Origin of the sequence: Gryllotalpicola daejeonensis, from assembly GCF_039538145.1 — a bacterium.
Classification (GTDB): Bacteria; Actinomycetota; Actinomycetes; order Actinomycetales; family Microbacteriaceae; genus Gryllotalpicola; species Gryllotalpicola daejeonensis.
This window is the reverse complement of sequence record NZ_BAABBV010000001.1, coordinates 1,043,246-1,099,765: the sequence shown is the minus strand read 5'-3', so window position 1 is coordinate 1,099,765 and position 56,520 is coordinate 1,043,246. Positions and strand designations below refer to the sequence as shown.

Genomic DNA, 56,520 nt, shown 5'->3' with positions numbered 1-56,520 from the left:
ACGCCGAGGAAGCGCGAGCCGCCCCCGAGCAGGCCGGCCGCGATCGCGCCCTGCAGCGAGTCGGGCGCGCTGTAGTACGTGAGCCGCGCGGCGATCGCGGTCGGCGTGAAGCCGTGGTCGGCGAGCGAGACGAGTACCGCCTCGAAGACACGCAGCTGCCCGGGCGTCGGCCGCCTCTTGGTCGCCAGCCAGTAGGCGAGCTCGGCGAAGCCGACCTTCCCCAGCAGCTCGCCGGCGAGGTCGTGCCCGAGCACCTGGATCGAGTGCAGGTCGCTCGTGCCGATTCCGGTTTCGTACTGCACGTCAGAGCGATTCTGGGCCACGCAGCCACTCCTTGATCTCGTCGTTGTGCTGCCCGAGCGCGGGCGGCGGGCTCACATAGGCGGGGCGCGTGCGCGAGAAGGTGATCGGATTCCTGATCATCGGCACCTCGGCCTCGCCCGAGCCGACCTTCACGACAGGCTCGAGCCCGAGGTGTTCGGCGAGGGCGATGCCCTTGTCGATCGTGTTGACCGGCCCGCAGGCGATGCCCGCCGCGGTCAGCACCTCGTACCACTCGGCGATGGTGCGCTCGGCGAGCGCCTCGACGAGCAGCGGCCGCAGTTCGTCGCGGTTCACGTTGCGCTGCTCGGTCTGCGCGAAACGCGGGTCGTCGGCGAGCTGCGGCCGGCCGATGGCCGCGGCCAGGCGCTGGAACTGCGCGTTGTTCGCGGCGACGATGATGATCTCGCCGTCGGCCGCCGGCAGCGGCTCATACGGGAACAGGCTGGGGTGCGCGTTGCCCATGCGGAACGGCACCGTGCCCGCGGCCACGACGGTCGAGCTGTGGTTCGCCATCGCCGCGAGGGCGGTCGACAGCAGGTTCACCTCGACGTGCTGCCCTTCGCCCGTGCGGTCGCGGTGACGCAGGGCGGCGAGCGTGCCGACGAGCGCGTTCATGCCGCTCATCACGTCGAACACCGAGACGCCGCTGCGGTAGGCGGGCCCGTCGGGGTCGCCCGTCAGCGACATCAGCCCGCTCATCGCCTGCACGATGAGGTCGTAGCCGGGCAGCGCAGCCCCGCCCGCCGAGCCGAACCCCGAGATCGACGTGTAGACGACGCCGGGATTCCGTGAAGAGACACTCTCGTAGTCGAGGCCGAACTTCGCGAGGCCGCCTGGCTTGAAGTTCTCGATCACGACGTCGGCGCGGCGGGTGAGTTCCTGCGCGAGCGCCAGGTCGGCGGCGTCGCGGAAGTCGAGCACCACATCGCGCTTGTTGCGGTTCACCCCGAGGTAGTAGGTCGAGACGCCATCCCGCTCCGGGGGAGCCCACCCGCGCGTCTCGTCGCCGATCGGGCTCTCCACCTTGATGACGGTGGCGCCCAGGTCGCCGAGCTGCTGGGTCGCGTACGGCCCCGCGAGCACGCGCGAGAGATCGGCAACGAGGATGCCTGCGAGGGGGCCTTCCGGAGTCGTCATCGTCTCTCTTCGCCTCTTTCGGACAAATGTCCGTTGTGCGGATGGATCGCAATCTAAGCTGTGCGCAGGCGATCGTCAACAGTGGGGTTCACGAGGTCACGAGGGGAGGTGCGATGCCCGGCCCGGATTACATCGAGGCGCTGGCGCGCGGGCTCGACGTGCTGCGCGCCTTCGGCCCGGCATACCGCACCATGTCCCTGAGCGACGTCGCGGCGGCCACCGGGCTCGCTCGGCCGACCGCCCGTCGCATCCTGCTCACGCTCGCCGAGCTGGGCTACGTGCGCGGTACCACGGCGGAGTACGAGCTGACGCCGCGCGTGCTCGAGCTCGGCATGTCGTACATCTCGTCGAGCGACATCTGGACCGTCACGCGGCCCCGGCTGCAGGAGCTCGCGGCGGCGACGGGGGAGTCCTGCTCGATCGCCCAGCTCGACGGCTCGGACATCGTCTACGTCTCGCGCGTGGCGATGCCGAAGCTCGTGACGCTCTCGGTGACGATCGGCACTCGGTTCCCCGCGTTCGCCACCTCCCTCGGCAAAGTGCTGCTGGCCGCATTGCCACCCGACGAGCTCGCGGCGGCGCTCGAGACGCCGTCACGGTCGGGCGTGGTGCCCTCGTGGCATCCGAGCCCCAAGGAAATCGCCGCAACGCTGCGTGAGGTGCGCGACCAGGGCTGGGCGCTGACCGACCAGCAGCTGGCGCCCGCGATCCGCTCGGTGGCCGCGCCCATCACGGGCGCCGACGGCGCGGTCGTCGCCGCTGTCAACGTCAACGCGCACGCCGCCGAGACGAGCCTCGAGGCGCTCACCGGCGAGATGCTGCCGAAGCTCTTGGGCATCGCGGCACAGCTCAGCTCGGATTGGGCACTCTGGCAGGCCAGGCCGGTTGCACAACTCACCGAAAGGGAATGATCAGCATGAGCACGCTTCTCGTCATCGTCGGCAGCGTTCGCCCGACCCGCGTCGGCGGAGCGGTCGCCGACTGGGTCATCGAGCATGCCAGGCGGCGCGGCGACTTCGAGGTGAAGGTCGCCGATCTGCGCGAGCTGGCGCTGCCCGTCATGGACGAACCGCATCACCCGCGTCTGCGCGAGTACCAGCACGAGCACACGAAGCGGTGGAGCCAGATCGTCGATGACGCAGACGGATTCATCATCGTGACGGCCGAGTACAACCACAGCATCCCCGGCGCGCTCAAGAACGCCCTCGACTACCTCGTGCAGGAATGGCGCGGCAAGCCGGTCGGCGTCGTGAGCTACGGCGGAATCTCGGGTGGAACGCGCGCCACCGTCGCGCTGCAGGTCGTGCTCGCGAACTTCGCGATGCAGGGCACCGCGGCGAACGTCGAGATCTCCTGGGTCGCGCAGCGCATCGCCGAGGACGGCACGTTCACGAGTGACGAGAAGCTCGACGGCGTGCTTGAGGCTCAGCTCGACGAGCTGAGCCTCAAGCTCGCAGCACGCTGACGTCACGCCGACGCGATCAGCCCCTCCACCTCGCTCTTGAACGCCTTCGCGGCCGCGACCGGGGTCGCGCGCCCGAAGATCACGTCCTGCTCGTGGCGCTGCGCGACGGTGCCGACCGTGCTCGTGCCCTTCGGTGGCACCGGCGGCACGTTCGTGATCTCGTCCTTGATCGCATCCATGTAGTCCACGGCCAGCTGGTCGGTGGCCGAGAGCTTCGGCTTGACCACCGCGAGCACGTCGGGGTTCGCCGGCACACCGCGCTCGGCGAGCTGCAGCGCGGCGGCCGAGGTGCTGTTGAGGAACTCATTGACGAGACCGCCGGCCTGCGCGGGCGCCTTCGACCGAGACGAGATCGACCAGTACATCGACGCCTTGTAGTAGACGCCGTTCTTGTCGGCCGAGCCGGCTTTGCTCGGCGGGCGCAGCAGCGCGCAGTCGCCGCCGTTCGCCTTCTGATAGGCGGTGATCTGGTTGCTCCACATCCAGCACATGGCGACCTTGTTCGTGCCGAACAGGGTCTGCTCGACCGCGGCGGCGATGTCGGTCGCGTAGCCGTCGTTCGTCGGCCCGTCGCCCGACGTGAAGAGCTTCTGCACGAACGCGAAGAACTCGGTGAGGTTGTCGACGGATGCCCCGAGCTTGCCGTCCTTCGTGTAGAGATCCTCGCCGCGCTGATAGAGCCAGATCTTGAGCTCCTGGTCGGCGCCGAACCAGTTCGTGCCGCGGAACGCGCCGCCCGAGCCCTGGGTGAGCTTGTGCGCCGTGTCGAGGTAGTCGTCCCACGTCCACGTCTTGTCGTCGGGCACCTCCACGCCCGCCTTCTCGAAGAGCGTCTTGTTGACGCACACCGCGTAGGCGTTGTTCCCGGTCGGGATGCCGTAGAGCTTTCCGTTCAGCCGCCCCTCGTCGAGAGTCGACTTGAGCGGCTTCGTGTCGATCGACTCGATCGTCGACAGGTCGGCGAGAGCACCGCGACCGCCGTACTCGGCGATGTAGGCCTGGTCCATCTGGATGATGTCGGGCGCCGTGCCGCCGGCGACCTGTGTCGACAGCTTCGTCCAGTACGTCGCCCACTCACCGGGTTGCTGCGCGACGGTGATCGTCGGGTGCGCCTTCTCGTAGTTCTTGATGATCTGGTCGGTGTAGGCGTTGCGCACCGGGTTGCCCCAGAACGCGAAGGTCAGCGACGCCTTCTTGAACTTGTCGCCTGCCGACGCCTTCTGTGCGCTGGTCGGCGTCGCCGACGTGCCGCACGCCGCGAGCAGCAGCGTCGCGCCGAGTCCCGTGGTGATCGCGCCGAACTGGCGACGCGTGAGCTGGTGTGTCATATGGCCCCCTTGCCATTGCGAGCAACCGCTTTCTCGCAATAGGTCTACCGTCCATTCGAACGGATTACAACGTTGTTGACGGTGGCGAGGCGGCGTCGATAGCGTGGCGGGTGCCGCGTATTCGAGGACGATTACCAGGGGGCGCGCGTGAGCGTATTCGACGAGCTGCGTCGGTCACAGAAGGCCGCGCCCGTCGGCAAACGCGAGAACAAGGCGGCGTTCTGGTTCCTGCTGCCGTGGTTGCTCGGGCTTCTTCTCATCACAGCCGGCCCGATGGTGGCATCCCTCGTTCTGTCCTTCACGAACTACAACCTCATTCAGGCTCCGCACTTCATCGGCGGAGCGAATTACCTGCGCATGCTGCACGATCCGCGCCTGCTCAACTCGCTGCGGGTCACCTTCGAGTACGTGTTCATCTCGGTGCCGATCCAGCTGGTCATCGCGCTCGCCGCGGCGCTCGTGCTGGACAGGGGGATGCGTGCGCTGCCGTTCTACCGCTCGGTGTTCTACCTGCCGTCTCTGCTCGGCAGCTCGGTCGCCGTCGCGATCCTGTGGCGGCAGGTGTTCGGGCAGAGCGGCCTGGTCAACCAGCTGCTCGGCAAGGTCGGCTTCCACGACCTGCCGGGCTGGATCTCTGATCCGCGCTTCGCGCTCGGCACCATCATCCTGCTGAACGTCTGGACTTTCGGCGCGCCGATGATCATCTTCCTCGCGGGCCTCAGGCAGATCCCGTCGATGTACTACGAGGCCGCGTCGATCGACGGCGCCGGGCGCTCGACGCGCTTCTTCCACATCACGCTGCCGTTGCTCAGCCCGATCATCTTCTTCAACATCCTGTTGCAGCTGATCGGCGCATTCCAGTCGTTCACTCAGGCGTTCATCGTCTCGGGCGGCACCGGTGGGCCGTCGGACTCGACCATGTTCTATTCGCTGTACCTGTATCAGCAGGGCTTCGCCCAGTTCAACATGGGCTACGCGTCGTCGATGGCGTGGCTGCTGTTCTTGATCATCGCAGCGCTCACCGGCATCACGTTCCTCACGTCGAAGTACTGGGTGTTCTATGACAACTAAGCCGTACCTCAGCGTGCTCAAGCACGTGCTCATGGCGGCCGCGGTGGTGCTGATGCTCTACCCGCTGCTGTGGCTCGTGGTCAGCTCGCTGCGGCCGAACTCCGAGATCTTCGTCAACCCGAGCGTGGTCCCCGATCACTTCGACTGGAACAACTACACGGCCGGATGGCAGGCGCTGACCTCGCCGTTCGGGGTCTATCTGATCAACTCGATCGTGATCGTCGTCGGCGCGATCATCGGCAACCTGTTCGCCTGCTCGCTGGCGGCCTATGCCTTCGCGCGGCTCGAGTTCAAGTTCAAGCGGGTCGCCTTCACGATCATGCTGCTGACGATCATGCTGCCGTTCCAGGTGACCCTCGTGCCGCAGTACATCATGTTCTCGTACGCGCACCTGCTGAACACGTTCTGGCCGCTGATCCTGCCGAAGATCCTGGGCACCGACTCGTTCTTCATCTTCCTGATGGTGCAGTTCATCCGCGGCATCCCCCGCGAGCTCGACGAAGCCGCGCGAATCGACGGCTGCGGCCACCCGCGCATCTTCCTGCGGGTCATCGTGCCGCTGATGACGCCGGCGCTCGCGACGACGACGATCTTCACCTTCATCTGGATGTGGAACGAGTTCTTCGCGCCCATCGTCTATCTGACCCAGCCGAAGCTGTTCACGGTTCAGGTCGCGCTCGGTCAGTTCATCGACAACCAGACGGGCGGCAACTGGGGTCAGTTGTTCGCGATGTCGGTCGTGTCGCTGATACCGGTGTTCATCGGGTTCGTCGTGGGCCAGCGCTTCCTCATCCGCGGCATCGCGACGACCGGCATCAAGTGAACGCGGGCAGCTCGCGGAAGAGGCGGCCGCTTACTGCCGCATCGTGCGCGAGGCGCTCGATGTCGGCGATGATCGGATGCCTGTCGCCGGCCTCGCCGTGCCAGGTGACGTGCCTCGCCGGGATCGCGGCGGGCGGCGGGGCGACGCGCAGCGCTTCGAGCACGTGCTGGAACGCCGCGGTGGAGTGCAGAGGAACGATCAGCTCGGCGCCGGAGTCGCGGTGGTCGAGCAGGTTCTCGAGCAGGTCGGTGCGCCCGAACCGCTCGTGCGTGTCGCCGCGCGTCACGACGTCGGTCGTGTAGGAGAACTGGGCGGATGCCTGCGGCGAGGTAACCTGCACGACGGCCGCGTGGTCTGTGCGTTCGACGAGCTCGGGTGGGGCGCAGAGGCTCAGCGCGCACGTCACGGTAGGCATCCCCGGCCCTGTGACGCGCAGCGACGTCGTGTCGTCCGTTTCGATGTCGTTGACGCGATATGCATCGACTTCGACGGTCATCGCGGCGGCGTCGAAGCCGGGTCGATCGTACCCGGCGATGCGCAGCGCGGTCGCCACCGCGTGCGCCAGCGCATTGGTCGCGACGCCGTCGACCACGGGCCGGCCATCGAGGGTGCGCTTCCCGGCCCAGCGCGACCGGGTCCAGTACGAGTTCGTTCTGCTCCACAGCCCGGTCGCGCTGACCGCCGCGACATCGTGCTGCAGCACTTCGATCGCGTGCGAGCCGAGGCTCTGGAACCCGACCTGCACGACATGCCCCGTCTGCTGCTCGAGGGCGAGCAGCCGCTCGAACTCGCCGAGCGACGGCAGCGGGGGCTTCTCGAGCAGCACATCTGCACCGGCGCGCAGCGACTGCTCGGCCAGCGCAAAATGCGTGTGCGGGGGAGTGGCGACGATGACGATGTCGGCCGGATGCTTCGCGAGTGCCTCACCCAGCGAGCCGTACGCCTCGGGAACGGCGGGGTCGACGGTGGCGACGATCTCGACGCGGCCCTCGGCCTCGAGCCGCCGGGCATTCTCAAGGTGCGTGCGGCCGAAGCCGCCGACTCCGGTGATGACGAGGCGAGTGGTCACCCGAACATCATGCCGAGGCCGAGCGCCGGCCCGCCCGCGACACGGCCGTCGCGGAACTCGAGGCCGGTCGGGGCGGCGAGGGCGCCGAGCTCGGCGAAGCCCGCGGATTCGACGACCTCGACGCGCGTCACCCCAGGAACTGCGAACGCCAGCTGCGCCGACAGCTCGGGCAGCAGGTGGAAGGCGAGCTCCTTGCCGGCGTCCTGCACGAGCGACGCGATGCGCAGCGCCGGGGTGATGCCGCCGACGCGGATCACGTTCGGCTGCAGCACGTCAGCCGCACCCGCGTCGATCCATTCGGCGAAGCGGTATTCCGTATGCACGTTCTCTCCGACGGCGATGCGCACTCCCGTCTCGCGCTTCAGCTCGACGTGCCCGCGCAGGTCGTCGGCACGCAGGGGTTCCTCGAGCCACGCGATGTCGAGCGGTTCGAAGGCGGCCACGGCCGCGATCGCTCGAGGAAGATCCCACCTCTGGTTCGCATCGACCATCAGCGAGACATCCGGCCCCACCACGGAACGCACCGCCTGCAGCCGGTCGACGTCCTCGGAGAGCTCGGGCTTGCCGACCTTGACCTTGACGGCCCGGAAGCCCGCGTCGACCCAGCGCTGAGCCTGCGCGACCAGCTCAGCGGGCGGGTAGTGCAGGTTGACGCCGCTGCCGTAGGTCTCGAGCGACTCGTGCCGGCGGCCGAGCAGCTCTGGCAGGCCAACCCCGGCGCGCCGGGCCGCGAGATCCCACAGCGCGAGGTCGACCCCGGCGAGGGCGATCGTCGTGATGCCGCCGCCGCCCGCTTCGTGAAGGTGTCGCCAGGCATCCGCCCACCACGACGTGTCGGCCACGCGCCCGACCGCGAACGCCGTGATGTCCGCGTCGAGCAGCGCCTTGACCGCGGTCGCGCCGATCGAGGGCGTCCACGAGAACCCATACCCGGTGAGACCCGCGGAATCCGTGACCGCGACCTGGATCACCGACACGCCGGGAACGTCGGGCCCCCACGGCCGGGTCAGCGGAATGCGGATCAGCCGAGTCGAGAGCGACGCAATGACAGACGAGGTCACAGCAGGCTGCGTCCCACCTCGAGCAGTGCGGCGAGCCGCTCGGTCTGCTCCGGCGTCGGGTCGGTGAGCGGCGCTCGCACCGACCCGACGGGCAGGCCGCCGAGCCGCACGCCCGCCTTCACGAGCGAGACCGCGAAGCCCGGTGTCTCGTCGCGCAGCCGCACGAGCGGCACGTAGAAGCGGTCGAGCAGCAGGTTCTGGCGCTCGTCGTCGCGGTCGCGATAGGCCTCGTAGAACGCGGTCGCGATTTCCGGCGCCATGGCGAACAGCGCCGACGAATACCGGGGCACGCCGATCGAGCGGTACGCGGTCTGACCGAGCTCGGCCGTCAGCAGACCGTTGAAGAACTGCAGTTCGCGGCCCGTCTTCTCCTTGGCGCGCGCGGCCGCCAGCACGAAGCGCTGCATGAGCGCGACGTCGCCGACGCCGTCTTTGAAGCCCGCCACGTGGTCGAGCTCGAGCAGCCGCTCGACCGTCGCCTCGGTGAGCTGTGCATTGGCGCGGTGATACACGATGACGGGCAGGTCGGAGCTTTCCGCGATGGCCCGCACATAGTCGACGATCCCCGCTTGAGGTCCTTGCACCAGGTACGGCGGCATGACGAGCAGTCCCGCGGCGCCGGCCTCCGCCGCCCCGCGGGCGACCTGTCGCGCGTGGCCGAGCGGCCCGCCCGCGCCCGCAAGCACGGGCACGCGACCGGCCGCGGCCTCGACGGCCGCACCCACGACCACCGCCGACTCGTCGGCCGACAGCGCGTGGAACTCACCCGTGCCGCACGCCGAGAACACGCCCGCAGCGCCGGCGTCCACGCCGCGCTTCACGTGCTCGACGGCCAACTCGCGATCGACGCGATCGGATGCATCGAAGGGCGTCACGGGGAAGAACAGCACCCCGTCGCCGAACTCGAACGTGCTCATTCTCTGGTCTCCGTTCTCCAGGTGCGCTTGGCCTTCCACCCCAGCAGCTGCTCGGCGCGGCGAGACGAGAACACGGGGTCGGTCGCACCGAGCGAGGCGGCGAGCGGCGCCGACTGCGGCACCAGCCGCGCCAGCGCCTCGGGTACCGGCTCGCGCACCAGCGAGTCGGCTGCACCCACGAAGAACACCGACCCGTTGGGCGCGGCGTCCGGCTGCGTCAGCCAGGCGAGCACGAACTCGCCGGCATCCCGTGCATCGACGTAGTTGAACAGCGCCACCGCCGACAGCGCCGGGTCGTTCAGCCGCTCCGCGATCGTGTGGCTCTGCTGCGTCGGCGCGCCGGCCCACTCCTCGGGGGCGATGACGTAGCACGGGCGGAAGAGCCCGAGCCGCAGGGGAGTACCCGCCCGCACCTCGGCCGCCACGAGCCCCTCGATCGCGACCTTCGCGAGCGCATACGCGTTCCACGGAGCCACCGGGTGCGTCTCGTCGATCGGCAGCGCGCTCGGCGTCCACCCGGTCGGGGCGTTGTAGCCGATCACGGTCGGGCTGCTCGCGATCAGCACCGTGCCGACGCCCGCTTGCTTCGCCGCGTCGAGCACCGCGAAGGCGAGCGAGGTGTTGGTGCGGAAGATCACGTCGTCCGGCGCGCTGAACGGCACCGCGATCGCGGCGAGATGCACGATCGCGTCGGGCCGATGGTCGCGCAGGATGTCGACGAGGGATGCCGCATCCGAGAGTTCCCGCACGAGCTGGGTCGCCGGCAGACCGTCGACCTCGGCGCGGTCGAGCGAGACGACCTCGTGACCCGCTTCCGCGAGCACCGTGACGACGCTGCGGCCGAGGCGGCCCGCGCCGCCGGTGACGAGGTAGCGGCTCACAGCCCAAGCTCCTCAACGCGGACGGCATTGCCGGTCACGAGCGAGCGGTTTCCCGCGAGCCCGACAGACACGGCGCGCACCCCGTCGCGCCAGGTCGCCCGGTGGCCCAGCGGGTCACTGTCCGTCCCGATGAACACGTCGCGCAGCAGGCGCGCGTCGCCGCCGCCGTGGCCGCCCTCGCCCTCGGGGATCTCGATCTCGTGCGCGAGCTCGAAGTGCTTCTGCACGACGAGGCGCTCGCCGACGGGGCGCGTTCCCTCGTGCACGACCGCCTCGGGGTGCGCGCTCGGGTCGACGACGCCGGTGCCGGACTCGTCAGAGATCACGGCGCCGCGCTCGACGACCGTGAGCTCGGCGCGGCCCTTCGTGCCGTTGACGGCCACGTTGTAGCCCTCCCACGGCGAGTGCGCGTTCAGCGAGTACGACATCGACGCGCCCCGCGCATAGTCGACGACGAGTGACAGGTTGTCCTCGATCGTGATGCCCGGGTCGAACACGTCGCGATCGCGCAGGTAGCCGTCGTAGCCCTCTTGGTCGAAGTACAGCGCCTTCAAGTTCGGGTCGGCGCGCAGGTCGAGGCTGAAGGCGTCGCGCAGGGGCGAGTCGATCGAGCCGCGTTCCGGGCGCTCACCCAGTCCGCGACGCGCTGCGTTCTCGGCGCCGTAGAAGCGCAGGCCCCCGCTCGCGAACACTCTGGTCGGGGCATCCGCAAGCCACCAGTTGACCAGGTCGAAGTGGTGACTCGCCTTGTGGATCAGCAGGCCGCCCGAGTTCTCCTTGTTGCGGTGCCAGCGGCGGAAGTAGTCGGCGCCGTGGGCTGTGTCGAGCACCCACTCGAAGTGCACCGAGGTCACGTCGCCGATCTCGCCAGAGGCGATGACCTCTTTGAGCGCCGTGTTGCGCGGCGAATACCGGTAGTTGAAGGTGATCGTCACCTCGCGCCCCGTGCGGTCTGTCGCGTCAGCGATCTCGCGCACGCCGGCCTCGCTCGTCGTGAGCGGCTTCTCGGTGATCGCGTCGGCGCCGGCATCCAGTGCGTCCGCGACGTAGCGCGCGTGCGTGAAATCGGGCGACGTCACGATCACGCGATCGATCGCATGAGCGCGCACGGCGGCGGCAACAGCCTCGGGGGATGCCTCGACCCGCGCGGGCTTCGCCGCGCCCGCCGCCGTGAGCCGCGCCTCGTAGTGGTCGAGCCGCCCCGGGTTCGTGTCTGCCCAGGCGACGAGCTCGGCGACATCGGAGTGCGGGCCGGCGATCGCGTCGAGGTACATCTGGGCACGTGAGCCGGTGCCGACCAGGAGATAGCGGGTCATGACAGTCCTTACTTGGCTGGCTTACTTGATGCCTGTGGTCGCGATACCCCGCAGGAGCCAGCGCTGACCGATGGCGAAGACGATGAACAGGGGCAGCAGTGAGACGACCGACATCGCGAACATGCCGCCGTAGTCGGAGGTCGACTGCGCGTCGACGAACCCCTTCAGCGCGACCGACACGGGGAACTTCGGCGTCGTGCGCAGGTAGATCAGCGGGCCGAAGAAGTCGCTCCAGGTCCAGATGAACGTGAAGATCGCGGTGGTCGCGAGGGCAGGCACCATGAGCGGGATCGTCACCTGCAGGAACGTGCGCACCTGTCCCGCGCCGTCGATGAGCGCCGCCTCGAACAGCTCGGTCGGCAGGGCGCGGATGAACTGCACCATCAGGAACACGAAGAAGGCGTCGGTGGCCAGGAACTTCGGCACGATCAGCGGCAGGAAGGTGCCGAGCCAGCCGAGGTTCTTGAAGATGATGAACTGCGGCACGAGCACGACGTGGATCGGCAGCATGATCGTGCAGAGCATGATCGCGAAGTAGAGCGAGCGCAGCCGGAACTTCAGGCGCGCGAACGCGTAAGCCGCCATCGAGCACGAGATCAGGTTGCCGACGATCGCGCCGAGCACGAGCAGCGACGAGTTGCCGAGGAACACCTGGAAGCCGAGACCCTGCGAGTTCCAGCCCTTCACGTAGTTCTCGAGCGTGTGCGTGCTCGTGAACAGGCTCAGGTCGGTGAAGATCTCGCCGTTCGGCTTGAACGACGACACGACCAGCCAGATCAGCGGGTAGATCATCACGAACGACAGCGCGATGAGGCCCGCGTGCTTGAGAACGGATACCGTGACCCGGCGTCTCCTGTGGGCGCGCCGCCACCCGTCCGAGCCGATGGCCAGGGTCGTCACGTGGAGTCTTTCAGTCGTCATAGAACACCCAGAATCGCGAGAGCCAGAAGTTGAGGGCGGTCAGGCCGCCGATGATGACCAGCAGGAACCACGCCATCGCCGAGGCATAGCCCATGTGCAGTTGCGTGAAGGCCTGCTGGTAGAGGTACAGCGTGAAGAACATGGTCGAGTCGGACGGGCCGCCCGTTCCGCCCGAGACGATGTAGGCCTGCGTGAATGACTGGAACGCGAAGATCACCTGCAGCACGAGGTTGAAGAAGATGATCGGCGTCAGCAGCGGGAAGGTGATCGAGAAGAACCGGCGGGTGGTACCCGCACCGTCCATCTGCGCAGCCTCGTAGTACATGTCGGGGATCTGTCGCAGGCCGGCGAGGAAGATCACCATCGGCGAGCCGAAGGTCCAGATGTGCAGCACGATCAGGGTGCTCAGCGCGAAGTTCGGGTCCGATACCCAGCCGGGCGCGTTGTGCACTCCGAATAGCGCGAGGAACGAGTTGAGCAGGCCGTTCTTGCCGAACACCTGCGCCCACAGGATCGCCACTGCGACCGAGCCGCCGAGCAGGCTGGGCAGGTAGAAGATCGAGCGGTAGAACCCGAGGCCCCGCATGCCGCGGTCGAGCAGGATCGCGAGGCCGAGCGCGAGCGCGAGCTGCAGCGGAACGCCCACGCCGACGTAGATCAGCGTGACCTTGAGCGAGTTCCACAGGCGCGGGTCGTGGAACATCTGCACGAAGTTCGCCGTGCCGGTCCAGCTGGGCGGCTGCAGCAGGTTGTAGTTCGTGAAGGCGAGGTACAGCGAGTACAGCATGGGCCCGATCGTGAAGACCAGGATGCCGACGAGCCACGGTGCGATGAAGGCGTAACCGGCCTTGTTGTCGGGGAAGCGGCTGGTGTCTTTGGCCCCGCCGCGGCGCGCATTCCGCGCGAGGGTGCGCAGCTCACCGAGACTGCTCATGAGACCTCCTCGTCCCTTGCACGGCCCCGCGTCGTGAAAGCGGTTTCTCGTGTCTGATTGATTGTCATGACGAGTCGTGCGAATGTCAAACCATGAGTCAACGCACCGGTTCGGCAACGATTGCCGAAGTGGCCAAGCACGCGGGCGTGTCACCGGCGACCGTCTCGCGCGTGATGAACGGCCGCTTCGTGGGGGAGCCGGCCGTCGCAGACCGGGTGCGCGCCTCGGCGCGCGAGCTCTCATATTCGCCCAGTCATCTCGCCAGATCGCTGGCGCTGGGGCGCACGAAGGCGGTCGGATTCCTGGTGCCCGATCTCGCGAACCCGAGCTTCCAAGAGATCCTGTCGGGGTTCAGCAAGGCGGCCGCCCGCGACGGCTACCGGGCGCTCATCGCCGACTCCGCAGAGTCCTCGTCCGAAGAGGCACTGCTCGCGAGCGAGATCCGCAGCCGCTGTGACGCGGTCGTGCTGTGCGCACCGCGTATGCCGGAGGCCGAGCTCGTCGAACTCGCCGCGACGCTGCAGCCCCTCGTGCTCATCAACCGCTCGTCGCCGCGCATCGCGGCGCCGTCGCTGTCGATCAACTACCAGGTCGGCATCAAGAACCTGGCGCGGCACCTGACCGAGCTCGGCCATCGGCGGCTCATGTATGTCGAGGGCCCGGAGGAGAGCGCCTCGAACTCCTACCGCGTGCGGGGACTCGAGGAGTTCTGCGTGGCGGACCCGAGCGTGACCGTCGAGCGCGTCCGTGCGGGCGCCACTTTCGAGGACGGGGTGGCGGCGGCTCCCGCCGTGGCCCGTGCGGTGCAGGCATCCGGCATCACTGCCGCGCTCGCATTCAACGATCTGGTCGCCGTCGGACTCATCAACGGGCTGGCCGATCTCGGCCTGAGCGTGCCGGGGGATGTCTCGGTGACCGGCTTCGACGACATTCGATTCGCGCGCTTCTTCGCCCCGCCGCTGACGACGGCGTCGGTGCCCCACGAAGAGGTCGGAGCGGAGGCGTGGTTGCGGCTGCACTCGTTCATCACCGACCAGAGCCGCAGCTTCGACCTCATGTTCGCGCCGCGGCTCGAGGTGCGCGGATCCACCGGCCCCGCGGCCTGAAAAGCATCCGTTGACAACGATTTTGATTGCCGCTACCGTCCGTGAAAGCGGTTTCTCGGCCGCAGTCACCAAGGAGAGGCGCAATGACGCGTAAATCTCGCACCATCGCAGGTGCCGCAGCGGCGACCATCGTCGCAGTTTCCCTCGCGCTCACCGGGTGCTCCGGCAACGGCGCGTCCACGAGCGACAGCAGCTCGGGTTCCCAGGTCACGTACGACAAGAACGAGAAGGTCACCCTCAACGTCACGTGGTGGGGCGCGGACTCCCGCACGGCGATCATGACCAAGGTGTTCGACTCGTTCCAGCAGAAGTACCCGAACATCAAGATCACGGCTCAGCCCGTCGGATCGCCCGACGACGAGTTCAACCGTCTCGCGACCGACTTCGCCGCGGGCACCGCCCCCGACGTCTTCGCCCTCGGCGGCTCGAAGCCGCAGGACTACGGCTCGCAGGGCGCTCTGCTCGACCTGAGCACCGTGTCGAAGTACCTGCCCTATGAGAAGGACTACCCCAAGTTCTCGCTCGCGAACGGCACCGTGAAGGGCAAGCAGTACGCTCTTCCGACCGGCGGTAACGCGGTCGGCATGCTGATCAACAAGGACATCTTCGCGGACGCAGGCGTCGACCTTCCGAGCGGCACCATCAGCTGGGACGATCTCGACAAGGTCGCCTCGCAGATCTCCGATGCAGAGAAGAGCAAGGGCATCGTGGGCCTCGACCTGCGCGTGCAGGACATCCTCGGCACCTTCGTCGCGCAGGAGAACAACATCGGCCTGTACGACGACAAAGGCAAGGTCGCGGCCAAGCCGAAGACCATCAAGAAGTGGTACGACCTCGAGAAGACCATGGTGAAGGACGGCGCGCTGCCCGACCCCTCGGTCATCGCGCAGAACTGGAACGTCACGCCTGACCGCACCCTGTTCGGCACGGGCAAGGCGGCCATCACCTTCGCGTACTCGAACCAGGTCGGCGCGTACACGCAGGGTCTGAACGGCGCGAACGTCGAGCTCGTCTCGCCGCCGACCGACACCAAGAACTCGGGCGTCTCGGTGCTGCCGTCGCAGTTCTGGGCGATCTCGGCGCAGTCGAAGCACCCCGCACAGGCCGCGCTGCTGGTGAACTACATGCTGAACGACACCGACGCGGCGAAGGTGATCCTCGCCGACCGCGGCCTGCAGTTCAACGACAAGGTGCTCAAGGTCGTCGAGCCGCTGCTCGACCCGAACAGCGCCCAGGGCGCCAAGTACATCCAGGACGTGCTGAAGACCGGCGTCGTGGCGCCGATCCAGCCCGCCGGAGCCGAGAACGAGACGCAGCTCGCGCAGCGCACCGAGTCCGACATCCTGTTCAACAAGACGTCTGACACCGATGGCTCGCAGAAGTTCGTCGACGAGCTGACGCAGGATCTGGCATCCGCCCAGTGATCAACAGAACCGAGCTGGTCGGGCGGCACGACGTGCTGCTCGACCGGCTCGTTTCCGACTCGCCGCTGTCGGTCGGCAACGGCGAGTTCTGCGTCACGGTCGACGTGACCGGGCTGCAGACCTTCCCCGATTCCTACCCCGTCGCCGCGCGATATGGCGACGCGCCGGGCACGCTGCTCGGCACGATGAGCCACTGGGGCTGGGATTCCTCGCCCGGCCGGGTGCCGCTCGAGCCCCAGTTGCACACGTACGACAGTCCGCATGGGCCGGCGCGCTACGCAGATCTCGGGGGATCGTTCGGGGCGGATGCCTCAGCCGGCCAGAGCCGCGAAGAGGAGTGGCTGCGCAACAACCCGCATCGGCTCGACCTCGGGCGCGTCGGGCTCTGGGTGGGTGACGCCCCGGGCGGGGAGCTGCCGGTTCAGGCATCCGATCTGTCCGACGTCGCGCAACGGCTCACGCTGGGAACCGGGACGATCTCGAGCAGCTTCCGGCTGGGCGGGCGCCGCTTCCGCACGCGCACCGCCGTGCACCCCGACCGCGATGCGCTGGCAGTCTCGCTCGACGGCACGGGTGAGTTCGGGTTGAGGCTCGCGTTCCCGGCGGGGTCGGAGGCGTGGGGGAACGCGGCCGACTGGACGCGGCCGGAGACCCATGCGAGCCGCCTCGAGCAGACGGCGCCGGGTGTGTGGCTGATCCGGCGGCGGGTATATGAGCTCGACTACGCGGTCGAGGTCAGCGCACCGGGGGCGCTGCTCGAGCGGGTCCGGCCGCACGAGTTCGTGCTGCGCGCGGGCGGTGCGCGGCTTGACGTCGTCATCGAGTTCTCGGCTTCCGGCCCGCGGGGCGCCTCGCTTTCCGGCGACCGGGTGTTCCAGGCGAGCGCGCGGCACTGGGGCGAGTTCTGGGCGACGGGGGGCGCCCTCGAACTCGTCGCGAGCGACGACCCGCGAGCGCTCGAGCTCGAGCGACGGGTGGTGCTGTCGCAGTACCTCTCTGCGCTGTCGGCGGGCTCGCTGCCGCCGGCCGAGACGGGGCTGATGCTCAATTCGTGGCGCGGCAAGTTCCACCTCGAGATGCACTGGTGGCATCACGGGTGGCTGCCGCAGTGGGGGCGCCCAGAGCTGCTCGAGCGCTCGCTCGCGTGGTACCCGACGGTGCTCGGCCGCGCGCGCGAGACCGCCCGGGGGCAGGGGCTGCCCGGCGCCCGCTGGCCGAAGCAGATCGGGCCGGACGGCATCGAGGCGCCGAGCCCCATCGGCCCGTTTCTCGTGTGGCAGCAGCCGCACCCGATTCACCTCGCCGAGCTGCTGTACCGCGCGCGGCCCACTCGCGAGACGCTCGAGCGCTGGGCGGAAGTCGTTGTCGCGACCGCCGAGTTCATGGCGGCGTTCCCGGCGCCCGGCACCGACGGCCTCGAGCTCGGCCCGCCGATCATTCCCGCGCAGGAGTCGTATGAGGCCACGCGCGCCGCGGCGAAGAATCCGACCTTCGAGCTCGCGTATTGGGCATGGGCGCTCGAGGTTGCGGCGAAATGGCTCGAGCGGCTCGGCCGGGCAGCGCCGCCCCGCTGGCGCGAGGTCGCGCGCGGAATGACGCCGCTGCCCGTGCTCGACACGGGGACCTATGCCGCCCTCGGTACGCCGCCGCACCTGGTGCGCACCGACCACCCGAGCATGCTCGGCGCTCTCGGCATCGTGCCCGAGACGCCGCTCGTCGATCGCGAGACCATGCGCCGCACACTGCGTGACGCACTGGCCGACTGGGACTGGCCGACCGCCTGGGGCTGGGACTTCCCGATGGCGGCGATGACCGCGACGCGCCTCGGCGAGCCCGAGCTGGCGGTCGACGCGCTGATGCTCGACGTGCCCAAGAACACTTATCTGGTCAACGGGCACAACCGACAGGATGCCTCGTTGCCGATCTACCTGCCGGGGAACGGCGGCCTGCTGCTGGCCACGGGCCTCATGGCTGCGGGGCACGACGGCTCGGGGTCACGCCCCGGTTTCGGCCCAGGCTGGCACCCGGTCTGGGAAGGCATCACGCCGCTTCCCTAGCTCGCGTCAGCGCCTTCGGTGTCAGCGCTCGAGCGGGTGGTTCGCGAGCTTCGCGGCGACTCCGCCGTCGACGATGCGCCGGGCCTGCGTGTTCGGCTTCCGCTCGGCCTGGTCCGTGACGCAGGCGGTGAACTCGGCGGCGAGCGTCAGGCGCGGGTGGGCGGCGAGCACCTCGTCCACGAATGCCGCGGGCAAGGCATCCGCTCGTGCTCCGGAAATGTCGAGCGAGGTCGCCGTCTCGAGCAGGTAGCCCTCGAGGTCGAACGTGGGATCCACCGACGGCCAGTTGTGGCGAATGATCACGTCGAGTACACGCTGCCGCCGTTCGGCGGCCCAGCCGGCGCCCGCGGTGAGTGCGCCCGCGACGTGGCCGCCTGCCTCTTCGTACGACAGCGCGACGTTGTCGAAGGCAGGCACGATGCCGAGGTCGTGCAGCACGGCGGCGACATAGAGCAGCTCGTGGTCGAGGTCCGTGCGGCCTTCGGCCGCGGCGAACGCCTCGGCCCACAGCCACGAACGCAGCACATGGTTCAGCAGCGCAGGGGAGTGGTAGGCGGTGCCGAGTTCGAGCGCGGCTCGGGCCGCCTGGGTGTCGGGGGCGGTGAAATCGCGAAGCTGCATGCCGCCATTCTGATGGCTATGAGTAGGCGCGGGCGATCGGGCGACGGATGCCGCCGACGTCTGCGGTCGGCCAGGCCGGGTCGACCGTGAGCACCTCGATCTCGCCGGCCGCGACCAGTACGGTGTCTTCGACCTTCGTGCCGGGGGCACTCGGATTCCACGCGAAGGCCTGCCCGTCGACGACGCGATCGCTCGCTGCCGGAGTCGCGCGTGGGTCGCGGCCGGCGTAGCCCGTCGGGCCGCCCTGGTGGTGGCGCAGCCATTCGTCGTCGTCGAAGCCGTGAGCCGGGTAGGACGCGGCGATGTCGGCCAGCACCTTCGAGAGTTTGCGACCGACGCGCGTCGCTGCGAAGGCGTCGGCTTCGACGGCGAGCAGGCGCTCGTCGCTGTCGCCGTCGGCGGCGTCGCCGACGAAGCGGGTGAGGTTCGCGATCAGGCCGTTGCGGCGCGCGCCGACGACGAGCATGGCGCGGCTGCCGAGGTGGCCGTTCGTGGGTAGCGGATGCCGGAGCTGCAGCCGCTCGCGCCCCGCGGCCAGCAGCACGATCGGCTCGGCGCCGGTCTCGACGATCGCGTGGGCCAGGGCGGCCGCAGCGTGCCGCTCGGAGTCGGTGGGCCGCAGCTCGCTCGCGACCGCGGTGACCGCGGCGGCGACGTCGTGGCCGAGCGTCCGGTAGCGCTCGAGCTCGACGGGCAGGAGGCCGGCGCGCGCCGCGCGCAGTTCGGCGGCGATGGATGCCTCGGGCGCGGCGCCTTCCATGGGAGCGACCCCCGGCAGCGGCTCATGCCACGGGTGAGAGCGGATGTCGAGCTCGCCGAGCGGGTAAAGCTCTTCCTCACGCAGCCGGTCGACTTCATTGGCGTAGACGTAGAGCGTCAGCTCGTGCTCAGTGACTCGAGCGCTGAGCACGGGGTCGCCGTTCGTCGGTACGGTCACGCGCGCGCCCCCGAGCAACCACGCCAGGCTCTCCTTCGACGTGAGGATCACCGCGGACAGGTCCCGTGCCAGCAGCACTTCTCGAACGCGGTCGACTTTGACCGCGAGCTCGCTCGTCATAGGGAGAGCGTAACGTGAAAGCGGTTTCTCCCTCCTACAGCTCGCGAGGCTCGAGCCTTCGCAGCTGCGTCACGTGCGCGGGCGTCAGCTCCTCGAGCGATGAGACCTGCAGCAGCTTCATCGTGCGGATGAGCTGATCAGACAGGATCTCGATCGCCCGGTCGACCCCTGCGCGCCCGCCGGCCATGAGCCCGTAGAGGTAGGCGCGGCCGATGAGCGTGAACCGCGCCCCCAGCGCGATCGACGCGATGATGTCGGCGCCGTTCATGATGCCGGTGTCGACGACGATCTCGACGTCGCGGCCGACTTCGCGCACCACCTGGGGCAGCAGATGGAACGGGATGGGCGCGCGGTCGAGCTGTCGCCCGCCGTGGTTCGAGAGCACGATGCCGTCGACGCCGAGGGAGGCCAGCTTCTTGGCATCCTCAATGTTCTGCACGCCCTTGATCGCGATCTTGCCCGGCCACATGGCGCGGATCTCGCGCAGGTCGTCCCAGTCGATGGACGGGTCCATGGCGGCGTCCAGCAGTTCGCCGACCGTGCCGCCCGTCGACGTCAGCGACGCGAATTCGAGCTTGGGGGTGGTCAGGAAGTCCCACCACCACCACGGCCGCGGAATCGCGTTCACCACGGTGCGCGGCGTCAGCTGCGGAGGAATGGAGAATCCGTTGCGCTTGTCGCGCAACCGCGCGCCCGCGACGGGCGTGTCGACCGTGAAGAACAGGGTGTCGAAGCCGGCCGCCGCCGCGCGCTCGACAAGCCCGTACGACACGGAGCGGTCGCGCATCACATAGAGCTGGAACCAGTTGCGGCCGTTGGGATTCGCCGCCCGCACGCCCTCGATCGACGTGGTCCCGAGCGTCGACAGTGTGAACGGGATCCCCGCCGCCCCCGCGGCGCCCGCCCCGGCGATCTCGCCCTCCGTCTGCATCAGGCGGGTGAACCCGGTGGGTGCGATGCCGAACGGCAGCGCCGACGGGCCGCCGAAGATCGTGGTCGACGGGTCGGCGTGCGACACGTCGCGCAGGATCGACGGGTGGAACTCCACGTCCTCGAACGCCTGCCGTGCGCGGGCCAGCGACAGCTCGCCCTCTGCCGCGCCGTCGGTGTAGTCGAAGGCGGCCGCGGGCGTGCGCCGCTTCGCGACCTCGCGCAGGTCATAGATCGTCAGCGCCTTCTCGAGCCTGCGCTTGCGTCCGTTCAACTCGGGGCGCTTGAACTTCATCAGCTCGAAGATCTCGGCGGGTTTGGGAATCTGGCGCTCAACCATTGCGCACCGTCTCTCTCGTCGTTCTCGGAGTGTATGTCTCAGGCGCCTGCGTCGCCGCGACCAGCGCGCGCAGCGACTCGAGCGATCCGGAAAGTGCCCCGGCTGCTCGCGCCTGCACCAGCAGGTTGCCGATCGCGGTCGCCTCGACAGGCCCGGCGATCACCGGCAGCTCGGCACGGTCCGCCGTCGCCTGGCACAGCAGCCGGTTCTGCGCACCGCCGCCGACCATGTGAATGGCAGACACTCGCTTGCCGGACAGCGTGGACGCCGCTCGCACCGTCTCGGCGAAGGCCTGCGCGAGGCTCTCGATGATCGAGCGCACCAGCTCGGCGCGGGAGGCCGGCACCGGCATCCCGCGCTCTGAAAACCAGGCCGAGATGCGCGCAGGCATGTCCCCCGGGGCCAAGAATCGCGGGTCGTCCACGTCGAAGACGGGCATGGATGCCTGCACCTCGGCGGCCTGCGCGAGCAGCTCCTCCAAAGCGCTCGACTGCTGCGCAGCGCTGGCACCGGGGCCGAGCCAGGTGCGGATCGACTCCGACAGCAGCCACAGCCCCATCACGTTGTGCAGGAACCGCACGCGGCCATCGACGCCGCCTTCATTGGTGAAGGATGCCTCACGGGCGGCGTCCGTCAGCACTGGCTCCTCGAGCTCGACCCCGACCAGGCCCCACGTGCCGCACGAGATGTACGCGAAGTCATCGGTCGTCGCGGGCACCGCCACGACTGCGCTCGCGGTGTCGTGCGAGCCGACCGCGACGAGCGGCATGGTGGCGCCTACCGCCTCGCCCGCCGCACCGCTGAGCGCACCGAGCGAAGCGCCTGGGTCGATGAGCTCGGGCAGCAGCCGGCGCGCCCCGACGGCGTCGGCCACCACCGGGTCCCACTCGCGTGTGCGTGCCTCGAGCAACCCGGTCGTCGACGCGTTGGTGCGCTCGGCCGCGACGACCCCGGTGAGCTCGAACGCCAATAGATCGGGAATCAGCAGCAGGGCGTCGGCCTCATCGAGTGATGGCTCGGCGGCCAGTTGATACACGGTGTTGAACGGCAGGAACTGCAGGCCGTTGCGCGCGAACAGGGCGGCATGGTCGAACGTGCGATGCAGCTCGCTCGGGCCGAGCAGCCCACGGTGCTCGTCTCTGTAGTGGTACGGCAGCCCAAGCATCCGCCCTTCACGCATCAATGCGTAGTCGACGGCCCACGAGTCGATGCCCACCGACGCGATGTCGGCCCTCTGGCGCACAGCTGCGGCGAGGCCCGCGAGCACGCTGCGGTACAGCCCAAGCACGTCCCAGTGCAGCCCGTCGCGCAAGGTCACGGGCTCGTTCGGGAACCGCGCGACGTGCCGCAGCTCGAGCTCGCTGGGGCCGATGCGCCCGAGGATCACCCGGCCGCTCGTCGCCCCGAGGTCGACGGCGGCGAACTCGCGCGCACCGCCGCTGGCGCGCCCGCTCACCGCAGGAACGCCGCGGCCACGCCCGCATCGACGGGCACGTGCAGCCCCGTGGTGTGGTCGAGGTCGGCGGTGCACAGCACGAAGACGGCGTTCGCGACGTGCTCGGGCAGCACCTCGCGCTTCAGCAGCGTGCGCTGGGCGTAGTACTCGCCGAGCTTCTCCTCCGGCACTCCGTAGACCGCGGCGCGTTTGGCGCCCCAGCCGCCGGCGAAGATGCCCGAGCCGCGCACGACGCCGTCGGGGTTGATGCCGTTGACCTTCACGCCGTACTCGCCGAGCTCGGCCGCGAGCAGCCGCACCTGGTGCGCCTGGTCGGCCTTCGTCGCCGAGTAGGCGATGTTGTTCGGCCCCGCGAACACGGAGTTCTTCGACGAGATGTAGATGATGTCGCCGCCGAGCTTCTGGTCGATCAGCACGCGTGCGGCCGCGCGCGAGACCAGGAAGGAGCCCTTCGCCATCACGTTGTGCTGCAGGTCCCAGTCGGCGACGGTCGTCTCAAGCAGCGACTTCGACAGCGACAGTCCCGCGTTGTTCACGACGATGTCGAGGCCGCCGAAGGCGAGCAGCGCGGCATCCACTGATCTCTGCACTTGGATCTCGTCCGTGACGTCCACCTGCACACCCACCGCGACGTCCGTCGAGCCGATCTCGGCGGCGGCCGCCTGCGCCTTGGAAAGGTCGAGGTCGGCGATCACGACGCACGCGCCCTCGGCGGCGAGCCGCTTCGCGGTCGCCTTGCCGATGCCGCTGGCGGCCCCCGTGACGAGCGCGATGCGTGCCGCGAGCGGCTTGGGCTTGGGCCGGCGCTGAAGCTTCGCCTCCTCCAGCGCCCAGTACTCGATGCGGAACTTCTCCGACTCGTCGATGGGGGAGTAGGTCGACAGTGCTTCCGCGCCGCGCATCACGTTGATCGCGTTGACGTAGAACTCGCCCGCCACCCGCGCCGTCTGCTTGTCCGCGCCGTACGAGAACATGCCGACGCCCGGCACCAGGATGATCGCCGGGTCCGCGCCGCGCATCGCCGGCGGCTCCTCGCCGCGGGCGCGGGCGGCCTCAGCGCCGCGCTCGTAGTACGCCGTGTAGTCGGCGCGATACGCCTCGTGCAGCTCAGTCAGCCGGGCCACGATCTCGTCGACGGATGCCTCAGCCGGCAGATCCACCACGAGGGGCTTCACCTTCGTGCGCAGGAAGTGGTCGGGGCAGCTCGTGCCGAGCGCCGCGAGCGCCGGGTGCTTCTCTGAGCCAAGGAACTCGAGCACGGCATCCGTGTCGGTGAAGTGCCCGACCTGCGGCTTGTCGTGCGAGGCGATCGCGCGCAGGTGCGGGGCGAGCGCTGCCGCCTTCTCACGGCGAGCGGATGCCTCAAGCGGCGCGTACCCGTCGAGGGCGGCGCCGAACGGCTCGGCCTTCCCGTGCTCTTCGATGTAGCTCTCTGCGGTCTTGATGATCCACAGCGAGTTCGCCTCGGCCTCGTCGCTCGTGTCGCCCCATGCAGTGATGCCGTGGCCGCCGAGAACGGCGCCGATCAGCTCGGGGTTCTCCCGCTTGATCGCGGCGATGTCGAGGCCGAGCTGGAAGCCCGGGCGCCGCCACGGCACCCAGGCGACCCGGCCGCCGAAGATCTCGGCGGTGAGGCGCTCGCCGTCGGCGGCGGTCGCGATCGCGATGCCCGAGTCGGGGTGCAGGTGGTCGACGTGCGCCGCCTCGACCAGGCCGTGCATGGCGGTGTCGATCGACGGCGCCGCCCCGCCCTTGCCGTGCAGCGTGTAGTCGAAGGCCGCGACCATCTCGTCCTCGCGCTCGACGCCGGGGTAGACGTTGACGAGCGCGTGCAGCCGGTCGAGGCGCAGCACCGCCAGGCCCGCCTTCGTCAGCGTGCCGAGGTCACCGCCTGAGCCCTTGACCCACAGCAGCTCGACCGGCTCGCCCGTCACGGGGTCGATCTCGGTGCCCTTGGCCGAGGTGTTGCCACCTGCGTAGTTGGTGTTGCGCGGGTCGGCGCCGAGGCGGTTCGACCGCGCGATCAGTTCGTCAGCAGTACTCATCTCACGCACCCCAGCCTGCCTGCGTGCCACCCACGCGCTCGGCCTCGATCTTCTCCTGATAGCCCGACGCGGCATAGGCCGACATCGGGTCCGCGGGCAGCCCGCGCGACGCGCGCCACTCGGCCAGGGCCGGGCGCACATCGGTATAGAAGGCGTCCATCAGAATGCCGTTGGCACCCAGTACCTCACCCGCTTGCTGAGCCGCGGCCAAGGCATCCGTGTCGACGAGCAGCGCGCGCGCCGTCATCTCCTGCACATTCAGCACCGAGCGGATCTGACCCGGGATCTTCTTCTCGATGTTGTGGCACTGGTCGAGCATGAACGCGACGCCCGAGTCAGCGCCGTAGCCGCCGCCGCGCACGACCTCGAAGATGATGCGGAAGAGCTGGAACGGGTCGGCCGCCCCGACGATCAGGTCGTCGTCGGCGTAGAAGCGCGAGTTGAAGTCGAAGCTGCCGAGCTTCCCGAGGCGCAGCAGCTGCATCACGATGAACTCGATGTTCGTGCCAGGCGCGTGGTGGCCGGTGTCGAGGCAGACGACCGCGCGCTCGCCGAGGGCGCTGACCTGAGCGAAGGACGTGCCCCAATCCGGCACATCGGTGTGATAGAACGCGGGCTCAAAGAACTTGTACTCGAGCACCAGGCGCTGGTGCTCGCCGATGCGCTCATAGATGGTGGCGAGGGATTCCGCCAGCCGATCCTGCCGGCCCCGAAGATCGTCCTGGCCCGGGTAGTTCGTGCCGTCGGCGAGCCAGATCTTGAGGTCGCGCGAGCCGGTCTCGTTCATGACGTCGATGCACCGGAAGTGGTGGTCGATCGCCTTCTGGCGCACCGCCGCATCGCTGTGCGCCAAGCTGCCGAGCTTGTACGCGTCGTCCTGGAAGGTGTTCGAGTTGATCGTGCCGAGGGCGACACCGTTGTCCTCGGCGTGCTTCGCGAGGTCGCTGTACGAGTCGACGAGATCCCACGGGATGTGCAGCGCGACGGTCGGCGCCAGCCCCGTGACCTTGTGCACCTGGGCGGCGTCGCTGACCTTCTCGAACGGGTCGCGCGGCACGCCGGCCTGCCCGAACACCTTGAATCTGGTGCCGGAGTTGCCGAACGCCCAGCTCGGCAACTCGATCGCCTGCTGCGCGAGCAGGTCGGCGATCTCGGTGAACGCCCTGGTCATGAGGTGGCTCCTTCCGCAGCGCTCAGCTGCCGGTCGAGGTTGAAGATCTCGGTCAGTTCGGTCGCTGCCTGATCGGCGCGCCCGTCGAGATCGGCGAAGAACTGCTGCATGTCGGCTTCCCAGCGCGCGGCGACGGGCGAGGCGGCGAGATAGCGATCGGATGCCTCGCGCGTGGTGCCCTCGGCGAGCTCGTAGTACCCGACGAGCAGCCCGTCATCGCCGAGGAAGATCGAGTAGTTGCGGCGCCCGCTGGCTTCGATCTCGCGCAGCATCTCAGGCCACACGGCTGCGTGGCGCTCGCGGTACTCCGCGAGCTGCTCGGGGCGCACGCGCAGTTGGAAGCAGACGCGCTCGGTCACCGGCCGGCCTCTTTCGCAATGCGCAGGTAGGCGGTGTCGGTCTCGAGATACTCGCCGTAGCGCTCCTGCTCGATCTCGCGCAGGCTCTTGCCCCGCGTGTCCGGCGCCCACATCGTGCCGACAATGAACGAGACCGCGAGGAGCGCGATGATCAGGATGCCGAGCTTCGAGAGCCCGACCGTCGCGAGCAGTGTCGGGAACCAGAGGCTCAGGAAGCCCACCATGAGGCGGGCCGCGGTGAAGAGCACCCCCTGTGCTCCGGCGCGATACGGCGTCGCGAACAGTTCGCTCGTCCACAGTCCGTAGAAGGCTTGCGCGCCGATGCCGGCCGACGTTCCCCAGACAATGGCGAAGAAAATCAGCACGCCGAAGCTCGGGTGGCTGAAGACGAGCACCACCCAGGCGACGATCGCGAGCACCGACCCGATCGCGAAGAGCAGCCGGCGAGACATCCGATCGCCCAAGAGCATGAAGCCGAGCCAGGTGAACAGCGACGTGCAGAACCAGACGATGACCTGGATGAAATCCTGCTCGATCGGCGACGTGAAGCCGCTGGCCTCATAGACGCGGGGCATGAAGATGCCCGCCTGGCCGGCGACGGTGTTCCAGAACGCGTAAACGCCGAAGAGGAACAGCAGGGCGGTGATGTTCACGCGGCGGGTGAAGAGCGCCTTGAGACTGAAGCCGATGGTGATCGACTTCTTGTTCGTCTCGCGTTGCTCGGCCCAGATGCCGGATTCGGGCAGCCCGCGCCTCACGAGCCAGGTCACGAGCGCCACGACGAAGAGCCACGCGAAGATCAGGCGCGCTCCGAGCAGACCCAGCGGCGCGACCGCCATTGCGAGCGCGAAGCCGACCAGGGGCCCGAGCGACCAGGCGAGCTGCGCGGTGCCGACGTGGGCGGCCCGGCGATCGTCGGGTGCGACCTCGGCGATGTAGGTCCAGGCGGCGGGGACACCCGCTCCGACAGCGATGCCCGCGAGCAGGAAGCCGAGGAAGAGCAGCTCGGTGTTGCCCGCGAAGATCACGAAAAGCATGCCGAGCATGTAGAGCAGCAGGTCGTAGGTGTAGATGAACTTGCGGCCGAACCGGTCGGCGAGCGGGCCGCCCAGAATGGCGCCGATCGCCGCGCCGAACGCGTTCGGGCTGAAGGCGGCGAGCACGCCGGCCGCTCCGTTGCCGAAGTGGAAGGCGGTCTGCCAGAAGCCGAGGCTGGTGGCGATGGCGATGATCGAGCCGGCTTCGATGTAGTTCGACATCGCGACGGAGATCGTCGAGCGCCAGTGGTGGGCGTCGTGCGCCGGGGTGAAGGTTTCAGTGCGCGTCATTGCGTCTTCTTTCCGTGAGGGAATGAATCGTTTCAGACGATAGCAGAGGCGGCGATGAATCGTTTCACTCGGTGGCCGGCACGCGATCGCTCAGGCCGGGAAGGGCGCTGACGCCGACACTCGGCCGCCGCTAAGTTCCTGGTCCCCGCGGCCAGCCATCCGAAGCACGCCGCCGACGCCCTCAGGCAGTTCGGCGTCGACCGTCAGCGCACCGTTCTCGATGGCCCACCGCACGGTGACGCGGCCGTGCCGGGTCTCGAGAGACGTCTCGGCCTCGGTGAGGCCGCCACCGGGCTGTGGGGCGATGAGTACGGAGGAGTACCCGGGCTCGAGGGGGGCGATCCCGCCGACGACGCGGTGCATCCAGTCGGCGACGGCGCCGAGCGCGTAGTGGTTGAACGAGGTCATCTGGCCGGGGTTGATCGTGCCGTCGGGCAGCATCGAATCCCAGCGCTCCCACACGGTCGTGGCTCCCATGGTGACGGGATACAGCCACGACGGGCACTCGCGCTCGAGCAGCAGCCGATAGGCGGCGTCGAGGTTGCCGGTCTTGGTGAGCGCGTCGGTGATGAACGGCGTTCCGGCGAAGCCGGTCGAGACGCGGTAGTGCGCCGCCGCCACCAGCTCGGCGAGTCGAGACCCTGCGGCCGATTCGTCTTTCGCATCGAGCAGGCCGAATACGATCGCCAGGGCGTACACGGTCGTGCAGTCGCTTTTCACGACGCCATCGGACACATACGCGTCGTTGAAGGCGGCGCGCAGTTCGGCGGCGAATTCCTCGAACTCGCGCTGGGCTTCCGCCTTGCCCAGGACGGCTGCGGCTTCGGCAACGATCGCCGCTGAGCGGAAGGCGCAGGCGGTAGCGACCACAGCCGGGTCGGCCTTGGCGCGCGCCGGGTTCTCTGGCGGGGCATCGGGGTCGAGCCAGTCACCGAACTGGAAGCTGTTCTCCCACACGCCGGTGGGGGAGAGCAGTGACTTGACGTGGTGCAGGTGCGCGGACATCGACTCGAACTGCCGCTCGAGCACGTCGCGATCGCCGTAGGCCTGAAAGAGCGTCCACGGCACCCAGACCGCTGCGTCGCTCCAGATCGCCGTCGAATCGACCTCGCCGAACTCGGTCACACGGCCGGTGTACTTGAGGACGTCGGGGATGACGTATCCAACGATCCCATCGTGATGCTGCTGCTCGAGCGCGAGGTCGGCGAGCCAGTCGCCCAGGAAAGCATCGACATCGAAGAGGAAGGCGGCCGTCGGGGCGAACGCCGCGATGTCACCGGTCCAGCCCAGGCGCTCGTCGCGCTGCGGGCAGTCGGTCGGCACGTCGACGAAGTTGCCGCGCATGCCCCACACGACGTTCTCATGGAACCGGTTGAGCAGGGGATCAGAGGTGCGGAATTTCCCGATGCGGGTCAGATCCGAGCTGATGGCGACCGCGGTGAAGTCCGCGGGGTCCAGTTCGCCCGGCCAGCCGGACACCTCGACATAGCGGAACCCGTGGAAAGTGAAGGTGGGCTCGAACTCGTCATCGCCGCCGCTCAAGATATAGCGATCGGTCGCCTTCGCCGTGCGTAGCGGGCGCGTGCCCAGCTCGCCGTGCTCGAGCACTTCCGCGTGCCGCAGCACCACTTCGGTACCCGCGGGCCCGTTGGCCCGCACCCTGACCCACCCGACCACGTTCTGCCCGAAGTCGAGCAGCTGCTTGCCGGAGGGTGACGTGATGACTTCCATGACCGGCAGCGTGGTCCACCGGCCCACGCGCGGTCCGGTGTACGGCACCAGCGTGGCGGTGTCGAAGTCAACGGTGTGAACACCGACCCAGTGCTCGCTTCGGAACCCGGGCCGAAGCCAGGCATCGTCTCGAAGGCGGGCGTCGATCGTCTGCCCGTCGTAGAGGTCGTTCGCCAGGACCGCGCTCGGCCCAGCGGTCCAGTTCTCGTCGGTTCCGATGATCTGCGTGCTGCCGTCCTCGAATTCCACCTGGAGCTGGGCGAAGCCCCCGAGCTCGTCGCCGTAGAAGTTGCCTCGGCCGCTCCACCCGAGTCGCCCGGCGAACCAACCCTTGCCGAGGGCGAGGCCGAGCACGTTCGTCGGTTCGAGCAGCTCGGTGACGTCGTAGCTCGCGTAGCGCAGCCGCCACTCGTAGCTGCTCCACCCAGGCGTCAAGACGTCCGCCGAGACCTGGCGTCCGTTGAGCCATGCCTCTACCACGCCGTGAGCGGTCAGCAACAGGGTCGCTCGCGCGACCGCTCCGTGTCCCTCCTCAAGCGTGAACTCGCCGCGGAGCAGCGGCGCACCGTCGAAGGCAGAATCGGCCGCGATCATTCGGGCATTCCAGGTCATGTCGTAGGTCTCCGGTTTCGTGTCGTGATGAGTCGTCAGGGTCAGCCCTTGATCGCGCCGCTGGTCATGCCGGCGACGATCTGGCGGTTGAAGAAGATGAATGCCACCAGCGGCGGGATCGTGATGAGCAGAATGTCCATGAAGAGCAAGTTGTAATAGCTCAGGTTCTGGCCCGCGAAGGTGTACAAGGTGGTTTGCACTGTGGCGTTGTCGGTGCCCGGCAGGAAGTAGAGCGGCCCGGCGAAGTCGTTGAAGACAAAGACCGACTGCACCACGATCACGGTCACGATGACCGGCCGAAGCAGGGGAAGAATGACCTGGAAGAACAGGCGCACCCGACCCGCACCGTCGATGATCGCGGCTTCGTCGAGCTCCGTCGGCACCGTGTTGAAGAAGGCGCGGAACAGCAGGATGCAGATGGACAGCCCGAAGGTGGTCTCGATCAGGATCATGCCCGGCATCGTCTTGAACAGCCCGAGCGCCTGAAGCACCCAGATCGTCGGAACAACGGCCGGCGGCACGATGAGTCCCGCCATTACGAAGAAGTTGACGGTCGGGCCCCACTTGCTGCGCTTGCGCGCCAGCACGTAGCCGGCCATTGCAGCCACAATTGCCATGAGCGCGACTGAGGCCACGGTCAGAACGGCCGAGTTGATGAAGGCGCGCCAGATCAGGCCGTCGCCGCTTTGTAGCACCGCGACGAGATTCTGGAAGAACTGCCACGAGCGAGGCAGTGAGAATTTCAGATCGGATGCCTCGGCCGGAGTCTTCGCCGCCTGGAGGACGACGAAGGCGAACGGCACGAGGAAGACGACGACGGAGACGAGGATCGCCGCAGAGCCGACGATCCATGCTCGGACGCGACGCGCGGTCACAGCTCCACCTGCTTTCGGTTTAGCGCGAACGACAGCGGCACCATGATCGCCGTCACCACGACGAACAGCACAACGTTGCCCGCCGTCGACAGACCGTAGAAGCCGGCCTGGTACTGCTTGTAGATCACCGAGGCGATGACGTCGCTGGTGAAGCCGGGCCCTCCGCCGGTCGTTGCCCAGATGATGTCGAACGAGCGCAGGCCGCCAATGAGCGACAGGATGATCACCGTCGCGGTCGCGCCGCGCGAGAGCGGAATGGTGATGTCTCGCACGATCCGGAATCCGCTGGCGCCGTCCATCCGCGCGGCTTCGAAGTACTCGCTCGGAATAGCGACCATGCCGGCCATGAAGATAAGGGTCGCGATTCCGACGCCCTTCCAGATGTCGACCGCGGCGATCGAATAGAGGGCGAGATTCGGGTCGGTGAACCAGCCGGGCTGAGGCAGGCCGAAGAAGCCGAGAACCCCGTTGACCATGCCGTGGAACGGGTCGAGCAGTGACTTCCAGAGGATGCCGACGCCGATGGTCGACAACAGCACGGGGAAGAACACGACGGCTCGCAGGTAGCCCCGCCCGATCACGGGTGACGTGAGCAGCAGCGCGAGCAGGAATCCGATGACCACCTTCGCGCCCGACGTGAGGACGCCGTAGATGAGGGTGTGGATGAAGCTCGTGTACAGCTGCGGGTCGTGGAAGAACTGCACGTAGTTCGCGATGCCGATGAACTGAGCGTCGAAGAGCGACCACCTGGTCAGCGAGAAGTAGAACGACGCGAGCGTCGGCACTGCGAAGAAGACGACGTACAGGGCGATCGCTGGAATGAAGAACCAGCTCGGATAGGGCGAGCGGATTCGTCGCCTGCCTGGAGGCTCGGAAGATGCGAGTTGCGCCGGTGCGGCGACGTCACTCGCCTGGGCGGAAGTCGCCGGAGTTGCCGTCGACAATGTCTGCTCCTCTACGGGTTTCGATCACAGGTGCGGGTCGGCCTACCAACCCTTGACGCCGAGCTGTTGCGCCTGCGCCTTGACGTCCTGGTCGTAGAGCGCGGCACCCTGCTTCGCAGTGGAGATGCCCGAGCCGACCTGGATCAGGATCTTCTCGAGGTTCGGGCCCTTGATCGGCGACAGGAACTCGAGCGCGAGGCCGGTCTGGTTGTCCTCCTGGTACTTGAGCTCGTCTTTCACCAGGGCGGGCGCGTTGTCGGGAACCGTGCAGGCACTCGTTGCGAACGGACCGGCGGGCGTGCCTGCGTCGGCCTGTATCTTGCACCCCGTCGGCGAGTTGATGAACGCGACGAACTTTTTGGCGGCAGCGAGCTTGTCGCCTGTCGTCGACTTGGGGATGTAGGCGCCGTTGGCCTCCCATACGGTGGCGTGCGGCGTGCCGGAGTCACTCGGCAGCGCGAAGTAACCGATGTCGTTGACCTGGTCGGGGTTGCTCTGAACGACGTTGGCGATGACCGACGTGATCATCGGGTACTGGGCGGCCTTGCCGGTGGCGAGGAGTTTCAGCGCGTTGACGTTGGTCAGCGAGGCGTAGTCCTTATTGACCAGACCTTTGTCGAAGACTTCCTGCGTGTGCGTGAACCCTTCGAGCGCGGGCTCCTTGGCGTACTTCGCATTCGACTTGTTGTCGGTGTAGTCATCGGCCCAGTTCTTGTCCTGGGCAGCGACGTTGGCGAAGTCGGCGAGCACGAACAGCTGGCTCGTCCAGGTGTCGCCATAGGACGCCAGGATCGGTGTGATGCCGGCGGCCTTGATCTTCTCGCTGTTGCTGATGAAGTCGTCCCACGTCTGCGGCACCGAGAGCCCGAGCTGCGCGTAGACCTTCTTGTTGTACATGACGCCGCCGTCGAAGGTGGTTCCCTGCGGCGCCCCGTAAAGGCCCTTATCGGTGCTGACGGTCTTCTTGAAGTCGGCGGTGAGGTCCTTCGCCCATGACTCGTCAGTCAACGGCTGAAGCTGCGTGTCAGGATGCAGCGCTTGGAACAACGAGCCGGAGTTGTAGAAGAAGACGTCGTTCATCGACTGGGTGGAGAGGCGCGTCTTGATCAGGTTGTCGCCATCCGTGCCGCCGGGGCGGGTTTCCATTTTGACCGTCACCGAGGGATTCGCTTTGTGGAATGCCGTCGCCAGGTCGTTGGCGAGCTTCGATGAGGCCGCGTCGTTGCCGCCGGCGAGGACGGAGATCGACGTCTTGCCAGAGCCGCTGGATGCGCTGGAGCCCGAACCGGAGCAGCCGGCGAGGGCGGTGCCGATCACGGCTAGGCCTCCGAGGGTGGCGAGCAGGCGCGTCGCCGCCTTAGGTGAAATCATGCGATACCTCCTTGTATCCGCGTCACTCCGCGCGTCCGATGAGCGCTGAGTTAAATCGATTTGATTCAACCTAGGAAGAGGTCACTGAGGCTGTCAAGAAGGATTTGTAACGATTTAAGTCGCGGTGCCGGGAACCGTGCTCTCGCGCACGATCAGTCGCGGCTCGAGCACCACGAGCGAGCGCTCGCCGCCGGTCGCGTCGCCGTGGATCTGCGAGTGCAGCAGCCTGAGCGACTGGGCTGCGAAGTCATCTATGGGCCGCGCCACGGAAGTCAGGGGGACCACCGCTTCTGCAGCGAACTCGATGTCGTCGATCCCGACGATTGCGACGTCTTCCGGCACGCGGACGCGATGGGAGAGAACGTTGAGCAGGCCAATGCCGACGGGGTCGTTGACGGCGACGATTCCGTCGGGTATGCGATCTGGGGTCAGAGCGGCCAGCCGCTGTGCCGCCACGCGGCCACTCGCGACGCTGCGCGTCTCAAGATCGACGACCTCGAGGCTCGAGTCTGGCACGCCGGCGAGCACGTCTCTTACTCCCTGAAGACGGCGGGCAATGATCTCGACTCCGTCACGGTTTCCGACGAACGCGATCTTCCGACGGCCGAGATTCACCAAGTGCTCGGCCGCGAGTCGGCCAGTGAGTCGGTCGTCGTAAGCCACTGCGGGGGCTGCGCCGTCGAGGTTGTCTGTCAGTACGACGGGTACACCATGTCCCTTGAGCACGTCCACCGTCTCGCCTACACCGCCGGTGGGTGTCAGTAGCACACCGTCGACGCGCTGACGCACGAACGTCTCGATGAGCGTGCGCTGCAACTCATGGTCGCCTTCACTGCTGACGTTGAGAACGGTGTATCCGAGGGCGCGCGCTTCCCGATCGAACGCGCGCACGAACTCGGCCGAGTACGGGTTCGCCACCTCGAAGGCGAGGTGCCCGATCAGCTTCGTCTCACGGCGACGAAGAGCCCGGGCGGCATCATTGGGCACATAGCCCAGGTCGTCGATCGCGGCTCGGATCCGCTCAGCGGTGAGCTCTGCCACCCGCGAAGGGTTGTGGAAGAAGTTCGAAACGGTGCCCGGCGACACGCCCGCGCGCGCCGCGACATCCGTCAAGCGAACAAAGCTCACGCGCCCCATCGTGCCACGCGCGTGAGCCGTGTCCGTGTGGCGCGCGCGAGCGACGCCGCGGGCGCCGCGGCAGGGTTGATTCGATTCAAAAGCTGCGCGCTACGCTGAGGGACACGAGGGGGCACGCCATGGCATCGGTCAACGTCAAGGACGTCGCGAGACTCGCCGGCGTATCCATCGGCACCGTCTCCAATGTGCTGAATCACCCGACGAAGGTATCCGCCGAGACCGCAGTGCGCGTGCACGACGCCATCGACAAGCTCGGCTTCGTGCGCAACGACGCCGCCCGCCAGCTGCGCGCCGGGTCGAGCCGGGCGCTCGGCCTCGTGATCCTCGACGCGCGCAACCCGTTCTTCACCGAGCTCTCGCGCGGCGCCGAGGACGAGGCGGCCCGTGCCGGGCTCTCGGTCATCATCGGCAACAGCGACGAGGCGAGCGAGCGTGAGGCGGCCTACCTCGACCTGTTCGAGCAGCAGCGCCTGCGCGGCCTGCTGATCTCGCCGGTCGGCGACGTCGGGCCGCGCCTGCGACGGCTGCGCGAGCGCGGCATCCGCTCAGTCCTCGTCGACCGCTACTCGCAGGACACGAGCTTCAGCTCGGTGTCGGTCGACGACGTCGCAGGGGGAGCGATGGCCGTGCGCCACCTGATCGAGACCGGGCGGCGGCGCATTGCATTCGTCGGCGGCTCGCTCGCGATCAGGCAGGTCAGTGATCGTCTCGCAGGTGCGCGCGCGGCTGTGGCAGAGCGGGCGGATGCCACTCTCGAGTCCATTGAGGTGAGTGCCCTCACCGTCCACGAGGGCGTCGCGGCCGCACGCCGCCTCATCGACCGCCCGCGCGGGAAGCGCCCGGACGCCGTGTTCGCCGCGAACGACCTGCTCGCGATCGGGCTGCTGCAGGCGTTCGCAGCCTCTGGCGAGGTCTCTGTTCCGGGGGATATCGCACTCATCGGCTACGACGACATCGACTTCGCGAGCGCGTCGGTAGTGCCGCTCAGCTCGGTGCGGCAGCCGGCGGCGCTCATCGGTGAGACGGCGGTGAGGCTGATGCTCGCCGAGGCGGAGGACCCGACCGCGAAGCCGCAGGCCGTCGAGTATCAGCCCGAGCTCGTCATCCGCGCGTCGAGCGCCGGGTGAGGCATCCCGCGCCCCTGTGCGGCGCCTGTGCCTCGAATATGTTGCTTGACCCCCGTAATGGGGACACCTAATCTGGCCACGCAATGTGTCTCATGCAACGTCGCATGAGCACCAAGACAACGGCGTACTTGGAGGTCGGTTCGAATGGAACGACGCAGCGTTCTCGCACTGGGAGCAGCAGGAGCGGCAGCGATGGTGGCCGGCGGTGTCGCAGGCGCGGCTCCGGCCCTCGCCGACACGGCGCGCGGCCACAAGCCGGTCGCGAGCGGCGACTCGCAGTCGCTGCGCGCACTCGGCGCGGCGATCGATCTCGCCATCGGCAGCGCGCTCACCCCGCAGGACATCACCGACTTCGCGACGATCTCCGGCGGCCAGTTCTCGGTCGTCACGGGCGCGAACGCGATGAAGTGGCAGACCGTCGAGCCGACGCAGGGCACGTATGACTGGACGGATGCCGACCAGCTGCTCGCCTTCGCGAAGGCGAACCACCAGCTCGTGCGCGGCCACACCCTGCTCTGGCACAATCAGCTGCCCTCGTGGCTGACCGCCGGCGTCGCAGACGGTTCGATCACGAAGTCGAAGCTGTGGTCGCTGCTCGAGAAGCACATCTTCACCGAGGTCGGTCGCTTCAAGGGCAAGATCTGGCAGTGGGATGTCGCCAACGAGTTCTTCACCGACGCGAACCCCTCGGGCATCAACCCGAATGACTGGTGGGTCCAGCAGCTCGGCGAATCCGTCATCCCGCAGGCGTTCAAGTGGGCGCACGAGGCCGACCCGCATGCGCTGCTCTTCTACAACGACTACAACATCACCGGCGAGGACGGCACGAACGCGAAGAGCGACGCGGTCTACGCCTGGGCGACGAAGCAGCGGGATGCCGGCGTGCCGATCCACGGCATCGGGTCGCAGGCCCACCTCGACACGCAGTACGGCTTCGACCCGCAGCGGTTCCAGCAGGACCTCGAGCGATATGCCAAGGCCGGCTTCAAGGTCGCCATCACCGAGGCCGACGTGCGCACCTTCGTCGACGCACCCGAGACCCAGGTGCCGACCGACAACCTCGCCCTGTTCGCGCAGCCGTTCGAGTACTCGGCGATGCTGCAGGCGGCGATCTCGGTGCCGGCGGTGATCTCGTTCACCGTCTGGGGCTGGACCGACGTCAACTCGTGGGTGCCCGGCACGTTCAAGGGCGAGGGCTACGCCTGCCTCTACGACGTCAACCAGCAGCCGAAGCAGGCGTACTTCACGCTGCAGAAGGACCTCGAGCTGGCGGCCCACGGGGCGCCTCGTCGGGCACCGCTGCCGCGCGCGTGAGATTCTGCGCCGGCCGGCTCCGTCCCGTGCTCTAGCCTGACTGCGTGGCACTGGACAGAGTCGACCGGCGCATCATCGCCGAGCTGAGCGCAGACGCGCGGCTCAGTGTGCGGGCTCTCGCCGAACGCATCCACCTCTCCCGGAACGCGACGCACACACGCATCCTTCATCTCATCGAATCGGGCGCGATCGAGGGCTTCCGCGCCCGTGTCGACCGCAAGGCGATCGGCCTGCACGTGATGGCGGTGATCACCGCGAAGCTCGCCGCGGGCGCGTCCGTGGCCGAGGTGATGGCGGCGCTGCAGGCGTTGCCGCACGTGGAATCCGTGCTTGCGGTCTCGGGCGACATCGACCTGTTCGTGACCGTGAACGCGCCCGATCACGATGTGCTCAGCGAGGTCATCCTTCAAGAGATCCGGCAGGTTCCGGGCATCGCGTCGACGCGCTCGTACGTCGTTCTCGACTCCCGCGAGGGCACGCCGCCGGGGCTCGCCGCCGCAGGACAGAATGCTCATCTGACCGCAGTCGACTGAGCAGATCGGCGGCCTGCCGCCCCACCGTGGGCCGAGTGCACCGCTCTGTCGCAGCCTGCCGCTCGGCGTCCCCTGGTGGGCGCAAGATGTGGTCATGACAACGGCAATGGGGCCGATTCAGCTCATCGACGAGCACGGCGCACGCGCGGGCGATGAGGCTGCGGCCGGGTTCGAGATGCCGAGCGCTGAGGTCCTGCTCGGCATCTATCGCCAGATGACGCTCGCGCGCCGATTCGACATCCAGGTCACGAAGCTCACGCGCCAGGGGCGCCTCGCCACGTACGCGCCGGGGCTCGGGCAAGAGGCGTGCGAGATCGCGCCCATCGCGGCGCTCCAGCCCCAGGACTGGTTCTTCCCCTCTCACCGCGATGCGATCGGGATGCTTGCCCGCGGCGTTCCCCCGCAGGGGGTGCTCGCCTTCTTCCGTGGCGACTGGCATTCCGACTTCGACCCGAAGCAGTACCGCGTCGCGCCGCTCTCCGTGCCGCTCGCGAGCCACCTGCTGCACGCCGTCGGCCTCGCGCACGCGGCACGCCTCAAGGGCGACCCGGTGGTCGCGCTCACCTTCCTCGGCGACGGCGCGAGCAGCGCGGGCGATGCGCACGAGGCCTTCAACTTTGCGAGCACCTGGCAGGCGCCGACGGTGTTCGTGCTGCAGAACAACCAGTACGCGATCAGCGTGCCGCTGTCGCGGCAGACGCACGCGCGCTCGTTCGCGGATCGCGCGGTCGGCTACGACATGCCGGGCCATCTCGTCGACGGGAACGACCCGGCCGCCGTGTACGCCGTGGTCGCGCACGCCGTCGAGCGCGCTCGCGCAGGCGGCGGGCCGTCGCTGATCGAGGGCGTCACGTATCGCATCGAGGCGCACACCAACTCCGACGATCCGACGCGCTACCGCTCGTCGGACGAGGTCGAGGCGTGGCGAGCGCGCGATCCGATCGCGCGGCTCGAGACCTATCTGCGCGGCGCGGGTGTGCTCGACGACGAGTTCGCGCAGCACGTCGCCGGCGAGGCGGAGGAGCTCGCGTCGAGCACGCGCGACCTCATGAACGCCGAACCGCAGCTCGACCCGCTCGAGCTGTTCGACCACGTCTATGCCGCCGAGCGCCCGGCGCTCATCGAGCAGCGGGCCGCGCTCGAGCGCGAGCTCGCCGAAGCAGGAGGACAGCGATGACGATGCTCGAAGAGAACCTCGTTCCGAGCCCCACCCCGGGCACGGTCACCGAGCGGCCGCCGCAGCAGCCGGCGGGCACGAAGGCCCTCACCATGGCCGCCGCGCTCAACGCCGCACTGCGCGATGCGCTCACCGAAGACCCGGACGTGGTCGTGTTCGGCGAGGACATCGGCGCGCTGGGCGGCGTCTTCCGCGTCACCGACGGCCTGGCCGCCGAGTTCGGCGACGGCAGGGTGTGGGATTGCCCGGCCGCCGAGTCCGGCATCGTCGGCACCGCGATCGGCATGGCCGAATACGGCATGCGCCCGGTCGTCGAGATGCAGTTCGACGCCTTCGCGTACCCGGCGTTCCAGCAGATCGCCTCGCACCTCGCGAAGATGGGTTCGCGCACCAAGGGGCGCATGCGACTTCCTGTCGTCGTGCGCATTCCCTACGCCGGCGGCATCGGCGGGGTCGAGCACCACTCCGACTCGTCAGAGGCGTACTGGACGGCGACCCCGGGGCTCACCGTCGTCACCCCGTCGAACCCGAGCGACGCGTACTCGATGCTGCGCGAGGCGATCGCCTCAGACGACCCCGTCATCTTCCTCGAGCCGAAGAGCCGCTACTGGGCGAGCGAGAGCGTCGAGCTGCCCGTGCACACGCTGCCGATGACGAAAGCGCGCGTGGTGCGCACGGGTGAGGACGTGACGCTGATTGCGTACGGCTCGGGCGTCAAGGTGGCTCTCGAAGCGGCAGAGGCCGGCGCCGCGGAAGATCTGTCGGTGGAGGTCGTCGACCTGCGCAGTCTCTCGCCGTTCGACGACGAAACCGTGTGCGCCTCGGTGCGCAAGACCGGCCGCGCGGCGGTGATCCACGAGGCGGCGGGGTTCGGGAGCTTCGGAGCCGAGGTCGCGGCACGCGTGACCGAACGCGAGTTCTTCTCGCTCGAGGCACCGATCCTGCGCATCACCGGCTTCGACATCCCCTTCCCCGCGGCCAAGCTCGAGCAGTACAACCTGCCGAGCGCCGAGCGCGTGCTCGCGGCCCTCGACACGTGGGTGTGGTGAACGCGGATGCCTGAGCAGTTCCTCCTTCCCGACCTGGGTGAGGGCCTCACCGAGGCCGAGGTGACCAACTGGCTGGTGCAGCCCGGCGAGACAGTGGCGATCGACCAGCCCGTCGTCGAGGTCGAATCGGCGAAGTCGATCGTCGAGCTGCCGTGTCCGTTCGCGGGCACGGTGGGCGAGCTGTGCGCGCACGTCGGCGACGTCGTGCACGCGGGCCAGCCGCTGCTGCGCATGGCTGAGCACGAAGTGATCGAGGATGCCGAAGCCCCGGCTTCCTCGGGCGCGGTGCTCGTCGGCTACGGAGTCTCGGAGCCCGCCCCCGTACGCCAGCGCACCCGCGGCGCCCGCTTCGGTCGCGGCCGAGCCACGGCCTCGGCTCCAGCCGCGGTTGCCCCCGGCGCGGCCGCCGCGTCGACACTGATCGACCCCACCCGTCGCTCCCGCGTGGTCTCGCCGATCGTGCGCCGCATCGCACAGGAGGCGGGGTTCGACGCCGCCCACCTCGTCGGTTCGGGCCCCGACGGGCTCGTCGTCAAGAGCGACGTCGAGGCGGCGATCGCGGCCATGAAGCCGCAGCAGCAGGCATCCGCGCCCGCCTCAGCATCCGCGCAATCGCAGGGCGACCCCGACGTGCGCATCCCGATCACGGGCATCCGCGAGATCATCGGCACTCGGCTCACGCGCTCGCGGCAGACGATTCCAGAGGCGACGATCTGGCTCGACGTCGATGCGACGCCGTTGATCGAGGCCAAGAAGCGCCTCGAGGTGGCGACGGGCGACCACTACAGCCTCACGGCGGTGCTGGCGCGCTTCACGGTCGCGGCGCTCAAGAAGTTCCCGGCGCTCAATTCATCGGTCGACGAGGACGCGCACGTGATCGTGCAGCACTCCGCGATCAACCTCGGCATCGCTGCGCAGACGCCGCGCGGGCTGCTCGTGCCAGTGGTCCACGGCGCCCACGAGCTGTCGACCGCCGAGTTGCGCGACCGCGTCGCCGAGCTCACCGAGCACGCGAAGAAGGGCGACTTCCCGCCCGCGCAGCTCACCGGCAGCACCTTCACCCTCGACAACTACGGCGGCTTCGGTATCGACGGCGGCGCCCCGATCATCAACCCGCCCGAGGTGGCGATCCTCGGCGTCGGCCGGCTGGTCGACCGGCCGTGGGTCGTCGACGGCGAGCTGGCGGTGCGGAAGGTGATGACGCTGACGCTCGTCTTCGACCACCGGGTGTGCGACGGCGACGTCGCGTCCGGGTTCCTCACGAGGGTTGCCGCCTGCATCGAAGAGCCGCTGCTGGCACTATGAGAGTGCCGATGGACACTCTCAACGATGAGCAGCGCGCGATCGTGGCGGCCGTGCGCGACTTTGCGCAAGCCGAACTCGCCCCGAACGCACTCGAATGGGACCGAACCGGGTTCTTCCCGGTCGACGCACTGCGTCGCAGCGGCGACCTCGGCCTCGGCGGCATCTACGTGCGCGATGAGTACGGCTCGGCGCTGACCCGCCTCGACGCGGCGCTGATCTTCGAGGAGCTCGCGAAGGCCGACCCGTGCATCGCCGCGTACATGTCGATTCAGAACATGGTCGCGTGGATGATCGACCGCTTCGGGAGCGACGAGCTGCGCGCCCGCTGGCTTCCCGGCTTGTGCAGTTTCGAGCAGCGCGCGAGCTACTGCCTCACCGAGGCCGAGGCGGGGTCGGATGCCGCAGCGCTGCGCACCCGCGCGGAGATCGTCGGCGACGAGTTCGTCATCACGGGTGAGAAGCAGTTCATCTCTGGAGCGGGCAGCTCTGACGTCTACGTCGTGATGGCGCGCACCGGCGGGCCGGGGCCGAAGGGCATCAGCGCGATCGTGGTGCCGGCCGCCGCCGACGGTCTGAGCTTCGGCGCGAACGAGAAGAAGATGGGCTGGCGCGCGCAGCCGACCCGGCGCGTGATGTTCGACGGGGTGCGCGTGCCGCGCGCGAACGTGCTCGGCGCCGAGGGCCAGGGCTTCGCGATCGCGATGGCCGGTCTCAACGGCGGCCGAGTCAATATCGGCGCGTGCTCGCTCGGGGGCGCGCAGTGGGCGTTCGAAAAGGCCGCCGCCTATGTGAACGAGCGCCGCGCGTTCGGTGCCCCGCTCGCTGCGCAGCAGGCGCTCGTGTTCAAACTGGCCGACCTGAAGACCGAGCTCGTGGCGGCCCGCGGGCTGCTGCATCGCGCCGCAAGCGCGCTGGAAGCGGGTGACTCCGATGCCGTGGAGCTCTGCGCGATGGCGAAGCGCTTCGCGACGGATGCCGGCTTCGAGGTCGCAAACCAGGCGCTGCAGCTGCACGGCGGCTACGGCTATCTGAACGACTTCGGGCTCGAGAAGATCGTGCGCGACCTGCGCGTGCATCAGATCCTCGAGGGCACGAACGAGATCATGCGGCTCATCGTCGGGCGCGCGATCGTGGGGGAGCGCCGGTGAGCGCGGAAGCGGCAGCTCAGGCCGAGCGCGACGTCGAGTTCGCGCGCCGCGGCCATCTCGCTGAGATCGCTCTCAACCGGCCGCGTGCGATCAACGCACTCACGCACGGCATGGTGAGCGCGATCCATGCCGCGCTTGAGCAATGGGCCGACGACGACACGGTGCAGACCGTGGTGCTCACGGGTCGCGGCGACCGTGGCTTGTGCGCCGGCGGCGACATCGTGGGGCTCTACTACGACATGGTCGACGGTGACGGCAGCGCCTCCGAGGCGTTCTGGCGCGACGAGTACCGCCTCAACCTCTACATCGCGAACTACCCGAAGCCGTTCGTCGCCGTGATGGACGGCGTGACGCTCGGCGGCGGCGTCGGGCTGTCCGCGCACGCCGCCATTCGCGTCGTGACCGAGCGCTCGAAGGTCGGCATGCCCGAGACCTCGATCGGCTACATCCCCGACGTCGGTGGCACGTGGCTGCTCGCGCACGCGCCGGGCGAGCTCGGCACTTACCTTGGCCTCACCGCGAGCACGATAGGCGCCGCGGACGCGATCCTGGCGGGCTTCGCCGACCACTATGTGCCGAGCGAGCGGCTTTCCGCACTGATCGAAGATCTCGAGACGGGGGATGCCGATGCCGCGGTCACCCGCCATGCCGAGACGCCCCCGCCCGGCACCCTCGGGGCCGCCCGCGAGTGGATCGACCCGGCATTCTCGGCCCCCACGGTCGCCGAGGTCGTGGGCCGCTTACGCGCCGACGGTCGCAGCGAGGCGGCCGCCACCGCCGACCTCATCGAGGCGAAGTCGCCGACGGCGGTCTCGGTGACGCTCGAGGCGCTGCGGCGCGCGGCCCAGCTGCCAGACCTCGCGGCGGCGCTGGAACAGGAGCTCAGGGTGTCGGTGCACGCCCTCACCTCGCACGACTTCCGCGAAGGCATCCGCGCCCAGGTCATCGACAAGGATCGACAGCCGCACTGGCAACCGGCAACGCTCGCCGAGGTCGACCCGTCGTCTGTCGCCACCTACTTCGCGGGCTGAGCTCGAGTGTCGCGACGGAGAAGAGGGATCAATGGAGATCGCATTCATCGGCCTTGGCCACATGGGCGCCCCGATGGCCGCCAATCTCGTGAAGGCCGGTCACCGGGTCGTCGGATTCGACCTCGCCCCGGCCGCGAACGAGGCCGCGCTCGCCGCGGGGGTCGAGATCGCCGAATCCGGTGCCGCGGCGGCCCGATCGGCGGACGTCGTGATCACCATGCTGCAGCAGGGGCGGCAGGTCATCGCCGCGTACGAGGGTGGCGACGGCGCATCCGGACTGCTCGAAAGCGCCCGCCCGGGCGCGCTGTTCATCGATTCGTCGACCATCTCGGTGGCCGACGCGCGCGTCGCGCACGAGCTCGCAGCGCGGGCCGGATTCCACGCGCTCGACGCGCCGGTCTCCGGTGGCGTCGTGGGCGCCGAGGCCGGCACGCTCGCCTTCATGGTCGGCGGCTCCGCCGAGGACTTCGCCGCGGCCGAGCCGGTGTTCGGGGCGATGGGCGCGCGCATCGTGCACTGCGGCGGACCGGGGCTCGGCCAGGCGGCGAAGATCTGCAACAACCTCATGCTCGGCATCTCGATGATCGGCGTCAGCGAGGCGTTCGTGCTGGGGGAGCGGCTGGGCCTCACCGACCAGGCGCTGTACGACGTGGCATCCAACGCGTCCGGTCAGTGCTGGTCGCTGACGACCAACTGCCCCGTGCCCGGCCCGGTGCCCAGCAGCCCCGCGAACCACGGCTACCGACCGGGGTTCGCCGCAGCGCTTATGGCCAAGGACCTCGGTCTCGCCGAGGACGCGATCGGCGACACTGGCGCGCATGCGGAACTCGGGCGCCTCGCCGCGGAGATCTTTCGTCGGTTCTCTACAGAGGGCGGTGCCGAGTCGGATTTCTCGGCGATCATCGAAGACATCCGTGCGCGAAGCGAGACGAAGGCGACTGCATGAGCGACAGTGTTGAGAGCGACTACGAGACGATCCTGGTCAGGCGTGAGGAGCGCGTCGGCGTCATCACCCTCAATCGGCCCGAGGCGCTGAACGCGCTGAACACCACGGTGGCGCGCGAGCTGGTGGCCGCTGCCGAGGAGTTCGATCGCGACGAAAGCATCGGCGCCATCGTCATCACCGGCTCAGAGCGGGCGTTCGCCGCCGGCGCCGACATCGCCGAGATGGCCGGCATCAGCTTCCGCGAGGCGCACCTGGGCGATTTCGTCGGCGGCTGGGCGGCGCTCGCCCGGCTGCGCACCCCGCGCATCGCGGCGGTCAGCGGATATGCCCTTGGCGGTGGCTGCGAACTCGCGATGATGTGCGACCTCATCATCGCCGCAGACACCGCGAAGTTCGGCCAGCCCGAGATCAACCTCGGCGTCATCCCCGGCATGGGCGGAACCCAGCGGCTCACGCGGGCGATCGGCAAGGCGAAGGCGATGGACCTGATCCTGACCGGCCGCATGATGGGCGCGGAGGAAGCCGAGCGCGCAGGGCTCGTCTCGCGGGTCGTGCCCGCCGCCGCGCTGCTCGACGAGGCGCTGAAGACCGCTGCCGTGATCGCGAGCAAGTCGCTGCCGTCGGTGTATGCCGCGAAGGAGGCGGTGGATGTCGCCTTCGAGACCGTGCTCGCCGAAGGGCTGCGCTTCGAGAAGCGCGCGTTCTACAGCATGTTCGCCCTGGGCGACCAGAAAGAGGGCATGGCGGCGTTCCTCGAGAAGCGCAAGCCCGACTTCGGCAACGACTGAGCGTCAACGACTGCATTCAACGACGGAGCAAAGGAGCTCGAATGGAACTGAACGGTGTATCCGCGGTCGTCACGGGCGCGGCATCCGGCCTCGGTGCGGCGACGGTCGCCGAGCTGACGAGCCGCGGAGTCCATGTGCTCGGGCTCGACCTCGACGCGGGCATCGAGAAGATGGGCTCGGGCGGCGTGCCGGGGGCCGAGTACGTCGGCGCCGACGTCACCAGCGAAGACGACGTGACGAGCGCGCTCGCCCGGCTCGACGACGCCCCGCCGCTGCGGCTCGTCGTCAACTGCGCGGGCATCGCGCCGGCCAAGCGCGTGCTGTCCTCGAGCGGCCCGCACCCGCTCGACCTGTTCCGCCGCACGATCGAGGTGAACCTGGTCGGCACGTTCAACGTGCTGCGCCTCGCCGCCGCGCGGATCGCCGAGACCGAGCCCGTCGACGAGGTCGGCCAGCGCGGGCTGATCGTCAACACGGCCTCGGTCGCGGCCTACGAGGGCCAGATCGGTCAGGCCGCCTATTCGGCCTCGAAGGGCGGAGTCGTGGGCCTCACGATCACCGCGGCCCGTGACCTGTCGCGCAACGGCATCCGCGTCTGCACGATCGCCCCCGGCATCGTCGACACGCCGATGCTCGCCGGGCTCGGCGACCAGGTGCGCGACTCGCTCGCGGCCGGGGTGCCCTTCCCGAAGCGCCTGGCGCAGCCGCGGGAATACGCCCAGCTCGTCGTGATGCTCGCGCAGCACGACTACTTGAATGGAGAGACGATCCGCATGGACGCAGCACTGAGGATGCAGCCGTAGTGAGTGACATGAAGAACAGCTCTGTCATCGTCGACGGCGCACGCACCCCGATCGGCCGGCTGCTCGGCGGCCTCTCGTCGCTGTCGGCCTCCGACCTCGGGGCGGTCGCGATTCGCGCCGCCCTCGAGCGCGCGGGCGTCGCCCCCGACGCCGTCGAGTACGTGATCATGGGCCAGGTGCTGACCGCGGGCGGCGGCCAGCTTCCCGCCCGCCAGGCGGCCGTCGGCGCAGGCATCCCCATGAACGTCCCGTCGACCACCGTGAGCAAGGTGTGCCTCTCCGGCCTGCAGTCGATCATCCTGGCCGACCAGTTCATCCGCACCGGCGACCTCGAGGTCGTCGTCGCCGGCGGGCAGGAGTCGATGTCGCAGGCTCCGCACCTGCTGCGCGGCTCTCGCACCGGCTACAAGTTCGGGCCGGTGACGATGGCCGACCACATGGCGCTCGACGGGCTCGAGGACGCCTTCGAGGGCATCGCGATGGGCCTGCTCACCGACAACCACAATCTGCGCGTGCCCGTCTCGCGCGAGGATCAGGATGCCTTCTCGGCCGAGTCGCATCGGCGCGCGGCCGCGGCCGCCGAGGCCGGCCGGTTCGACGACGAGATCGTCCCCGTGTCTGTGCCGGTGCGCCGCGGCGACCCGGTCGTCGTCTCGCGCGACGAGGGCGTGCGGGCAGACAGCACCGCCGAGACCCTCGGCAAGCTGAAGCCCGCGTTCAGCCCGGAGGGCACGGTGACGGCAGGAAATTCGTCGCAGATCAGCGACGGTGCGGCCGCGCTCGTGGTGATGAGCAGAGAGCGAGCGGATGCCTCAGGCCTCACGTGGCTCGCAGAGGTCGGTGCCCACGGCATGGTCGCCGGGCCGGACACTTCGCTGCAGCACCAGCCCGCGAACGCCATCCGGCGGGCGTGCGAGCGCGAGGGGATCTCGGTCGACGACCTCGACCTGATCGAGGTCAACGAGGCGTTCGCCGCGGTCGGCCTCGCCTCGTCGCGCGAGCTCGGCGTGAGCCTCGACCGGGTGAACGTCAACGGCGGAGCGATCGCGCTCGGGCATCCGATCGGCATGTCCGGCGCGCGCATCGCCCTGCACCTGGCCAAGGAGCTCGAGCGCCGCGGCGGCGGCATCGGCGCGGTCGGCCTGTGCGGCGGCGGTGGCCAGGGCGACGCTCTGATCCTGCGCGTGCCGCGGCGGTAGGGAACCCCCTCGCCTCACTCTCCGTAGGACACCGATTTGGCACCTGGGTCGCAATTCGCGCGCGAGTTCGCGGTCCGCGACCAAATCGGTGTCTGACGGAGAGCGATCGCGAAGCGCGGCGCCTCAGCTAGTAAGAATCCGTCGCACAGGAACTGGCGGCCCGAGCGATGTGGGCGTCGTCCACGGGCGAACGTATTCCTCGTTCGCAGGCCAGCGGGCGATGTGCTGCCCGTGTGTTTCACCATCGGCACCGATGTACGTCACGTCGTCGATCGAGACGCGGAACAATCTGAATCTTCCAGCGACCGGTCGCCAGCCCAGCTGGTCCGCGGCGGCGGCGGCGTAACGTTCCTGCATTGACCTATCAGACTCGGGGACCGCTTCGCCGACGATCTTGATCTCGACCGCGGTGTCCCGAGCCGTGACGATGCTGTTCAGAACGATGCGACGATCACGTGCCAGGTCACGCGCTTTCGTCGACGATGACATCATCGACAGCCAGAGGTCGCCGTCCAAGATCAACGGCTCGACGGCGCTGATCCGGGCGATGCCGGCGCGCCGCACTGTGCCGACGAGCAACACCCCCGGCGCGATCAGCTGCTCGTGAGCAATCGCGCCGAGCGCCGGCTGAGCCGAGAGCAACTCCGACCACCTCATGACGCCAGTCTGGCCTGACCGTCGCCGCTACAGTCCCAGCGACCGCGCGATCAGCATCAGCTGCACTTCTGAGGTGCCCTCGCCGATCTCGAGGATCTTCGAGTCGCGATAGTGCCTCGCGACGGTGTACTCGTTCATGAATCCGTTGCCGCCGAAGATCTGGGTGGCGTCGCGCGCGTTGTCCATCGCGGCCTCGCTGGCGACGAGCTTCGCGATCGACGCCTCGGTCTTGAATGGCTTGCCCGCGAGCATGAGGGCCGCCGCGTGGTAGTAAGCCTGGCGTGCCGTGTGGGCCCGGGCCTGCATGCGCGCGATCTTGAACGAGATCGCCTGATACGAGCCGATCGCGCTGCCGAACGCCGTGCGCTGCTTCGCATAGGCGATGCTCTCGTCGACGCATCCCTGGGCGGCCCCGACGGACAGCGCCGCGATGGCGATGCGGCCCTCGTCGAGGATGCGCAGGAAGTTCGCATAGCCGCGGCCGCGCTCACCGAGCAGGTTGGCCTTCGGCACGCGCACCTCGTCGAAGCTCAGGCCGTGGGTGTCCGAGGCGTTCCAGCCCACCTTGCTGTACGGCGGCGCAACGGTGAGGCCCGGAGTGCCTGCCGGCACCAGGATCGTCGAGATCTCCTTGCCTGGCTGGCCGGATCTGGCGTCGGCGTTCCCCGTCACCGCGGTGACCGTGATGAGCCGCGTGATGTCGGTGCCCGAGTTGGTGATGAACTGCTTGCTGCCGTTGATCACCCACTCGTCGCCGTCGTCGCGGGCGGTCGTGCGGGTGCCGCCCGCGTCGCTGCCAGCGCCCGGTTCTGTGAGCCCGAACGCGCCGAGCGCTCGGCCAGACGCGAGCTGTGGCAGCCACTCGTTCCGCTGCGCCTCGGTGCCGAAGCGGTACACCGGCATGGCACCGAGCGAGACTCCGGCCTCGAGCGTGATCGCGACGCTCTGGTCGACGTGCGCGAGCTCTTCGATCGCGAGGCACAGCCCGAAGTAGTCGCCGCCCTGGCCGCCGTACTCCTCGGGGAACGGCAGGCCGAACAGCCCGAGCTCGGCCATCTGCGCGACCACCTCGTACGGGAAGCTGTGCTCCTCGTCGTGCCGTGCCGCCACCGGGCCGACGACCTCGCGCGTGAACTCGCGCACGGTGTCGCGCAGCATGCGGTAGTCCTCTGGCAGTTCGTACTGCAGTGTGTCTGCCTGCTGGGTCTCGACCATCAGTTCTCCGTTCCCGGCGCCGGCGTGGCTTGTGCCGCCGCCACAATGCGCCGCGCCTGCCGCAGCAGCGGCTCGTCGATCATTCGTCCCTCGAACGCGAACACGCCGGCCGCGGCCCCCGCAGCCGCCTCGAGCACCGCACGCCCCCACGCGAGAGCCTCGGCGGTCGGTTCGAACGCACGTCGGATGACCTCGACCTGCCGCGGGTGGATGCACATCGACCCGGCGAAACCCGATTCCGCGGCATCCCTCGCCTCGTCGGCGAGCCCGCTCTCGTCCGCGAGATCGAGGTGCACGGCGTCGAACGCCGCCTTGCCCGCCGCACCCGCCGCGAGCAGCACGCGCGAGCGCGCCGCGCGTGCGACGTCGCGATACCGGCCGCCTGGCGTGCGACTCGAGCGGCCGCCGAGGGATGCCACCAGATCCTCCGCTCCCCAGCTGAGGCCGACCACGGCCGGGTGGGCCGCGAGCTCGTCGGCGGCCCGCACCCCGCGCGCGGTCTCGCACAGCGCGATCACGTCGAAGCCGTCGAGTGGGTCGACGTCGGCGGCCGACTCGGCCTTCGCGAGCATCAGCAGCCGGAAGGGTGAGTCGCGCACCGCCTCGAGGTCCGCTTCCTGCAGCCCGGTCGCCGCGGGGTTCACCCGCACGATCGTGCGCGCCGGGTCGAGCGAGGCCCCTTTCACCGCCACCCGAGCGACGTCCTTCGCCTCGGGCGCGACTGCGTCCTCGAGATCCAGAATGACCGTGTCGGCGGCGGCCGCCGCCTTCGCGAACCGATCGGGCCGGTCGCCGGGGCAGAACAGCAGGGCGGGGCCGAGCAGTGCAGCATCCGCGCTCATCGCTCGTCACCGCCCGACGGAACGCACTGCATCAGCGTTGAGCGCACCGCGACCGCGACCACGTCGCCGTGCTGGTTGCGCGCCGTGTGCTCGAACTCGACGATGCCCTGCCCCGGCCGGCTCTTCGACAGCCGCTTCGAGCGCACGCGCGTCTCGCAGTTGAGCGTGTCGCCGACGCGCACGGGGTGCGGGAAGCGCACCTCGCCGAACCCGAGATTCGCCACGATCGTGCCCTGCGTGAGCTGCCCGACCGAAAGCCCCACCATCGTCGACAGCGTGAACATGCTGTTCACGAGCCGCTCGCCGAACTCGGTGCCCTCCGACCACTCGGCGTCGAGGTGTAGCGACTGCGAGTTCATCGTGAGCGTCGTGAACAGCACGTTGTCGGCCTCGCTGACCGTGCGGCCGGGGCGGTGCACATAGACGGCGCCTTCCTCGAATTCTTCGAAGTACAGCCCGCGCTGCACGATCCGGTGTTCCTCGCTCATCGCCCACCTTCCTCGCCGGCGTCACCGTCGGCCTCGACGACCGCCAGCACTTGCCCGGCCGCGACCTGCTCGCCGACCGCCACGTCGACCCGCACGGTTCCCGCGCGCGGAGCCCGCACGACGTGCTCCATCTTCATCGCCTCGACGATCACGACCGCCGCGCCTTCCGCGACCCGCTCGCCGTCGGCCGCCGCGACCACCGTCACCGCGCCCGGCATGGGAGCGCGCAGCTCGGGGGAGGCCGCCCCCGGCGCATCCGCCGCCGCGCCCGCCTGCCGCTCGCGCACGGCCCACGCTGCGCCCTCATGCGCGAGCAGCAGCCGCCCGCCATCGCGCGCGTACACGAAATGGCTGGTCACGCCGTCGATCCGCGCGTGCGCGTGCGCGCCATCGAGCTCGAGGGATGCCTGCACCGGCGCGCCCTCGCCGATGGAGACCGTGCCGTCGCCGCGCACCAGCACGGTCGCGGCACTCCCGCCCGCGTCGAGTTCGAAGCGCCGTGGCGCGGGCTGCCCACTGGGGCGCCACCCGTCGTGCCGCGCCCAGCTCCGGCCGGCTGCACCCGGTGCCCCCGCTTCGAGTGCATCCAGAATCAGCGCCGCGGCCGTCAGCCCCCGATCGTCTGCCGCCTGGAACGCCATGCCGTCGAGCCGCCGCTCGATCAGCCCGGTTTCGAGCCGCCCTGCCTGCACGTCGGCGTCGGCGAGCAGCAGCCGCAGGAACTCCACGTTGTTGTCGACGCCGAGCGTCACGACCTCGCCGAGCGCGCCGTACAGCCGCCGCAGCGCGCCCTCCCGATCGGGCGCCCAGGCGATCACCTTCGCGAGCATCGGGTCGTAGTCCGAGCTCACCGTGCCGCCGGCCACGAGCGAGCTGTCGACGCGAACACCCTCACCGGCGGGCTCGACCAGTTCGAGCACCCGACCGCCGGTCGGCAGGAAGCCGTGCTGCGGGTCCTCGGCGTAGACGCGCGCCTCCACCGCGTGCCCGCGCAGCCGCACGTCGCTCTGCGAAAAGTCGAGTGCCTCGCCCGCGGCGATGCGCAGCTGCCACTCGACGAGGTCCAAGCCGCCGTTCTTGACGACAGCGACGAGCTCCGTCACCGGGTGCTCCACCTGCAGCCGCGTGTTCATCTCCATGAAGAAGAACTCATCGGGGGCATCCGCCGACACGATGAACTCGACCGTGCCGGCCCCCACGTAGCCGACGCTGCGCGCGGTCTCGACGGCCGCGGCGCCGATCCGCTCGCGCGTCGCCGCGTCGAGCAGCGCGGAGGGCGCCTCTTCGATGACCTTCTGGTGCCTGCGCTGCAGCGAGCACTCGCGCTCGCCGAGGTGCACCGTCGTGCCGTGCGCGTCCGCGAGCACCTGCACCTCGATGTGCCGCGGCGTGGTCACGAACCGCTCGAGGAACAGCGTGTCGTCGCCGAATGACGACGCGGCCTCGCGCCGGGCTGCGGCCAAGGCATCCGCCAACTCGCCCTCGCCCGTGACCAGGTGCATGCCCTTGCCCCCGCCGCCGGCCGATGGCTTGATCAGCAGGGGAAACCCGATCTCGCGCGCGGCTTCCGCCAGCCGCGCATCGCTGAGCCCCGGCTCGGCGATGCCGGGCACGGTCGGCACGCCGCGGGCCGCCACCTGCTGCTTCGCACGGATCTTGTCGCCCATCACCTCGAGCGCGCGGACACCCGGGCCCACGAACACGAGCCCCGCCCCTGCGCACGCCCGCGCGAGGTCGGGGTTCTCCGCGAGGAATCCGTAACCCGGATGGATCGCCTGCGCCCCCTGCGAGATCGCCGCAGCCACGATCTTCTCGACCGACAGGTAGCTCTCGCTCGCCCGTGCGGGCCCGAGGCGCACGGCCGCATCGGCCTCGCGCACGTGCCTCGCATCGGCATCCGCATCGCTGTAGACGGCCACCGAGCGCACGCCGAGCGACCGCAGCGTGCGGATGATGCGGCAGGCGATCTCACCGCGGTTCGCGACCAACACCGAATCGAACATGGTCACATCCGGAAGATTCCGTTGGAGACCTCGCCGAGCGGCGCGTGCGCGCACACCTCGAGTGCGAGGCCGAGCACGGTGCGGGTGTCGGCGGGGTCGATGATGCCGTCGTCCCAGATGCGGGCAGTCGAGTAATACGCGCTGCCCTGCGCTTCGTACTGCGCGATGATGGGCGCGCGGAACGCGTCCTCGTCTTCCGCAGACCACTGCTCGCCGCGCGCCTCGAGCTGGTCGCGGCGCACGGTGGAGAGAACGGATGCCGCCTGCGGGCCGCCCATGACAGAGATGCGGGCGTTCGGCCACATCCACAGGAACCGCGGCGAGTAGGCACGGCCCGCCATCGAGTAGTTCCCCGCGCCGAACGACCCGCCGATCACCACCGTCAGCTTCGGCACCCGCGCACACGCGACGGCCGTCACCATCTTCGCGCCGTGCTTGGCGATGCCGGATGCCTCGTACTCGCGCCCCACCATGAAGCCGGTGATGTTCTGCAGGAACACGAGCGGGATGCGCCGCCGGTCGCACAGCTCGATGAAGTGCGCACCTTTGAGCGCCGACTCGCCGAAAAGCACGCCGTTGTTGCCGAGGATGCCGACGGGATGCCCCTCAATGTGTGCGAAGCCGGTGACGAGCGTCTCACCGTACTCGCGCTTGAACTCGTGGAACTCGCTGCCGTCGACGATGCGGGCGATCACCTCGCGTACGTCGTAGGACTGCTGCGGGCTCGCCGGCACGACACCGTAGAGCTCGGCCGGGTCGTAGGCCGGGGGAGCGGGCGGCTGCACCGCCCAGGCCCGCTCGGCCGGCGGTGGCAGCTGCGCGACGATGTCGCGCACGATGCGCAGGGCGTGATCGTCGTCGTCGGCGAGGTGGTCGACGACGCCCGAGAGGCGCGCGTGCGTGTCGCCGCCGCCGAGCTCCTCAGCGCTCACGACCTCACCGGTCGCGGCCTTCACGAGCGGCGGCCCGCCGAGGAAGATCGTGCCCTGGTTCCGCACGATGACGGTCTCGTCGCTCATCGCCGGCACATACGCCCCGCCCGCCGTGCTCGACCCGAGCACCGCAGCGATCTGCGCGATGCCCCGAGCCGACAGCCGCGCCTGGTTGTAGAAGATGCGGCCGAAGTGGTCGCGGTCGGGGAAGACCTCGTCTTGCCTGGGCAGGAACGCGCCACCCGAGTCGACGAGATAGACGCAGGGCAGCTCGTTCTCGCCCGCGATCTCCTGCGCGCGCAGGTGCTTCTTCGCCGTCATCGGATAGTAGGTGCCGCCCTTGACGGTCGCGTCGTTCGCCACGACCATCACCTGCCGGCCGTGCACGAGCCCGATGCCGGTGATGATGCCGCCGGCCGGCGAGTCGCCGTCGTACATGCCGTGGGCTGCGAGCGGCGACAGCTCGAGGAAGGGGCTGCCGCGGTCGAGCAGCCGGTCCACGCGCTCGCGGGGAAGCAGCTTCCCGCGCGTCACATGGCGCTCGCGCGCGGCATCCGACCCGCCCCGCGCCGCCACACGCATGCGCTCGCGCAACTCGGAAACGAGCGCGCGCTGGGCCTCAGCGTTGGCCGCGAACTCGGGGCTCGCGGTGCGCACGGCACTCGGCAATGTCTCCATCGACATCCTTCCGCAAGGATCGCAGCCATGTTATCGAGCGCTAACTGAAATGTCGACGGATGCCTAGACTGACGCTCATGACGCACGTGCCGGCCGGCCAGACCTGGCGCTCGACCGAGAAGGCGAAGACGCGCCAGCGCTACCTCGACGAGGCGGCCCGGCTGTTCGCCAGCCGCGGGTTCCACGCCGTCTCGATCGACGACCTCGGCGCGGCGGTCGGCGTCAGCGGCCCGGCGCTCTATCGGCACTTCCGCGGCAAGGAAGCGATCCTGAGCGAGATCCTCGTCGGGGTCAGTGAGCGGCTGATGGCGGGGCTCGAGGCGACGCTCGCGGAACGGGCTGAGCCGCGCGAGACGCTGCTCGGGCTGATCGACTTCCACGTCGACTTCGCGGTCAGCGAGCGCGACGTGATCCGCCTGCAGGATCGCGAGCTCGCCAGCCTGCCCGAGGCGCAGAACCGGGCGGTGCGCACCCTGCAGCGCCGCTATCTCGACGGCTGGGTCGAGGTGCTGCGGGCGCTGCGCCCCGAGGCGACGCAGGCCGAGCTGCGGGTGCTGATGCAGGGGGTGTTCGGGCTGCTCAACTCGACGGCGCACAACTCGGCGGTCGCCAAGGGCACCGACGTGCGCCGCATCCTCGCCGACGCCGCCGCGGCGGTGCTGCTCACCTGATCAGTCCCAACCGCTCGTGGCCTCTGTGTCGGAGTGTGGGCCCACCCCGTGTCGGAGTGTGGGCCTCTTCCCGTGCCGCTATGCGGAAACGAGTCGATCCGACAGAGATTCCGCCGCAATCGTTCTGCGTATCGACTCATCTCCGCTGATCGGAACCTGGTCACGCGGCAGATTCGTCCACGAAGGGCGCTCCCGTACGCTCACGCAGCTCGTCGACGGTGACGCCCGGGGCGATGCGCCGCAGCACCAGTCCGGCATCCGTCACGTCGAAGACGGCGAGGTCGGTGATGATGCGCTGCACCACGCCCGCGCCGGTCAGCGGCAGCGAGCACCGCTCGACGATCTTCGGCGAGCCGTCCTTGGCGTTGTGCTCGGTGATGACGATGACGCGCGGGGTGCCGGCGACCAGGTCCATCGCGCCGCCCATGCCCTTCACGAGCTTCCCCGGGATCTGCCAGTTCGCGAGATCCCCGTTGGCCGCGACCTGCAGTGCGCCGAGAATCGCCAGCTGCACGTGCCCGCCGCGGATCATCGCGAAGCTCGTCGCCGAGTCGAAGACGGATGCCCCGGGCAGCAGCGTCACGGTCTGCTTGCCGGCGTTGATCAGGTCGGCATCCTCATCGCCCTCGAATGGGAACGGCCCGACGCCGAGCAGCCCGTTCTCGCTCTGCAGCTTCACCGAGACGCCGAGCGGCACGTGGTTGGCGACCAGGGTCGGAATGCCGATGCCGAGGTTGACGTAGTCGCCGTCGTTCAGCTCTTCGGCGGCGATGGCCGCCATCTCGTCACGCGTCCAGGGCATCAGGCCACCTCGCGGTTCTCGGTCGAACGGGTGCGCACGGTCCGCTGCTCGATGTCCTTCTCGCGGGGGAGCGAGCGCACCACGCGATGCACGAAGACGCCCGGCGTGACGACGGCGTCGGGGTCGAGAAATCCGTCATCGAGCACGATCTCGGCGTCGACGACCGTGACCTTGCCTGCGGTTGCGATCACCGGGTTGAAGTTGCGCGCGGCGAGCCGGAAGGAGAGATTGCCTTCGCGATCGGCGGTGTGCGCGTGCACGAGTGCGAGGTCGGCGACGATGCCGCGTTCGAGCACGTAGCTGCGCCCGTCGAACTCGGCGGTGGGCTTTCCGTCGGCGACGGGCGTTCCGACGCCTGTCGCGGTGTAGAAGCCGGGGATGCCTGCACCGCCGGTCCTGAGCCGCTCCGCGAGGGTGCCCTGCGGCACGAACTCGACCTCGAGCGTGCCGTCGAGGTACTGCTGGGCGAACAGCTTGTTCTCGCCCACGTACGAGGCGAGGACTTTGCGCACCTGCTTGTTCTCCAGCAGGATGCCGAGCCCTTTGCCGTCGACGCCCATGTTGTTGGACACGATCGTCAGGTCGCGCACGCCCGAGTCGCGCACCGCCTCGATCAGATCGGTCGGGTTCCCGCTCAGCCCGAACCCGCCGACGGCGATCGTCATGCCGTCATGCAGCAGCCCGGCCAGCGCCTCGTGGGCGCTTTCGTAGACCTTGGACATCTCACCCCTTTGTGTTCGTCCTGGCTTCGGATGCTACCCGGGCGCCCCGACGAGCGGTGAGGGCACAGAGAAACCCCCGGCCAGAATTCCTTCTGACCGGGGGTTATTGGTTGCGGGGGCAGGATTTGAACCTACGACCTCTGGGTTATGAGCCCAGCGAGCTACCGAACTGCTCCACCCCGCGTCACAAGAGACCACTTTACCAGCTTGTGAACCACTCGCGAAATCGAGGCCGGTTTTCCGTAGGCTCACACTCATGTCAGCGGCGACACCGAGCGACGCCAACGCAACGCCCGAGACAAGGGCGCTCCACTCGCGTCTGCGCGAGCTCACTGGCATCCGCACCCTCTTCGGCCATCAGGACGATCTTGCTTATGGCGGCATCGAACGGCACGTCCGCCGTCTTCCCGGCGTCGTCGGCTTCGACCTCGGCGGCATCGAGGCGCTCGCGGGCCACAACCTCGACGGCGTGCCCTTCCAGAGCATGATCCGCTGGGTGCGCGAAGCCCACGCGAAGGGCGCACTCGTGACGCTGAGCTGGCACTCGGTGAATCCGATCACCAATGGCGGCTACGGCCACAACACGGCGCCGATGTCGATCGCGTCCGTCCTGCGCAACGGCGAGTGCCACGAGAAGTTCCTGCGCTGGCTCGAGCACGTCGCGATGTTCATCGAGCAGCTGACGGATGCCTCGGGCCGGCCCATCCCCGTCATCTTCCGCCCCTTCCACGAGCACTCGGGCGACTGGTTCTGGTGGGGCATCGGGGCCAAGCCCGACCAGCAGCCGCAGAACAGCCCCGAGGAGTTCGTCGCGCTCTGGCGTTTCACCGTCGACTACCTGCGCGACGTCGCCGGTCTGCACAACCTTCTCTACGCGATCTCACCCGATCGCAGCCGCCTGCGGCTCGACGCGCTCGAAGACGACTACCTGCGCGGCTACCCCGGCGACGAGTTCGTCGACATCCTGGGCATCGACAACTATTGGGACGCCGGCCGCGCCGACGACGATCGCACCTCCGACGAACTCTTCGACGGCTATGTCGCGACGCTCGAAGCGGTCGCGCGCGTGGGCGAGGCGCGCGACAAGCTCGTCGCACAGACCGAGACCGGAACGCCGGGGGAGCGCGTCGGGCACGCCGACGATCCCTGGACCGGATTCCTCGCCCGCGCCGCCGAGCACAGCGCGCTCACGCGCAAGCACCTCTGGCACCTCGTCTGGCGCGACGAGGTCGAGGCACCCGACGACCTCGCGCGGCTGGTGGGGCATCCCCTCATCGCG

52 protein-coding genes and 1 tRNA gene (2 of these 53 only partly in view) are annotated in these 56,520 nt (G+C 68.8%); 21 read left to right on the top strand and 32 right to left on the bottom strand.

Features of this window, described 5'->3' with window-relative positions; translation table 11 throughout:
* A protein-coding gene (locus tag ABD736_RS05470; protein WP_344790730.1) for a citryl-CoA lyase crosses the window boundary here: on the bottom strand, positions 1-323 show its 5' portion. It extends 499 nt beyond the left edge of the window; only the first 323 of its 822 coding nucleotides appear in the window; its start codon is at positions 321-323; its stop codon lies beyond the left edge, outside the window.
* Entirely contained in the window at positions 304-1,461 is a 1,158-nt protein-coding gene (locus ABD736_RS05465) for a CaiB/BaiF CoA transferase family protein (protein ID WP_344790729.1), read from the bottom strand. Before ABD736_RS05465 ends, ABD736_RS05470 begins: the two co-directional genes overlap by 20 nt.
* Before the next feature lie 113 nt (positions 1,462-1,574).
* On the opposite strand from ABD736_RS05465, the gene ABD736_RS05460 reads away from it, so the two are divergent.
* Entirely contained in the window at positions 1,575-2,372 is a 798-nt protein-coding gene (locus tag ABD736_RS05460; protein ID WP_344790728.1) for an IclR family transcriptional regulator domain-containing protein, read from the top strand.
* Between the two features lie 5 nt (positions 2,373-2,377).
* Positions 2,378-2,926: an NADPH-dependent FMN reductase gene (locus ABD736_RS05455; protein ID WP_344790727.1), complete on the top strand. Its 549-nt coding sequence runs from the start codon at positions 2,378-2,380 to the stop codon at positions 2,924-2,926.
* A 2-nt stretch (positions 2,927-2,928) separates the two neighbouring features.
* On the opposite strand, the gene ABD736_RS05450 is transcribed toward ABD736_RS05455, so the two are convergent.
* A complete protein-coding gene (locus ABD736_RS05450; RefSeq protein WP_344790726.1) occupies positions 2,929-4,254 on the bottom strand; it encodes an ABC transporter substrate-binding protein in 1,326 nt (441 codons plus the stop codon).
* A gap of 147 nt (positions 4,255-4,401) precedes the next feature.
* Here ABD736_RS05450 and ABD736_RS05445 point away from each other — a divergent pair, with 147 nt between their 5' ends.
* On the top strand, positions 4,402-5,325 hold the full coding sequence (locus ABD736_RS05445) for a carbohydrate ABC transporter permease (protein ID WP_344790725.1): 924 nt from the start codon (positions 4,402-4,404) through the stop codon (positions 5,323-5,325).
* Positions 5,315-6,148 (top strand): carbohydrate ABC transporter permease, encoded by an 834-nt coding sequence (locus ABD736_RS05440; RefSeq protein WP_344790724.1) that lies wholly within the window; start codon positions 5,315-5,317, stop codon positions 6,146-6,148. The genes ABD736_RS05445 and ABD736_RS05440 overlap by 11 nt, the downstream gene beginning before the upstream one ends.
* Here the strand turns inward: ABD736_RS05440 and ABD736_RS05435 are convergent.
* Genes ABD736_RS05435 through ABD736_RS05405 form a run of 7 tightly spaced genes read right to left on the bottom strand, consistent with a single transcriptional unit; the run spans position 6,141 to position 13,247 of the window.
* Positions 6,141-7,217, bottom strand: a complete 1,077-nt coding sequence (locus ABD736_RS05435) for a Gfo/Idh/MocA family protein (protein ID WP_344790723.1) — start codon at positions 7,215-7,217, stop codon at positions 6,141-6,143. The two genes, ABD736_RS05440 and ABD736_RS05435, sit on opposite strands and share 8 nt — an antisense overlap.
* Positions 7,214-8,278, bottom strand: a complete 1,065-nt coding sequence (locus tag ABD736_RS05430; protein ID WP_344790722.1) for a mandelate racemase/muconate lactonizing enzyme family protein — start codon at positions 8,276-8,278, stop codon at positions 7,214-7,216. Before ABD736_RS05430 ends, ABD736_RS05435 begins: the two co-directional genes overlap by 4 nt.
* Positions 8,275-9,195, bottom strand: a complete 921-nt coding sequence (locus ABD736_RS05425; protein WP_344790721.1) for a 5-dehydro-4-deoxyglucarate dehydratase — start codon at positions 9,193-9,195, stop codon at positions 8,275-8,277. The genes ABD736_RS05430 and ABD736_RS05425 overlap by 4 nt, the downstream gene beginning before the upstream one ends.
* Positions 9,192-10,076, bottom strand: a complete 885-nt coding sequence (locus ABD736_RS05420; protein ID WP_344790720.1) for an NAD-dependent epimerase/dehydratase family protein — start codon at positions 10,074-10,076, stop codon at positions 9,192-9,194. Before ABD736_RS05420 ends, ABD736_RS05425 begins: the two co-directional genes overlap by 4 nt.
* Entirely contained in the window at positions 10,073-11,392 is a 1,320-nt protein-coding gene (locus ABD736_RS05415; protein WP_344790719.1) for a Gfo/Idh/MocA family protein, read from the bottom strand. The genes ABD736_RS05420 and ABD736_RS05415 overlap by 4 nt, the downstream gene beginning before the upstream one ends.
* 21 nt (positions 11,393-11,413) lie before the next feature.
* A complete protein-coding gene (locus ABD736_RS05410) occupies positions 11,414-12,313 on the bottom strand; it encodes a carbohydrate ABC transporter permease (protein WP_425554991.1) in 900 nt (299 codons plus the stop codon).
* Positions 12,303-13,247, bottom strand: coding sequence for a carbohydrate ABC transporter permease (locus ABD736_RS05405; RefSeq protein ID WP_344790718.1), 945 nt, complete (start codon positions 13,245-13,247; stop codon positions 12,303-12,305). The genes ABD736_RS05410 and ABD736_RS05405 overlap by 11 nt, the downstream gene beginning before the upstream one ends.
* Positions 13,248-13,375: 128 nt before the next feature.
* On the opposite strand from ABD736_RS05405, the gene ABD736_RS05400 reads away from it, so the two are divergent.
* From ABD736_RS05400 to ABD736_RS05390, 3 genes are all read left to right on the top strand, one after another.
* Positions 13,376-14,353, top strand: a complete 978-nt coding sequence (locus ABD736_RS05400; RefSeq protein WP_344790717.1) for a LacI family DNA-binding transcriptional regulator — start codon at positions 13,376-13,378, stop codon at positions 14,351-14,353.
* Between the two features lie 83 nt (positions 14,354-14,436).
* A complete protein-coding gene (locus ABD736_RS05395; protein WP_344790716.1) occupies positions 14,437-15,777 on the top strand; it encodes an extracellular solute-binding protein in 1,341 nt (446 codons plus the stop codon).
* Complete coding sequence (locus ABD736_RS05390) at positions 15,774-17,834, top strand: hypothetical protein (RefSeq protein ID WP_344790715.1); 2,061 nt, start codon at positions 15,774-15,776, stop codon at positions 17,832-17,834. Before ABD736_RS05395 ends, ABD736_RS05390 begins: the two co-directional genes overlap by 4 nt.
* Before the next feature lie 21 nt (positions 17,835-17,855).
* On the opposite strand, the gene ABD736_RS05385 is transcribed toward ABD736_RS05390, so the two are convergent.
* The 13 genes from ABD736_RS05385 to ABD736_RS05325 all read right to left on the bottom strand — a co-directional run bounded on the left by ABD736_RS05385 (position 17,856) and on the right by ABD736_RS05325 (position 33,802).
* Positions 17,856-18,455, bottom strand: coding sequence for an HD domain-containing protein (locus ABD736_RS05385; RefSeq protein ID WP_344790714.1), 600 nt, complete (start codon positions 18,453-18,455; stop codon positions 17,856-17,858).
* Positions 18,456-18,471: 16 nt separating this feature from the next.
* A complete protein-coding gene (locus tag ABD736_RS05380) occupies positions 18,472-19,512 on the bottom strand; it encodes a M24 family metallopeptidase (RefSeq protein WP_344790713.1) in 1,041 nt (346 codons plus the stop codon).
* Between the two features lie 34 nt (positions 19,513-19,546).
* The gene (locus tag ABD736_RS05375) at positions 19,547-20,782 is read right to left on the bottom strand and encodes an alpha-hydroxy acid oxidase (protein WP_344790712.1); all 1,236 of its coding nucleotides are present in this window, start codon (positions 20,780-20,782) and stop codon (positions 19,547-19,549) included.
* Positions 20,775-22,238, bottom strand: coding sequence for a rhamnulokinase (locus ABD736_RS05370; RefSeq protein ID WP_344790711.1), 1,464 nt, complete (start codon positions 22,236-22,238; stop codon positions 20,775-20,777). Before ABD736_RS05370 ends, ABD736_RS05375 begins: the two co-directional genes overlap by 8 nt.
* A complete protein-coding gene (locus ABD736_RS05365) occupies positions 22,235-24,283 on the bottom strand; it encodes a bifunctional aldolase/short-chain dehydrogenase (protein WP_344790710.1) in 2,049 nt (682 codons plus the stop codon). The genes ABD736_RS05370 and ABD736_RS05365 overlap by 4 nt, the downstream gene beginning before the upstream one ends.
* Position 24,284: 1 nt before the next feature.
* Positions 24,285-25,454 (bottom strand): L-rhamnose isomerase, encoded by a 1,170-nt coding sequence (rhaI, locus tag ABD736_RS05360; protein ID WP_344790709.1) that lies wholly within the window; start codon positions 25,452-25,454, stop codon positions 24,285-24,287.
* On the bottom strand, positions 25,451-25,813 hold the full coding sequence (locus ABD736_RS05355; protein ID WP_344790708.1) for an L-rhamnose mutarotase: 363 nt from the start codon (positions 25,811-25,813) through the stop codon (positions 25,451-25,453). Before ABD736_RS05355 ends, rhaI begins: the two co-directional genes overlap by 4 nt.
* Positions 25,810-27,141, bottom strand: a complete 1,332-nt coding sequence (locus ABD736_RS05350) for an MFS transporter (RefSeq protein WP_344790706.1) — start codon at positions 27,139-27,141, stop codon at positions 25,810-25,812. The genes ABD736_RS05355 and ABD736_RS05350 overlap by 4 nt, the downstream gene beginning before the upstream one ends.
* A 90-nt stretch (positions 27,142-27,231) precedes the next feature.
* Positions 27,232-29,484, bottom strand: coding sequence for an alpha-L-rhamnosidase (locus ABD736_RS05345; protein WP_344790705.1), 2,253 nt, complete (start codon positions 29,482-29,484; stop codon positions 27,232-27,234).
* A 41-nt stretch (positions 29,485-29,525) separates the two neighbouring features.
* Positions 29,526-30,359 carry a carbohydrate ABC transporter permease gene (locus ABD736_RS05340; protein WP_344790704.1) on the bottom strand — a complete coding sequence of 278 codons (834 nt, stop codon included), beginning with the start codon at positions 30,357-30,359 and terminating at the stop codon, positions 29,526-29,528.
* Positions 30,356-31,303 carry a carbohydrate ABC transporter permease gene (locus ABD736_RS05335; RefSeq protein ID WP_344790703.1) on the bottom strand — a complete coding sequence of 316 codons (948 nt, stop codon included), beginning with the start codon at positions 31,301-31,303 and terminating at the stop codon, positions 30,356-30,358. Before ABD736_RS05335 ends, ABD736_RS05340 begins: the two co-directional genes overlap by 4 nt.
* A 42-nt stretch (positions 31,304-31,345) precedes the next feature.
* Positions 31,346-32,674: an ABC transporter substrate-binding protein gene (locus ABD736_RS05330; protein WP_344790702.1), complete on the bottom strand. Its 1,329-nt coding sequence runs from the start codon at positions 32,672-32,674 to the stop codon at positions 31,346-31,348.
* Between the two features lie 114 nt (positions 32,675-32,788).
* Positions 32,789-33,802, bottom strand: a complete 1,014-nt coding sequence (locus tag ABD736_RS05325; protein ID WP_344790701.1) for a LacI family DNA-binding transcriptional regulator — start codon at positions 33,800-33,802, stop codon at positions 32,789-32,791.
* Between the two features lie 128 nt (positions 33,803-33,930).
* On the opposite strand from ABD736_RS05325, the gene ABD736_RS05320 reads away from it, so the two are divergent.
* The 12 genes from ABD736_RS05320 (at position 33,931) to ABD736_RS05265 (ending at position 46,231) form a co-directional block, all read left to right on the top strand.
* Positions 33,931-34,938 carry a LacI family DNA-binding transcriptional regulator gene (locus tag ABD736_RS05320; RefSeq protein WP_344790700.1) on the top strand — a complete coding sequence of 336 codons (1,008 nt, stop codon included), beginning with the start codon at positions 33,931-33,933 and terminating at the stop codon, positions 34,936-34,938.
* 144 nt (positions 34,939-35,082) lie between these two features.
* Positions 35,083-36,252 carry an endo-1,4-beta-xylanase gene (locus tag ABD736_RS05315; RefSeq protein ID WP_344790699.1) on the top strand — a complete coding sequence of 390 codons (1,170 nt, stop codon included), beginning with the start codon at positions 35,083-35,085 and terminating at the stop codon, positions 36,250-36,252.
* A 44-nt stretch (positions 36,253-36,296) separates the two neighbouring features.
* Complete coding sequence (locus ABD736_RS05310; RefSeq protein ID WP_344790698.1) at positions 36,297-36,785, top strand: Lrp/AsnC family transcriptional regulator; 489 nt, start codon at positions 36,297-36,299, stop codon at positions 36,783-36,785.
* A 94-nt stretch (positions 36,786-36,879) separates the two neighbouring features.
* Positions 36,880-37,962: a thiamine pyrophosphate-dependent enzyme gene (locus tag ABD736_RS05305; RefSeq protein ID WP_344790697.1), complete on the top strand. Its 1,083-nt coding sequence runs from the start codon at positions 36,880-36,882 to the stop codon at positions 37,960-37,962.
* Positions 37,959-39,011 (top strand): alpha-ketoacid dehydrogenase subunit beta, encoded by a 1,053-nt coding sequence (locus ABD736_RS05300; protein ID WP_425554989.1) that lies wholly within the window; start codon positions 37,959-37,961, stop codon positions 39,009-39,011. Before ABD736_RS05305 ends, ABD736_RS05300 begins: the two co-directional genes overlap by 4 nt.
* A 6-nt stretch (positions 39,012-39,017) precedes the next feature.
* Positions 39,018-40,316, top strand: a complete 1,299-nt coding sequence (locus ABD736_RS05295; RefSeq protein WP_344790696.1) for a dihydrolipoamide acetyltransferase family protein — start codon at positions 39,018-39,020, stop codon at positions 40,314-40,316.
* 8 nt (positions 40,317-40,324) lie between these two features.
* Entirely contained in the window at positions 40,325-41,464 is a 1,140-nt protein-coding gene (locus ABD736_RS05290; protein ID WP_344790695.1) for an acyl-CoA dehydrogenase family protein, read from the top strand.
* Positions 41,461-42,495, top strand: a complete 1,035-nt coding sequence (locus ABD736_RS05285) for an enoyl-CoA hydratase/isomerase family protein (RefSeq protein WP_344790694.1) — start codon at positions 41,461-41,463, stop codon at positions 42,493-42,495. The genes ABD736_RS05290 and ABD736_RS05285 overlap by 4 nt, the downstream gene beginning before the upstream one ends.
* A gap of 31 nt (positions 42,496-42,526) precedes the next feature.
* The gene (mmsB, locus tag ABD736_RS05280) at positions 42,527-43,441 is read left to right on the top strand and encodes a 3-hydroxyisobutyrate dehydrogenase (protein ID WP_344790693.1); all 915 of its coding nucleotides are present in this window, start codon (positions 42,527-42,529) and stop codon (positions 43,439-43,441) included.
* Positions 43,438-44,229 (top strand): enoyl-CoA hydratase, encoded by a 792-nt coding sequence (locus tag ABD736_RS05275; RefSeq protein ID WP_344790692.1) that lies wholly within the window; start codon positions 43,438-43,440, stop codon positions 44,227-44,229. Before mmsB ends, ABD736_RS05275 begins: the two co-directional genes overlap by 4 nt.
* Before the next feature lie 41 nt (positions 44,230-44,270).
* On the top strand, positions 44,271-45,032 hold the full coding sequence (locus tag ABD736_RS05270; RefSeq protein ID WP_344790691.1) for an SDR family NAD(P)-dependent oxidoreductase: 762 nt from the start codon (positions 44,271-44,273) through the stop codon (positions 45,030-45,032).
* An 8-nt stretch (positions 45,033-45,040) separates the two neighbouring features.
* Positions 45,041-46,231, top strand: coding sequence for an acetyl-CoA C-acetyltransferase (locus ABD736_RS05265; RefSeq protein ID WP_344792209.1), 1,191 nt, complete (start codon positions 45,041-45,043; stop codon positions 46,229-46,231).
* Between the two features lie 123 nt (positions 46,232-46,354).
* Here the strand turns inward: ABD736_RS05265 and ABD736_RS05260 are convergent, their stop codons facing one another.
* The 6 genes from ABD736_RS05260 to ABD736_RS05235 are packed head-to-tail and all read right to left on the bottom strand — an operon-like array spanning position 46,355 to position 53,046.
* Complete coding sequence (locus ABD736_RS05260; RefSeq protein ID WP_344790690.1) at positions 46,355-46,888, bottom strand: pyridoxamine 5'-phosphate oxidase family protein; 534 nt, start codon at positions 46,886-46,888, stop codon at positions 46,355-46,357.
* Positions 46,889-46,915: 27 nt separating this feature from the next.
* Positions 46,916-48,103 carry an acyl-CoA dehydrogenase family protein gene (locus ABD736_RS05255; protein WP_344790689.1) on the bottom strand — a complete coding sequence of 396 codons (1,188 nt, stop codon included), beginning with the start codon at positions 48,101-48,103 and terminating at the stop codon, positions 46,916-46,918.
* The gene (locus ABD736_RS05250) at positions 48,103-48,945 is read right to left on the bottom strand and encodes an HpcH/HpaI aldolase/citrate lyase family protein (protein WP_344790688.1); all 843 of its coding nucleotides are present in this window, start codon (positions 48,943-48,945) and stop codon (positions 48,103-48,105) included. The genes ABD736_RS05255 and ABD736_RS05250 overlap by 1 nt, the downstream gene beginning before the upstream one ends.
* The gene (locus tag ABD736_RS05245; protein ID WP_344790687.1) at positions 48,942-49,433 is read right to left on the bottom strand and encodes a MaoC family dehydratase; all 492 of its coding nucleotides are present in this window, start codon (positions 49,431-49,433) and stop codon (positions 48,942-48,944) included. Before ABD736_RS05245 ends, ABD736_RS05250 begins: the two co-directional genes overlap by 4 nt.
* A complete protein-coding gene (locus ABD736_RS05240) occupies positions 49,430-51,436 on the bottom strand; it encodes an ATP-binding protein (protein WP_344792208.1) in 2,007 nt (668 codons plus the stop codon). The genes ABD736_RS05245 and ABD736_RS05240 overlap by 4 nt, the downstream gene beginning before the upstream one ends.
* A 2-nt stretch (positions 51,437-51,438) precedes the next feature.
* On the bottom strand, positions 51,439-53,046 hold the full coding sequence (locus tag ABD736_RS05235; protein ID WP_344790686.1) for a carboxyl transferase domain-containing protein: 1,608 nt from the start codon (positions 53,044-53,046) through the stop codon (positions 51,439-51,441).
* Positions 53,047-53,123: 77 nt separating this feature from the next.
* Between ABD736_RS05235 and ABD736_RS05230 the strand changes: the two genes are divergently transcribed.
* Positions 53,124-53,717, top strand: a complete 594-nt coding sequence (locus ABD736_RS05230) for a TetR/AcrR family transcriptional regulator (protein WP_344790685.1) — start codon at positions 53,124-53,126, stop codon at positions 53,715-53,717.
* 160 nt (positions 53,718-53,877) lie between these two features.
* Here the strand turns inward: ABD736_RS05230 and ABD736_RS05225 are convergent, their stop codons facing one another.
* The 3 genes from ABD736_RS05225 to ABD736_RS05215 form a co-directional block, all read right to left on the bottom strand.
* Positions 53,878-54,519 (bottom strand): CoA transferase subunit B, encoded by a 642-nt coding sequence (locus ABD736_RS05225; protein WP_344790684.1) that lies wholly within the window; start codon positions 54,517-54,519, stop codon positions 53,878-53,880.
* On the bottom strand, positions 54,519-55,241 hold the full coding sequence (locus tag ABD736_RS05220) for a CoA transferase subunit A (protein WP_344790683.1): 723 nt from the start codon (positions 55,239-55,241) through the stop codon (positions 54,519-54,521). Before ABD736_RS05220 ends, ABD736_RS05225 begins: the two co-directional genes overlap by 1 nt.
* Positions 55,242-55,348: 107 nt before the next feature.
* Positions 55,349-55,425 (bottom strand) — tRNA-Met (locus tag ABD736_RS05215).
* Between the two features lie 72 nt (positions 55,426-55,497).
* Between ABD736_RS05215 and ABD736_RS05210 the strand changes: the two genes are divergently transcribed.
* Positions 55,498-56,520, top strand: the 5' portion of a protein-coding gene (locus ABD736_RS05210) for a glycoside hydrolase family 26 protein (RefSeq protein ID WP_344790682.1). It continues 42 nt past the right edge of the window; only the first 1,023 of its 1,065 coding nucleotides appear in the window; the start codon lies at positions 55,498-55,500; the stop codon falls past the right edge of the window.

Coding starts and splice junctions, on each gene's coding strand:
- ABD736_RS05465 (WP_344790729.1), bottom strand. CDS start 1,461: ATGACGACTCCGGAAGGCCCCCTCGCAGGCATCCTCGTTGCCGATCTC.
- ABD736_RS05460 (WP_344790728.1), top strand. CDS start 1,575: ATGCCCGGCCCGGATTACATCGAGGCGCTGGCGCGCGGGCTCGACGTG.
- ABD736_RS05455 (WP_344790727.1), top strand. CDS start 2,378: ATGAGCACGCTTCTCGTCATCGTCGGCAGCGTTCGCCCGACCCGCGTC.
- ABD736_RS05450 (WP_344790726.1), bottom strand. CDS start 4,254: ATGACACACCAGCTCACGCGTCGCCAGTTCGGCGCGATCACCACGGGA.
- ABD736_RS05440 (WP_344790724.1), top strand. CDS start 5,315: ATGACAACTAAGCCGTACCTCAGCGTGCTCAAGCACGTGCTCATGGCG.
- ABD736_RS05425 (WP_344790721.1), bottom strand. CDS start 9,195: ATGAGCACGTTCGAGTTCGGCGACGGGGTGCTGTTCTTCCCCGTGACG.
- ABD736_RS05415 (WP_344790719.1), bottom strand. CDS start 11,392: ATGACCCGCTATCTCCTGGTCGGCACCGGCTCACGTGCCCAGATGTAC.
- ABD736_RS05410 (WP_425554991.1), bottom strand. CDS start 12,313: ATGACGACTGAAAGACTCCACGTGACGACCCTGGCCATCGGCTCGGAC.
- ABD736_RS05405 (WP_344790718.1), bottom strand. CDS start 13,247: ATGAGCAGTCTCGGTGAGCTGCGCACCCTCGCGCGGAATGCGCGCCGC.
- ABD736_RS05395 (WP_344790716.1), top strand. CDS start 14,437: ATGACGCGTAAATCTCGCACCATCGCAGGTGCCGCAGCGGCGACCATC.
- ABD736_RS05385 (WP_344790714.1), bottom strand. CDS start 18,455: ATGCAGCTTCGCGATTTCACCGCCCCCGACACCCAGGCGGCCCGAGCC.
- ABD736_RS05380 (WP_344790713.1), bottom strand. CDS start 19,512: ATGACGAGCGAGCTCGCGGTCAAAGTCGACCGCGTTCGAGAAGTGCTG.
- ABD736_RS05375 (WP_344790712.1), bottom strand. CDS start 20,782: ATGGTTGAGCGCCAGATTCCCAAACCCGCCGAGATCTTCGAGCTGATG.
- ABD736_RS05365 (WP_344790710.1), bottom strand. CDS start 24,283: ATGAGTACTGCTGACGAACTGATCGCGCGGTCGAACCGCCTCGGCGCC.
- rhaI (WP_344790709.1), bottom strand. CDS start 25,454: ATGACCAGGGCGTTCACCGAGATCGCCGACCTGCTCGCGCAGCAGGCG.
- ABD736_RS05350 (WP_344790706.1), bottom strand. CDS start 27,141: ATGACGCGCACTGAAACCTTCACCCCGGCGCACGACGCCCACCACTGG.
- ABD736_RS05345 (WP_344790705.1), bottom strand. CDS start 29,484: ATGACCTGGAATGCCCGAATGATCGCGGCCGATTCTGCCTTCGACGGT.
- ABD736_RS05330 (WP_344790702.1), bottom strand. CDS start 32,674: ATGATTTCACCTAAGGCGGCGACGCGCCTGCTCGCCACCCTCGGAGGC.
- ABD736_RS05320 (WP_344790700.1), top strand. CDS start 33,931: ATGGCATCGGTCAACGTCAAGGACGTCGCGAGACTCGCCGGCGTATCC.
- ABD736_RS05315 (WP_344790699.1), top strand. CDS start 35,083: ATGGAACGACGCAGCGTTCTCGCACTGGGAGCAGCAGGAGCGGCAGCG.
- ABD736_RS05305 (WP_344790697.1), top strand. CDS start 36,880: ATGACAACGGCAATGGGGCCGATTCAGCTCATCGACGAGCACGGCGCA.
- ABD736_RS05300 (WP_425554989.1), top strand. CDS start 37,959: ATGACGATGCTCGAAGAGAACCTCGTTCCGAGCCCCACCCCGGGCACG.
- ABD736_RS05295 (WP_344790696.1), top strand. CDS start 39,018: ATGCCTGAGCAGTTCCTCCTTCCCGACCTGGGTGAGGGCCTCACCGAG.
- ABD736_RS05290 (WP_344790695.1), top strand. CDS start 40,325: ATGGACACTCTCAACGATGAGCAGCGCGCGATCGTGGCGGCCGTGCGC.
- mmsB (WP_344790693.1), top strand. CDS start 42,527: ATGGAGATCGCATTCATCGGCCTTGGCCACATGGGCGCCCCGATGGCC.
- ABD736_RS05275 (WP_344790692.1), top strand. CDS start 43,438: ATGAGCGACAGTGTTGAGAGCGACTACGAGACGATCCTGGTCAGGCGT.
- ABD736_RS05270 (WP_344790691.1), top strand. CDS start 44,271: ATGGAACTGAACGGTGTATCCGCGGTCGTCACGGGCGCGGCATCCGGC.
- ABD736_RS05265 (WP_344792209.1), top strand. CDS start 45,041: ATGAAGAACAGCTCTGTCATCGTCGACGGCGCACGCACCCCGATCGGC.
- ABD736_RS05260 (WP_344790690.1), bottom strand. CDS start 46,888: ATGAGGTGGTCGGAGTTGCTCTCGGCTCAGCCGGCGCTCGGCGCGATT.
- ABD736_RS05255 (WP_344790689.1), bottom strand. CDS start 48,103: ATGGTCGAGACCCAGCAGGCAGACACACTGCAGTACGAACTGCCAGAG.
- ABD736_RS05250 (WP_344790688.1), bottom strand. CDS start 48,945: ATGAGCGCGGATGCTGCACTGCTCGGCCCCGCCCTGCTGTTCTGCCCC.
- ABD736_RS05245 (WP_344790687.1), bottom strand. CDS start 49,433: ATGAGCGAGGAACACCGGATCGTGCAGCGCGGGCTGTACTTCGAAGAA.
- ABD736_RS05240 (WP_344792208.1), bottom strand. CDS start 51,436: ATGTTCGATTCGGTGTTGGTCGCGAACCGCGGTGAGATCGCCTGCCGC.
- ABD736_RS05235 (WP_344790686.1), bottom strand. CDS start 53,046: ATGGAGACATTGCCGAGTGCCGTGCGCACCGCGAGCCCCGAGTTCGCG.
- ABD736_RS05230 (WP_344790685.1), top strand. CDS start 53,124: ATGACGCACGTGCCGGCCGGCCAGACCTGGCGCTCGACCGAGAAGGCG.
- ABD736_RS05225 (WP_344790684.1), bottom strand. CDS start 54,519: ATGCCCTGGACGCGTGACGAGATGGCGGCCATCGCCGCCGAAGAGCTG.
- ABD736_RS05220 (WP_344790683.1), bottom strand. CDS start 55,241: ATGTCCAAGGTCTACGAAAGCGCCCACGAGGCGCTGGCCGGGCTGCTG.